The following is a 54993-nucleotide window of genomic DNA, read 5'->3' on the forward strand; positions in this document are numbered from 1 at the left end:
CGCCTTGACCACCGTCTCGAACTCCTCCGCCTTGGCCTCCAGCGCCCCGGCGAGGTGGTCCAGCGCGGGCAGCAGGTCGCGGGCCACCGCCTCGGTCGCGGCCAGGTGGATCGAGGACGGGAAGACGTCGTTACTGGACTGCGAGGCGTTCACGTCGTCGTTCGGGTGCACGTCGCGGCCCAGCTCACGGCTGGCCAGGGTGGCGATCACCTCGTTGGTGTTCATGTTGGACGAGGTGCCCGACCCGGTCTGGAAGACGTCGACCGGGAACTGGTCGTCGTAGCCGCCGTCGGCCACGTGCGCGGCCGCCGCGGCGATCGCCGACGCCACGTTCGCGTCGATCACCCCCAGCTCGCCGTTGACCTCGGCCGCCGCCCCCTTGATCTGGGCCAGCGCCCGGATCTGGGCCGGCTCGATGCCCCGGCCCGAGATCGGGAAGTTCTGCACCGCGCGCTGGGTCTGCGCCCGCCACAGCGCCTCGGCGGGCACCTCCACCTCGCCCATCGAGTCGCGTTCGATCCGGTATCCCGTCGCCTCTGGAGTCGTCACGCGTTCCATCCTGCCGCGCCCGACGGCACCGTGCAGATGATCGCGTCCAGCGGACCGGCGCAGCTCGGCGGGACAGGGCCGCCCATGTCCCGCCGGCGTCTCCGTCCGCGACGAACGCCAGCGCGCCAGCCCACTCGTGCGAGTGGGCATCTCGCGGCAGGTGAGCGTCCGGCCGTCAAGGGGTATCATTACGGTCGCCAGGAGCAGTAGCTACCTGGAAGTGAACCCGGCAGCCTTCCGGACGGTGGGTGGGCCGGGTTTCGCGCTTCCGGCCCCTCAGAGGCGCTGGACATCCCGCACCATCGGATGGACCATCGAGCGCCACTCCCCGCCTTTGGCCCACGACCAGGCCACCGCGTCCGGGATCGCAAGGAGACAGTCGTCCTTGGCCCGCAGGTGGTGGTACCGTAGCTGCCCCGCCAGGCCGGTCCGCCGCAGCTGCAGGTTGAGCAGCTCACGGTCAGCCTTGAGACGGGATTCGTCCAACTCCAGCACGAGACGCTCCGCCTTGGCGGCGTCTGCGACGAGGCTTCGCAGGCAAGCCGCCCGGGCCTGCTTGTGGCAGCGGAAGGCTGCGGCGTCGTAGATGGTGACGGCTACCGGAAGCCGCCTGATCGCGGTGAGGATGCTGCGGCGCCGCTCGTCCCGTTCCTTGCAGAAGTGGATGCGGCGCTGGCCGGGCAGAGTTAGGCGGCCGACGGTCTGCCGCGCACCGGCGACATCGTCGGATTCGACGACGGCAGCCGCCAGCTTCAGGCCGCGTTCCTTCGTCTCGTCCACGAAGATGTGCAGTCCCACGTCGCCCCCTCAGACCGCTCTGTACCGCAGGGTCTGCAGCGGGGCCCCGGTTGACACCAGGGCGAAGAAGCTCCAACCGTTGCGGTGCGGCGAGACGTCGGGGTTGTAGTGCTTCACGATCTCCCGCGCCGCCTGACTCGGCGTCCGGAACGATCGACCGGACAGCGGACCGGAAGTGATCTCGATCCGTCCAGGTCCCGGGACGAACAAGCCGTAGGTGCGGTGGCCGGCGTAGTCGGCGTAGACGCGTACGGACGCTGGCTCCTGGTCGGCGTTCTCCTCTGGAGCTGGCACGGATCCGGCCCGCGCCTGGGCCACCAGGCGCGCCACCACCTCACCCTTGGTGATACCAGCGATACTTGCCGCGAAGGTGAGGTAGTCGTCCGTGCCGTCATCGACCTCAACCTGCGGCATGGCGGAACCTCCTCGATCTGCAGACTCTACAGACCGAGGAGACTTCTAAGCAATCTGAGAATTGTAAGAAACCGAATGCCGGTCAGCGGCGGCTGCCGATGGTGAGGACGGGCTTGGTGACCTCGGCGAAGAAGTCCTCGCCCTTGTCGTCGACCACGATGAACGCCGGGAAGTCCTCCACCTCGATCTTCCAGACCGCCTCCATGCCCAGCTCGGGGTATTCGAGCACCTCGACGTGCTTGATGCAGTCCTGGGCCAGCCGGGCGGCCGGGCCGCCGATCGAGCCGAGGTAGAAGCCGCCGTGCTGCTGGCAGGAACGGGTCACCTGGGCGGACCGGTTGCCCTTGGCCAGCATCACCAGCGAGCCGCCGGCGGCCTGGAACTTCTCCACGTACGCGTCCATCCGCCCGGCGGTGGTCGGGCCGAACGAGCCGGAGGCGTAGCCCTCCGGGGTCTTGGCCGGGCCGGCGTAGTAGACCGCGTGGTCGCGCAGGTACTGCGGCATCGGCTCGCCGGCGTCCAGCCGCTCGGCAATCTTGGCGTGCGCGATGTCCCGGGCCACCACCAGCGGGCCGGTCAGCGAGAGCCGGGTCTTCACCGGGTACTTGGACAGCTCGGCGCGGATCTCGTCCATCGGCCGGTTGAGGTCGACCCGGACCACCTCGGAGCTGTCCAGCTGCGCCTCGGTGACGTCCGGCAGGTAGCGGGCCGGGTCGGTTTCCAAGCGCTCCAGCCACACCCCGGACGGGGTGATCTTGGCGACCGCCTGCCGGTCGGCCGAGCAGGAGACGGCGATCGCCACCGGGCAGGAGGCACCGTGCCGGGGCAGCCGGACCACCCGCACGTCGTGGCAGAAGTAGCGGCCGCCGAACTGCGCGCCGATGCCGAAGTTGCGGGTCAGCTCCAGCACCTCGGCCTCCAGCTCCAGGTCCCGGAAGCCGTGGCCGGTCATCGCGCCGGCGGTGGGCAGCGCGTCGAGGTACTTGGCGCTGGCGTACTTGGCCGTCTTCAGGGCGTACTCGGCGCTGGTGCCGCCGATGACGATCGCCAGGTGGTAGGGCGGGCACGCGGCGGTGCCGATCAGCCGCAGCTTCTCCTCCAGGAACTGCATCATCCGCGTGGGGTTCAACAGCGCCTTGGTCTCCTGGTAGAGGTACGACTTGTTGGCCGAACCGCCGCCCTTGGCCATGAAGAGGAACTTGTACGCGTCCGGGTGGCCGTCCGGGTCCTCGGCGTAGAGCTCCACCTGCGCCGGCAGGTTGCTGCCGGTGTTGCGCTCCTCCCACATGGTCAGCGGGGCGAGCTGCGAGTAGCGCAGGTTCAGCCGGGTGTACGCCTGCCAGACGCCGCGGGAGATGGCCTCGGCGTCGGTGCCGTCGGTGAGCACGTGCCGGCCGCGCTTGCCCATCACGATCGCGGTGCCGGTGTCCTGGCACATCGGCAGCACGCCGCCGGCCGCGATGTTGGCGTTGCGCAGCAGGTCGAGCGCGACGAACCGGTCGTTCGGCGAGGCCGCCGGGTCGTCGATGATCGAGCGCAGCTGAGCCAGGTGCGCGGGACGCAGGAAGTGCGCGATGTCGTGCATCGCCTCGGCGGTCAGCGCGGTGAGCGCGGCCGGCTCCACGGTGAGGAACCGGCGACCTCCGGGGCCGTTGACGACGTCGACGCCCTCGTCGGTGACCAGGCGGTACTCCGTCTGGTCGGGACCGGTCGGCAGCAGGGGAGCGTACGAGAAGGCGGCGGCACTGCTCATGACCGGCAAGCCTAGGGCAGAGCGGTCGAACGGTCCCACCCGCCGGGTGCGTCCTGGGACGCCGCTCTCACCCGTCCTTGCCCCGGTCGGGGTCCGGGCAGAGTTCCCGCTTCGGGCCACAGCTGTCGACCGGCTCCGGGACCACCTGGCCGGTGCTGCCCGGGTTGGGGACGCCGCCGTTCCCGGTGGGCGGGGGCGCCCCCGCCGCGCCGGAGAAGCGCACGTACGCGATCTCCCGCCCCTCCCCGATGATCATGCCGTTCGGGCCGACCGCCAGCGCGTTCGCGGCGGTCCGCAGCACGGCCAGTTCCCGCCCGCTCCGGGGGTCGAGCGCCACCAGCCGGGACGGCTTCTCGTCGGCGACCAGCGCTGCGTACGGGGTGAGCGCGGCACCGGCCTTCGCGCCGGCGGGCCGCCGCCACCGCACCTGGCCGCCGGCCAGTTCCCGGTTCACGACGGTGCTCTTGTCGGCCGTCCGGGCCAGCGCGTAGCGGTCGTCGACGGCGAGCAGCCGCTCCCCCTCGGCGCCGACCCAGAGCAGCCGCCCGTCGTACCCGTCGAGGACCGCCTCCCGGCCGTCCGGGGCCACCCCGATCAGCACGCTCCGCGCCCCCTGTGGGTCCTCGCGCTGGACGCAGCCGGCGCTGTCGGCGGTGCGCAGGTTGATCCCGGAGCGCCGCCAGGTCTCCTGGCCGGTCGCCGGGTCCCGGCCGGAGATGGCGAAGTAGCAGCTGCCGTCCTGGGACCGGGCGGTGATCCGCAGCATCCGGCCGCCGACCACGGAGAGCCGCTCGTCCCGGCCCGGTTCGACGTTCTGCAGCACCCGGCCGGTGGCGGTGTCCACCACGTGCACCCGGCCGTCCACCGGGAAGCCGAGCAGCGGCGGCACCGGCTCCGGCCCGGCCACCTCCTCGTCGATCCGCACCGCGTCGAGCCGGCGGGTGCCGAGCAGGCCCGGGTTGTCGCCGAGCAGGCCGCTGCGCACCCCGGGCATGAAGGCCGTCCAGAGCGGGGTGCTGCCGCGCGGGTCCCAGGCGCTCAGCGTGCAGTCGGTGGCGTCGACGCAGTGCGCGTCCAGCAGCAGGTTGCGGTACGTCCACACGGCCACCGCGTCGTCGTCGCGCCGGCGGGTCACCCCGGTGGTCGGGTCGAGCACCTCGTACCCCTTGACCAGCAGCTTGCCCACGACGACGACGGCGTCCCGGTCGCCGCCGGCCACCGCCGACCAGTCCGCCTTGCGCTCCCACAGCTGGCTGCCGGTGCCCAGCGCCCGGGCCTCCACCCGGGTACGCTGCTCGACCACCACCGTGGCACCGGCGATGGTGACGCTGCGCGGGGTGCCGCCGATCCGCTGCTGCCAGACCACGTCCGGCTCGGCGATCGGCTCGCTCCGGTCGACCCAGTCCCACAAGGTGGGGAACGGGTTCCACACCCCGGTCGCGGCGAGGACGACGACCACGATCAGCGCGAGCAGCAACCCGCCACGCACGCCGAGGCCGCTCCCCTTAGCCACACCGGACACGGTAGTCACGATCACCGTGCTCCCGGGTTCCCGCGCCGCGTGTCGCCGCGCTTTCTCGACCGGCCGGTCAGCGCCCGGCGGCGGAACGGACCAGCGGCAGGGTGCGGTAGGGGATCTGCTCGGCCAGCGCGATGATCGTCGAGGCGCGGGTGATGCCCTCGTAGGAGACGATCTGGTCGATCACCCGCTGCAGGTCGGTGTTCGAGCGGGCCACGATCCGGCAGAGCAGGTCGCTGGAGCCGGTGATGGTGTGCGCCTCCAGCACCTCGGGGATCGCGGCCAGGTGCGCGGCGACCGGGTCGTGCCCGTGCCGCTGGCTGATCTCCAACGTGACGAAGCTGGTCACCGCGAACCCGATGGCGGCCGGCGAGATGTCCGGCCCGAACCCGCCGATCACCCCCCGCCCGACCAGCTTGTCGAGCCGGGCCTGGACGGTGCCGCGGGCCACGCCGAGCCGCCGGGAGCACTCCAGCACCCCGATCCGGGGCTCCTCGGCGAGCAACTCGATCAACCTGGCGTCAAGCTCGTCTAGCTGTACACCCTGACCACCATTCATGGGTGAACACCCTACTGAATGCGCAACCTGACCAGCGATCCCGCAGCCAGTTGCCCAGTGACGCCGGTCACCGCGATGCTCGGCGGAGGAACATCCGCACGGCGACGGCCCATGAGGCCGGCCGGTACGCAAGGGAGGCCACCATGACCCAGGCGATCGACCGACCCACCCCGACCGAGGAGGTCGACGTCGACGCGCTCGTCGGCGCGGTCGACCACGACATCAGCCGTGACCCGTTCCCGGTCAAGGGACTCGACCACGTGCACTTCCTGGTGGGCAACGCCAAGCAGGCCGCCCACTACTACTCCACCGCGTTCGGCATGACCTGCGTGGCGTACCGGGGCCCGGAGCAGGGCTACCGGGACCACGCCCAGTACGTGCTGACCAGCGGCTCGGCCCGGTTCGTGCTGACCGGCGCGGTCCGCCCGGACGCCGAGGGCGCCGAGCACGTCGCCCGGCACAGCGACGGGGTCAGCGACATCGCGCTGGAGGTGCCGGACGTCGACGCCGCGTACGCGCACGCCACCGCGCAGGGCGCCACCGGCCTGGTCGAGCCGCACGACGTCAGCGACGAGCACGGCACCGTCCGGCTGGCCGCCATCGCCACCTACGGCGACACCCGGCACACCCTGGTCGACCGATCCCGCTACACCGGCCCGTTCCTGCCCGGCTTCGTGGCCCGCGGGCCGATCGTGGACCGGCAGCCGATGATCGACGCCGGCGTCCAGCCGAAGCGCTTCTTCCAGGCCGTCGACCACGTCGTCGGCAACGTCGAACTCGGCCGGATGGACGAGTGGGTCGAGTTCTACAAGCGCGTCATGGGCTTCTCGAACATGGCGGAGTTCATCGGCGACGACATCGCCACCGACTACTCGGCGCTGATGAGCAAGGTGGTCGCCAACGGCACCCGCAAGGTGAAGTTCCCGCTGAACGAGCCGGCGGTCGCCCGCAAGAAGTCGCAGATCGACGAGTACCTGGAGTTCTACCAGGGCCCGGGCGCCCAGCACATCGCGGTCGCCACCAACGACATCCTGGCCAGCGTGGACGCGATGCGGGCCGCCGGCGTGGAGTTCCTGGAAACCCCGGACTCCTACTACGACGACCCGCAGCTGCGCGCCCGGATCGGCCAGGTGCGGGTGCCGATCGAGGAGCTGAAGTCCCGCAAGATCCTGGTCGACCGGGACGAGGACGGCTACCTGCTGCAGATCTTCACCAAGCCGGTGCAGGACCGGCCGACCGTCTTCTTCGAGCTGATCGAGCGGCACGGCTCGCTCGGCTTCGGCAAGGGCAACTTCAAGGCGCTCTTCGAGGCCATCGAGCGGGAGCAGGAGAAGCGCGGCAACCTGTAACACTGTCGAGCGTGACGCAGCCTTCGACGTACCCGACGCCGCCGGCGGGTGGGCCCGCGCCCACCGCCGGCGGCTTCGCGCCGCCCGCCGGTCCCACCCCTCAGGGGTACGCGGTGCCGCCGCAGTTCACCCCGGCCTGTCACCCGCCGCCCGGGTGGGTCCCGCCGCCGGGTCCGGTCGGGCCGCCCCGCCCGGCGCCGACGCTCACCCCGGCCGGGCAGCCGCTGGCCAGCTTCACCGACCGGCTGCTGGCCGCGCTGGTCGACGCCGCGGTCTTCTACGGCGTCGGGCTCGTGCTCGCGGTGCCGGCGTTGATTATCTTCTTCGCGGTCGTGCTGCCCGACCTGGTCCGGATCGCCCCGGACGGCTCCGTCGCGCAACCGGACCTGTGGCGCGACTTCCTCGTGCCGTTCCTCTGGATGGAACTCGCCATCGTGGCGATCTCGTTCGTGGTCGCCTACGTCTACTACGTCGAGATGATGTTCCGCACCGGCCAGACCTACGGCAAGAAGGTCATGAAACTGCGCGTCGTACCGCTGGACCCGGACCGCTCGCTGGACCGGCGGGCCGCCGTGCGGCGGTTCCTGGTGCAGCAGGTCGGCGGGCTGGTTCCCGGCCTCGGCTACCTCGACGGACTGTGGCAGCTGTGGGACAAGCCGTGGCAGCAGTGCCTGCACGACCGCTTCGCCGGCACGGTCGTCGTTAAGGTTGCTCCGTGAGCGCGAGGAGTGAGCCGGGTCCACGAGCCCCGCAGTCGGGAACCGGGGCAGCGCAGTGAGCGCGAGGAGTGAGCCGGGCCTGCGAGCCCCGCAGTCGGGAACCGGGGCAGCGCAGTGAGCGCGAGGAGTGAGCCGGGCCTGCGAGCCCCGCAGTCGCGAACAGAGGCGGCACAGTGAGCGTGGAACCGGGCTGGTACGTCGACCCCGCCGATCCGGAGACCCGGCGGTACTGGGACGGCGAGGGGTGGATCGGCGCGCCGATCCCCGTCGACGCCGCCGTGCCCGAGGGCCCACCGCCGGCCGAACCGGCCCCGGCCCCGCCGCCCGCCCCGGTCACGCCGGCCGCGCCGGCCGCGCCGGTCACCGTGTCCGGTCCGCCGGTTTCCGCGCCGGGCGGGCCGTCCGGGGGGGCGCATCCGGGGCCGGTGTACCCGGGGCAGCCCTATCCCCAGCTCGGCATGCCGCCGTCCTGGCCACCGGGGCAGTGGCCCGGCCGGCCGCCGGAGCCGCGCCCGCATGGGCTGCCGCTGGCCAACTTCGGCTCGCGGCTGGTCGCCCGGCTGATCGACTTCGGCATCGTCTTCGCGCTGAACGCGGTGGTGAACGGCTGGTTCGTCTGGCGGCTGATCGAGGAGGTCACCCCGTACTGGCGGGAGGTGTGGCGGCGGGCGTTGGCCGGCGACACCTCGACCGAGGGGCTGCCGCAGCCGAGCGAGCAGGCCGGCGGGCTGCAGATCGTCATCCTGCTCATCGCCACCGCGCTCTGGCTCGCGTACGAGGTGCCGACGATGGCCTCCACCGGGCAGACCTTCGGCAAGCGGGTGATGGGCGTCAAGGTGGTGCCGCTCGCCGGCGACCAGCCGCTCGGCTTCGGCCGGGCGCTGCGGCGGTGGAACACCCTGGGTCTGCCCACCCTGCTCTGGTACTGCTGCGGCCTCGGCCTGCTGCTCCAACTCCTCGACGCGCTCTCGCCGCTGTTCGACCACCCGCTGCGGCAGGCGCTGCACGACAAGCGCGCGCAGACCGTGGTGGTCCAGTTGCCCCGCACCCCCGCTCGCCCCACCCCGAACGACCGCACCAACCCCCCGGGAGACACCCCATGACCGACACCGGACGCCAGCAGCCGGCGCTGCGGCTGACCCGCGCCGACCTGGACGCGCTGCCCAACTACGTACCCGGCCGCAGCCCGGCCGACCTGGCCCGCGAGCTGGGGCTGCCCGAGGCGATCAAGCTGGCCAGCAACGAGGTGCCGTACGGGCCGCTGCCCGGCGTGGTGGAGGCGGTGACCGAGGCCGCCGCCGGGGTGCACCGCTACCCGGACATGGGCGTCATCGCGCTCCGCGAGGCGCTGGCCGAGCGGTACGGCGTGGCCGCCGACCGGATCGCCACCGGCTGCGGTTCGGTGGCGCTGGCCGAGCACCTGGTCCGGGCCACCTGCCTGCCCGGCGACGAGCTGCTCTACGCGTGGCGCTCGTTCGAGGCGTACCCGATCATCGCGGCGACCAGCGGCGCGACCAGCGTGCGGGTGCCCAACGACGCCGGGCACGGGCACGACCTCGCGGCGATGGCCGCGGCGGTGACCGACCGGACCCGGATGATCCTGGTCTGCAACCCGAACAACCCGACCGGCACCGCGGTGCGCCGGGTGGAGCTGGACCGGTTCCTCGACGCGGTGCCGGACGACGTGCTGGTGGTCATCGACGAGGCGTACCGGGAGTTCGTCACCGACCCCGAGGTGCCGGACGGGCTGAGCTACCTCGACCGGCCGAACGTGGCGGTGCTGCGCACGCTCTCCAAGGCGTGGGGCCTGGCCGGCCTGCGGATCGGCTGGCTGGTGGCGCAGCCCGCGGTGGCGGCGGCGGTGCGCAAGGTGGTCACGCCCTTCTCCACCAGCATGGCCGCGCAGGCCGGCGCGCTCGCCGCGCTGGCCCAGGCCGCCGAGGTGGAACGGCGCTGCGCCCTGGTGGTGGCCGAGCGGGAGCGGGTCACCGAGGCGCTGCGCAAGCTGGTCCCGGACGTGCCGACCAGCCAGGCGAACTTCGTCTGGCTCCCGCTCGGCGACCGGGCGGTGGACTTCGGCAAGGCGTGCGAGGCGCGCGGGGTGATCGTCCGCCCGTTCCCCGGCGACGGGGTCCGGGTCACCATCGGCACCCCGGCCGAGAACGACGCCTTCCTCGCCGCCGCCGAGTCGGCGCTGGCCTGAGCCTGGGGCCGGTCCGGTCCGCCATCCCCTCGCGGACCGGACGGCTCAGGCCGCCCCCACCCGCTGCCGGAACCGGGCGAGCGTCTCCGCCTCGGCCTTCACCGAACCGGCCGACAGGCCACCGGGCCCGGCGGAGAGCCGCAGCTCGCCGGCACGGTGATCTCGACCCCGACCGTCGAAGAGAGCTGCACGATCCGTGGCGCCGGCGGCGCGGCGTCCACCGGCGCCGGGGTGAGCAGGATCAGGAACGCACCGAACAGAGCTGCCAGGAGTCGCACAGTGGGACTATAAATAACTTATGTCCGTTTTGTCGAGGTGGCTCGCCGGTGCGGCGGGTCAGGTCGCGGCGAGGATCACCGGCTCGGAGGTGATGAAGTAGCGCTGGTCGTCCCCGTCCGGGTCGACCGGCCTCCGGAGCCGCTCGACGGCCACCCACCGGCCGTCCGCGTACACCGCCCCGGGCGTCCAGCCGGTGCCGTCCGAACCGACGTTGAGCGGGAATCGGGACAGCTGCACGCCGGTCGCCGAGTCCAGCGTCACCAGGTCGTTCGCCTCGGTCAGCAGGTGCACCCGTCCCAACTGGACCACGATCAACCGGCCCGGCCCGAGGTCGGGCCGGCGCCACAGCTCCGCCCCGGTGCGCGCCGACCGGCCGGTCAGCACCCCGTCGACGAGCGCGACCGCCTGCTCGCCGACCAGCTCGGCGTTAGCCGGGTCGAGTGCGGGCGCGGCGACCGGCTCGCCGGAGCCGAGCAGCCAGCCCCGCCCGGTGCCGTCCCCCGGCCCGGCAGTGCGCAACGCGGTACATCCGACCCGACCGGTACGGCAGCCGAGCGGGGTGACCGTCAGCTCCTCACCGGCCCCGGCCGGACGCCAGCGACCGGCCACCGCGCCGGTGCCGACGTCCCGGAACTCGACAGCGGCCGGCCCGGCACAGGCGTCCACGGTGACCAACCGACCCGCGGCGGTGGCGCCGACGGTGTCCCGGCAGGTCGGGTCGACCTCGGCCCGCCACAGCTGCCGGCCGTCGGCCAGCCCGAAGCCGCGTACCGTGCCGTCGCCCGAGCTGATCACCACCTCGCGGCCGTCGGCGGCGCGGGTCGCCAGCAGTCCCCGCGGTTCCCAGACGATGGCCGCCCCGGTGCGCCGCACCGTGCGGTCGCCAGCCGGCTCGGGTCCGTCCGCGCGCCACGCCACCCGACCGGTCCGCGCGTCCAGCGCCACCAGCCGCCCGTCCGACCAGCGGCTGACCACGGTGGTTCCGCTCGCCACCACCCCGTCCAGCTCCGCCGGCCAGCGGCGGTACGACCAGAACGGGGTGGTCCGGTACCGGCCGTCGACCGGACGGTCGGCGTAGACCTGCCGGTGGCCCGCGTACACCCGGAGCCGGCCGTCCACGATCAGCGGCGCGACGGGCAGCCGGCCGACCACCCCGACAGCCGGCGCGGCAGCCGGCGGGTAGTCCGCCCGGGCGACCGTACTGACCTCGGCGGGGGCGAGCACCCGGTAGACCGTCACGGCGATCGCGGCGAGCACGAGCAGCGCCGCGACGGCGATCACGATCCGCCGCCGGCCCTTCGCCAACCCCATGCCCGCACCTCCGCCCGGCACCCTACCCAGCGGAGCTGGTGGCGGCGTGCTCAGGCTGCCCGGCCGAGCGTGGTCGGCGGCGGCGTGCCGGACAGGTGTCAGGCGGCCTCGGCAGAGCCGGCGGTGGCCGCCGCCGCGGCGGCGAGGTCGGCGAGATCCCGCCGCAGCGCCCCCTCCACGGCGCGGGCGGCCAGCCCGCCGAGGAGCAGCGCGACCACCCGGCCGTACGGCCTGGTCGGCACCGCCTCCTGCGCGACGGTCACCTCGGTGCAGCCCCGCCCGCGCCGCTCGACCTCGCGCAGCGTCCAGGTGATCTGATAGTCGACGCCGGCGCCGGGCGAGTTGAGCACCAGCCGCCGCGGCGGTTCCGCCTCGACCACCACGAACTCCTCGACCAGGGCGCTGCCGTCGGGCTGGCGCCGGGTCTCCCGCCAGGCGGTGCCCGGCCCGAAGCCGCCGTCGGTGAGCAGTTCGACCGTGCCGGCGGCGCCGGTGCGGGCGGTGCGCAGCCGCGGATCGGCCAGGAGGCGCCAGACGTCGACGGCGTGCGCCTCGATGAACTCGGTAACCGACACCGTCGACATGCCACCTCCCGTGGCCTCGACGGTACGCCGGGTGAGCGCGGAACGGGGATTCCGCGGCGAAACTTTCATCACCCGAACCCGCGCGCCCGGTGCGGATCATGTGCGGGGATCACGTCCGGCGGCCCGGTCCCGATCAGCGGTGGCCCTCGCCGGCGGCCCGGCCGGCGCCGGGCCACCCGATCCGTCAGCGGCGGGTCAGGGGCGGAACTGGCCGGCCCGGATCGCCGCCACGAACGCGGTCCACCCCGGCAAGCTCACCGCGAGCCTCGGCCCGGCCTGGTCCTTCGAGTCGCGCACCCCGACCACGCCGAGGACGCCGACCAGGTTGTCGGCCACCTCCACGCAGAGCCCCTGGTCGTTGGAGCGGCTGCTGGTGCGCCACACCGCGCCCGCGAACTCGTTCATCGTCGTCATCTCCCTCGCGTCGATGGGACGCCGTGCCGCGTTCGGACCGGAGCCGGAAGGGGGGCGCCGGCCCGGTCCGGCGCGGCACGGCGACGGAATCCGGAGCGATCAACGCGACAGTGCCGGGCCCCGGTCGCACACTCGGTGCGACCAGGGCCCAGGGAGATCGAATGGGTCGGTCAGCGCGCCGGGAGGATGGTCCCGGTCACCTCGCCCAGCGCCACCGTGGTGCCGTCCGGGCCGGGCGCGGTGGCGCTGATCGTCACCGTGTCGCCGTCCTCCAGGAAGGTCCGGGTCTCGCCACCGGCGAACTTCACCGGCTCCGCGCCGCCCCAGGTGAGTTCCAGGAACGAGCCGACCTGGTGCCGCTCCGGCCCGGAGACGGTGCCGGAGGCGTACAGGTCGCCGGTACGCAGCGATGCGCCGTTGACGGTCAGGTGAGCCAGCTGCTGGGCCGGCGTCCAGTACATCGTGGCGAACGGCGGCTCGCTGACCTGCTCGCCGTTCCACCGCACCGCCAGCCGCAGGTCCAGCCCCAGGTGCGGCACGTCCCGCAGGTAGTCCGCGACCGGCGGATCCTGGTCGGGTGCGGGCACGAACGCGTCGCCGAGCGCGTCCAGCGGAGTGACCCAGGCGGAGACCGAGGTGGCGAAGGACTTGCCCAGGAACGGGCCGAGCGGCTGGTACTCCCAGGCCTGGATGTCCCGGGCGGACCAGTCGTTGACCAGCACCACGCCGAAGACGTGGTCGGCGAAGTCGTCGACGCTCACCCGGCTGCCCAGCGGGCTCGGCACGCCCACCACGAAGCCGACCTCGGCCTCGATGTCCAGCCGCACGGACGGGCCGGCGACCGGCCCCTGCGGGGTGGCCCGCTGGCCGGTGGGGCGCACCACCGGGGTGCCGGAGACCACCACGGTGCCGGCCCGGCCGTGGTAGCCGATCGGCAGGTGCTTCCAGTTGGGCAGCAACGGCGGCTGGCCCGGCCGGAAGATCTGCCCGACGTTGGCCGCGTGGTGCTCGGAGGAGTAGAAGTCCACGTAGTCGGCCACCTCGAACGGCAGCTGCATCCGTACCTCGTCGAGCGGGATCAGCAGCGGCTCCACGTCCGGCCGGTGCGCGGTGTCGGTGAGCAGCTCGGTCACCCGCTGCCGGACCGCCGTCCACTGCGGACGGCCGAGCGCCATGAACCCGTTGAGGGTGGGCTGGCCGAGCGCCCCGGCGGCGAGCACCAGACCGGCCGCCTCCGCGCCGGCCAGGTCGAGCACGAAGTCCCCGATCCGTACGCCGATCCGCGGCTCGCGCTCGCCGTGGCGGAACACCCCGTACGGCAGGTTGTGCACCCCGTACGGCGAACCGTCGGCACCCGTCACCCAGCTCATGCCGCATTGCCCCCGTTCACCAGCCCCAGCCGGATCAGATCGGTCAGTGGTTCCAGGATGCTGCACGACCCGAAGCCGACCCACAGCCGACGCGCGGTGTCCAGTCGCGGCTCGGCCCACTGCACCAGCGGGCGCGGGTCGGCGGCGGTGAGCAGTTCGGCGACGGTGCTGGTGGCGGCGCCCTCGGCCGCGGCCACGGTGGCGGCCAGCACGTTGCCGAAGCCGTGGTGGGTGAAACCGGTCTCCGGATCGAGGTGACGGACGGCCTGGTGCAGTCCGGCGGTCAGCTTGAACGGCAGCTCCCGGTCGCGGCAGGCGCAGATCACGGCGGCCAGTTCGGCCGGGGTGGGGAAGAGCTCCGCGGCCAGCCCGCCGGTGCGGAACTTCGCGGCGATCGGCACCCCGTCGGCGCGGGCCGCGGCGAGCGCGTCCAGCGCCCCCATCAGCCCGAACGTCAACGGCAGCTCGGCGTAGACGTCGAGGCGGCCATCAACCGGCGCGCCTTCGATCGCGGCGTCGGCGGCGGCCCGGCGGGCCATCGCGACCAGCTCGGCCAGGCCGGGCAGCGGGTCCTCGCCGCGCTTGGCGACGGCCGCCTCGACCTGCCGGACCCGCAGCCGCGGGTCGGCCTCGGCACGCACCTTGTCGAGCTGGCCGATCGGCAGGTCACCGATCACCCCGACGTCGATCCGCTCGTCGGAGCCGAGCAGGCCGGCCAGCGCCGGCAGCTTCGTGGCCGGGACCAGGAGCGGGCCGACCAGGTCGGCGTACCAGGAGGCGCGGTGCCGCCGGTGTGCGGCGACCGCGTCGGGCAGCGACGCGCTGCCGGGCGGGAAGACGGCGGCGTCGTCGACCAGGCCGTCGAGGAGCGCGGGCACCTGCGTTGACACGAGACAAGAATGTACGGGACGCTACAAGGAACGGACAACAGCGTCCGATTATCGGACGCTCACCGGCGGTGAACGGGACGAATCCGGGAGGCGAGATGCCGTACTACCGCAGCGTCGGCGAGGTGCCGCGCAAGCGCCACACCCAGTTCCGGCAGCCCGACGGCAGCCTCTACGCCGAGGAGCTGATGGGCCAGGAGGGCTTCTCCTCCGACTCGTCGCTGCTCTACCACCGGCACGCGCCCACCGCGATCGTGGCCGCCGAGGAGTTCACCCCGCCGGCGTTCACCCGCACCCCCAACCTGCCGCTCAAGCCCCGGCACCTGCGCACCCACAAGCTCGACGGCGCCGGCGCCGACCCGGTGCTCGGCCGGCAGTACCTGCTGGCCAACGACGACGTCCGGATCGCGTACGTGCTGGCCGACCGGCCGTCGCCGCTGTTCCGGGACGCCACCGGCGACCACTGCCTCTACCTGGAGTCCGGCGCCCTGCGGGTGGAGTCGACGTTCGGCGTGCTCGACGCGGTGGCCGGCGACTACGTCATCATCCCCACCTCGACCGTGCACCGGCTGGTGCCGACCGGCGACGAGCCGACCCGGCTGCTCGCCATCGAGGCGGCCGGCCACATCGGCCCGCCCAAGCGCTACCTCTCGGTGCGCGGGCAGTTCCTGGAGCACTCGCCGTACTGCGAGCGGGACGTCCGGGGGCCGGACGCGCCGCTGCTGGTCGACGGCGAGGAGGTGGAGGTGCTGGTCCGGCACCGTCGCGGGTGGACCCGGCACGTCTACGCCCACCACCCGTTCGACGTGGTCGGCTGGGACGGCCACATGTACCCGTGGGCGTTCTCCATCCACGACTTCGAGCCGATCACCGGCCGGATCCACCAGCCGCCGCCGGTGCACCAGACCTTCCAGGGCCCGAACTTCGTGATCTGCTCGTTCGTGCCCCGCAAGGTCGACTACCACCCGGACGCGATCCCGGTGCCGTACAACCACCACAACGTCGACTCCGACGAGATGCTCTTCTACACCGGCGGCAACTACGAGGCCCGGCGCGGCTCCGGCATCGAGCAGGGCTCGATCTCGCTGCACCCGTCCGGCTTCACCCACGGCCCGCAGCCCGGCGCCGCGGAGCGCTCGATCGGCGTCGACTACTTCGACGAGCTGGCCGTCATGGTCGACACCTTCCGCCCGCTCGACCTCTGCGACGCCGGCCAGTCCTGCGAGGACGACGGCTACGCCTGGACCTGGGCGCGCCGCGGCTGAGCCGCACCCGTCAGCCGACCACCGGCGTGATCGTGGCCTGAGCGACACGGGCCACGATCACGCCGGCTGCGCTCACCCGCGGACCGGACGGCAGGCCGGGCCGGGTGACGGACACCGCCCGGCCGTCCCGCCGTCCGATCCGGCGCTCAGCGCCGGCCCCGGTGGACCACGGCGCCCCGCCGAGGCTGGCCGTGCTGCCGTACCGACCAGGGTCGGGGTTGGGCAGCGGACACCCGGCCGCGGTGCGGTGGACGGCGGTCCGGCCGCTCCGTGGTGCCCGGCCGGCCGGCGAGACCGGCGTCGGGTCCGGTAGCGACGACCGTCGGCCCGCCGGCCGGATCGAACTGCCGGCGGGGCGGCCGGAGACCGGCGACCGGGCGGCCGGCGCCGCCACCGCCGCCCGAGCCGGGCGACAGCCGGGTGCCCGAGCCGGGCGACAGCCGGCCGCCCGGGCCGGTCGGGTCCGGCTCGGCGTCGAGTCGGGCTACCGCGTACTCCTCGATGGTCAGCTGTGTCATGAGGGCTCCTCCGGTGCGGGTCGGGTGGGCGGGTCGGGTGGTCGTGTCCGGGTTCAAGCTGCTCCCTTCTGCTCAGGCGGCCAGGAGGTCGGCCAGGACGCGGGTCCGGGCGGGGTGGCGGAGTTTGGACATCGCCTTGGCCTCGATCTGGCGGATGCGTTCCCGGGTCAGGCCGAGCACCCGGCCGATCTCGTCCAGGGTGCGCGGTTCCGCGTCGGCGAGGCCGTACCGCTGGGCGATGACCGTCGCCTCCCGCTCGGTGAGGGCGGACAGCGCGATGTCCAGGTAGGAGCGCAGCGAGCCGGCGGCCACCTGGGCGGCCGGATCCGGTGCGTCGTCGGTGAGGAAGTCGCCGAGTTGCGCGCCGCCCTCGCCGACCGGGGTGTGCAGCGAGACCGGCTCCCGGTCGTACCGCAGCGCCTGCTCGACCTTCTCGGGAGCCAGGTCGAGCTCGACCGCGATCCGCGCGGCGGTCGGCTCCTCGCCGAGGTCCCGGTGCAGGGTGCGGCGGACCCGGTGCACCCGGTTGATCAGCTCGGCCATGTGGGCGGGCACCCGGATGGTGCGGCTCTGGTCGGCCAGCGCGCGGCCGAGCGCCTGCTTGATCCACCAGGTGGCGTAGGTGGAGAACTTCAGCCCGCGCCGGTGGTCGAACTTCTCCACCGCGCGCATCATCCCGATGACGCCCTCCTGGACCAGGTCGGGCAGCGGCAGCCCGCCCTCGCGGACGTACCGCCGGGCGATCGAGACGACCAGCCGGAGGTTGGCCTCGATCATGTGCCGCCGGGCCCGTCGGCCGTCGGCGGCCAGCCGCTCGCAGGTGGCCCGCTCGTCCGCGGTGAGCCCGTCCGGATCGGCGTCCAGACGGTGCTGGGCGAGCGCCCCGGCCTCGATCCGGGCGCCCAGCTCCACCTCCTGCTCGGCGGTGAGCAGCGGGGTCCGGCCGATCTCCCGGAGGTAGGCACCCACCGAATCGGTCACGGTCATGAGCGATCTCCCTTCGACGGCCCGGACGGGGCGCAGCAGCGCCTCGATGCGACCTAAACTTAGGTTCGACCCATAAAGATGTCAACAACAAATTTGGGACGGATACAGGTATGCTCGCGCCATGAGCGGACAGACGACCGGCCTGCGGGCCCTGAAGAAGCGCCAGACCAGGGAGAACATCTCCCACCAGGCGACCAGGCTGTTCTTGGAGCGCGGCTTCGACAACGTCACGATCGCCGAGATCGCGGCCGCCGCGCAGGTGGCCAAGATGACGGTCACCAACTACTTCCCGCGCAAGGAGGACCTCGCGCTCGACCTGCGGGACGCGTTCGTCGAGGGGCCGGTCACCACCGTGCGCGAACGCCGCCCCGGCGAGTCGGCACTGGCCGCGCTACGCCGGGAGTACCTGGCCGCGGCGGCCGGGCACGATCCGGTCATCGGCTTCACCGACCCGGAGTTCGCCCGCATGGTCACCGGCAGTGCCGCGCTGGTCGCCCGGCTGCGCGAGTTCCACGACGACCGGGAGCGGGCCCTGGCCCACGTGCTCGCCGAGGAGACCGGCGCGGACCCCGGCAACCTCCTGCCGCGCGTCGCCGCGGCTCAGCTGGGCGGCGTCCTCCGGCTGCTGCTCGATGAGACGCTACGCCTGACGCTGGCGGGTCACGGCAACGACGAGATCGCCCGGATCGTCACCGCACACGTCCGCACCGCCTTCGGCGCGCTGGAGCCCTCCCTCGGCGACTACGCCGTCCGGCCAACCCACTGACCGGCCCTGCCCGCAGGCACGCGGGATCAGAACTGGGTACGGGTGAAGACGGCGAACTCGGCCGCCGCGGCGGTGGCGATGGCGAGGACCAGCGGCCACGGGGTGCCGACCAGGGCGTAGAGCAGGATCAGCAGGGGCGCGCCGGCGGCCGCGTACACGGCGAGGGCGAGCATCCGGTCGGAGCGGAGCAGGCTGGGCAGGATCGTCCGGGTCAGGCCGGGCAGCTTGGCGGCGAATCGCCAGACCACCAGCGCGCCGCCGAGCGCCGCGAACGCCGCCGCGACCCGGGACAACCCCTCGCTCCCCGGCGCCATGCAGGCGATCACGACGGCGGCGATCATCGTCCAGCCCGCGCCGTAGAGCACGAGCTGGCGTACGCCGGTGGAGATGGTGCGGCCGGAGTCGATCCGGCCCGGGCTCATCGCCGCCGCCTCGGCCAGGTGCTCCAGCGCGTCGCTCCAGCGCCGCTGCTCCAGCCGGAGCACGCCGATGTCGTGCCGCGCCTCGGCCAGCTGCGGGTCCAGCCGCAGCGCCTCCCGGTAGGCCCGCTCGGCCAGGTCGAACAACTCCATGTTGGCGGCGACCAGGCCGAGCACCAGGTGCGCCTGCGGCTCCTCGGGGGCCAGCTCCACCCCGCGCCAGGCCGCGTTCAGCGCCAGCTGCCCGTTGCGCGAGCCGGCCAGGATCGCGGCCGCGCTCCGCTGGGCGTACGCGTCGTCGGGGCCGAGCGCCAGGATCTGGTCGGCGGTACCGGCCGACTCGGCGTACCGCTCCAGATCGGCCAGGGCCATTCCCCGGGCGACCAGCGCCGGGACCGCGTCCGGTGCGGCGGCGACCGCGGCGTCGGCGGCGGTGAGCGCCTCGGCCGGCCGATCGGCGGCCAGGTGCACCCGGGCCAGCATGGTGAGCGCCTGGGGGTTCTCCGGTTCCAGGGCGACCGCGTAGCCGACCTCCGCGGCGGCCTCGTCGTAGCGGCCGAGTTCGGCGAGGAGCTGGGCGCGCTGGAGGTAGCCGTCGGCGGCGGACCGGTCGGAGGTGGCGTCGCTGGACATCGCGGCGAGCCTAGGCGTCCGGCGCCGGGTACACCAGGGCCACCGCGATCCCGGTGAGTCCCTCGCCCCGGCCGGGGAAGCCGAGCCCGTCCGTGGTGGCCGCGGAGACGCTGACCGGCGCGCCGACCGCCGCCGAGAGCACCTGCTCGGCCTCCGCCCGGCGCGGGCCGATCTTCGGCCGGTTGCCGATCACCTGCACCGACACGTTGCCGATGGCGAATCCGGCGGCCCGGACCCGACGGGCGCTCTCGGTGAGCAGGGCGACGCCGGACGCGCCGGCCCACTCCGGCTCGGCCACCCCGAAGTTGGCGCCCAGGTCGCCGAGGCCGGCGGCGGAGAGCAGCGCGTTGCAGGCCGCGTGCGCGGCAACGTCGGCGTCCGAGTGACCGGCCAGGCCGTCCTGGTCGGGCCAGAGCAGGCCGGCCACCCAGCACGGCCGGCCGGGCGCGAAGGCGTGCACGTCGGTGCCGATGGCCACCCGGGGAACGATCATGGACAGAGGGTACGCGTCAGCCGCCGGTGGCCAGCAGGTGCTCGGCCAGCGCCAGGTCGAACGGGCGGGTGATCTTCAGCGCGTACTCGGAGCCGGGGACGCAGCGCACCGGCACGCCCTGCTTCTCGACCAGGCCGGCGTCGTCGGTGAGCGGGTCGCCGGCGGCGGCGTGCGCGGCGGTCAGCACCGCGCGACGGAAGCCCTGTGGGGTCTGCACCGCCCGCAGGGCGGAGCGGTCGACGGTGCCGAGGACGACCTCGTCGGCGCCGACCTCCTTGACCGTGTCGACCACCGGGAGCACCGGGATCACCGCGTCGTGGCCGGCCCGGACCGCCGCCGCGACGGATTCCACCAGTTCGGGCGGGGTGAGCGCGCGGGCCGCGTCGTGCACCAGGACGATCTCGGGGCCGGCGGGCACCGCGGCCAGCGCGACGGCCACCGACGCCTGCCGTTCCGCGCCGCCGGGCACCACGGTCACCGGGGCGACCGGGGCGAGCAGCGCGCGGACGGCGGCCACCTCGGCGGCGGGGGCGGCCACCACAATGGTGTGCACCGACGGTGCGGCGGCCAGCCGGCGGACCGCGTGCACCAGCAGCGGCTCCCCGGCGAGCGGGCGCAACGCCTTGGGCCGGCCGGGGCCGAGGCGTACGCCGGCACCGGCCGCAGGCACGAGGACCGCGACGTCACCGCGCGGATTGAGCTGCGCGGTCACGTCGCGGTCCTCGGTGGTTTCTTCGCTACGAATCGGGTACGACGATGCTGTGGGGACTAGGCCTCGGTGAGCACCTTGTCGAGCAGCGTCTCCGCCTCGTCCTTGGTGCTCTTCTCGGCCAGCGCGACCTCGCCGACGAGAATGTCGCGGGCCTTGGCGAGCATGCGCTTCTCACCCGCGGAAAGACCCCGCTCCCGCTCCCGGCGCCACAGGTCGCGGACGACCTCGGCGACCTTCAGCGGGTTGCCGGAGGCCAGCTTCTCCAGATTCGCCTTGTAACGCCGCGACCAGTTGGTCGGCTCCTCGGTGTGCGGAGCCCGGAGAACATCGAAGACCTTGCCCAGGCCCTCTTCGCCGACCACCTCGCGCACACCCACGATCTCGGCGTTCTCAGCGGGTACCCGGACCGTCAGGTCACCCTGCGCGACCCTCAGGACGAGGTACTGCTTAGGCTCGCCCTTGATGACCCGAGTCTCGATTGCCTCGATGAGTGCGGCCCCGTGGTGGGGGTAAACAACGGTCTCGCCGACACTGAAAACCATAGGTTCGAAACCCCTTTCGCTGTGTCTAGGGTAACACGCTCAGGCACCGATGTCTCACCGCTGTCCTGACCGTTGGCGCAGCTCAGGGGCCCTGTGAGAGGTATTTCTTCAGCTTGACAGGACGTCAAACCGATGGTTTGAACACGCTCCGTGACGTACGGATGACATCCCGGTACGAGTGACGCGAACGTCGAGATCAAGGGCTATGCGCTCGACTCATGGTATCCCGGCACGAGCCGGTGCGCCCAGTTGTAGCGGCAGGAGGCCGGGTGCGGGACGCTGGAGGACGAGCCGCTGTCCGCTCCCGAGCCGTTTCAGGGGGGTCCGATGGGCAAGCCTGACGCCGACGGCCCCGAGCTGCCCGACCTGCCCCCCGAGTGGGGCCGGGTGGTCGTCCCGGACGACGCCTCCGCGCTGGCCGACGAGGCCGCCCGGGTCCGCCGCGAGCTGCGCAGCTCCGGCCCGGCCCGTCCCGCGCTCGCCTTCCCGCTACTCGTCCTGCTGGTCGCGGTGCTCACCACGGTCGCCGGGCTGTTCGCGGTGACCTGGCCCCGGTCGTCGCGCACCGACGAGCCGACCGTCGTACCCCGTCCGACGCCCGCCGAACTGGCCGGCCGGCCGCTGCCGGCGCTGGACCTGGTCGACGCCGGTCAGTCGCCGGTGCCGCTGCGCGGCCTGCTGCCCGCGGTGATCGTCCTGGTCGACGGCTGCGCCTGCGCGGACCGCGTGGTCGAGGCGGCTGCCGCCGCGCCGACCGGGGTCACCGTGGTCACCGTCACCGGCGACCGGACGGTGGCCACCAGCCCGTCCCCCGCCCCGGGCGTCCGCCCGCTGGCCGACCCGGCCGGCGGGCTGCGCGCGTTCCTGCACCTGCCGGCCCGTCCCGGCACCGTCACCGTGCTCCTGGTGGACCGCTCCGGGGTGCTGCTGCGGGTGGTGCCGGAGGTGCACTCGGTCGAGGACTACCGGGCCGACCTGGACCGCCTCGCCCGCTGACCTGATCCGCCCGCGCCCGTGCCGGGTCCGCCCGTTGACCGGAACCCGGCGTGCCGGGTCCGCCGTTGACCGGAGCCCGCCGTGCCGGGTCCGCCCGCCGACCGGAACCGGCCCGCCGCGCCGGCCCGGCCGGTTCGCCGGTCAGGGCACCGCGACCAGTCGCGCCTCGACCCGGACCGGTTCGGCCCCGGCGGTCGACAGGGTGACCCGCAGCGGCCCGCCCCGGCTGATCGCCTGGGTGGTGACCAGCGAGCCGTCGCAGCCGCTGGTCAACGGATCGCCGGCCCGCGCGCCGAGCACCGAGACCCGCAGTTCGCCCGGCCCGGTGCAGCGGAACTGGAGCACGTGGCGAGCGCCGTACCCGGTGGCGGTCTGCCGGGTGACCGGGCGCTCCTGGGTGAGGGTGGTCCGCTCCCGCCAGATCAGCTCGCCGGGCCGGTCGAGCCAGCCGTCGTCGTCGTACCGCCGGAAGGGCTCGACGGCCCCGGCGCCCGGCTGCGGGTCCATCCGCATGGCGGCGCCGGTGACCGGGTCGACCCGGAAGGTCACGCTGCGCTCCGGGTCCCCCACCACCTCGAAACGCGGCGCGGGCGACGCGGGCGTCGCTGTCGGCGCCGTGGACGGCGGCCCGGTGACCGGCGCGTTCGCCCGCCACCACGAGCCACCGGCGATCAGCGCGGCGACCGCCAGGCCAGCCAGTACGGCGGCCCGCAACCGGTCGCCGGCCCGGCTGTGCGGCCGGCCGTCCGCCTCGGCGTCCATGGGGCGAGGGTAACCGCCGCCGGCCCGGTCCGTCGCGTTCAGTCCCGCCGTTCGAGCAGCGCGGCGTAGAGGGTCAGGCCCGGCCCGAAGGCCAGCATCAGCACCCGTTGTGGCGGCGCCGCCGCCCGGCACAGCCGGTCCAGGATCAGCAGGACCGTCGGCGACGAGCAGTTGCCGTGCTCGTCCAGGGTGGCCCGGGACGCGGCCAACCCCGCCGGCGGTAGCGCCAGCTCCCGCTCCACCACGTTCAGGATGCGGGGCCCGCCGGGGTGCACCGCCCAGCCGTCCACCCCGGACAGGGTGGCGCCGTGCCGGCCCAGCAAATCATCGACCAGGCCCCGGACGTGGGTGGAGAGCACCTGCGGCACCTTCGGCGAGAGCCCCATCCGGAAGCCGGTGTCGGTGACGTCCCAGGTCATGTGGTCGGCGGTCGAGGTGTCGGTGACCGAGGTGACCTCGCGCACCGCGTACCCCCGGCCGTCGGGCACCACCACGGCGGCGACCGCGGCGTCCGAGAAGAGCGCGTGCGAGACGATCTGCTGGGTGTCCACCCGGGCGCTGGACGGTTGGATGTGCAGGCTGGTCAGCTCGGCGCAGAGCAGCAGCGCCGGCCGGCCGCGGGCGGTGACGAAGTCGCTCGCCGCGCCCAGCCCGGGCAGCGCCGCGTAGCAGCCCATGTGGCCGACGAACATCCGCTGGGTCTCCGGCGCCATGCCCAGGTCCCGGGCGAGCAGGATGTCCAGGCCCGGGGTGGCGTAGCCGGTGCACGAACAGACGATGAAGAGTCCGATGTCGCCGGCGGCCAGCCCGGCCGCGGTGAGCGCCCGCCCCACCGCCTCCTTGCCCAGCGGCAGCGCCTCCACCTGGTAGCGGCGCATCCGCCGTTCGGTGGGCCAGTCGGAGACGTCCTCCAGCAGCGGGTTGACCGCGGCCTGGCGGCGGGTCACCCCGGAGTGGGCGAAGATCCGCTCCGCCAGCGCCCGGGTGGTGCCGGAGAAGTGCCGGGAGAAGAACCCGGCCCACAGCTCGTCCTGCGCGGCGGACGGCGGGTGTGCCGTACCGAGACCCGCGATCACTGGCACGGCCACCATGCTCCACCTCTCGTCGTGGTCCCCTGCACGTCCACCATGGCGTCCCCGGTCCAGGGTGCGCGCCGGCCCGGTGAACTCCTCGTGTTCACCAACGAGGCGCCGACCCGTCACGGTCCGGGTCGCCGCCCAGCGCCGCGATGCCGAGCCAGTCGGCGCAGACGTCGGAGGTTGCCGGGTGCAGCGACCCGCAGCGGGCGTCCCGGTAGAGCCGCTCCAGGGGATGCCCCCGCCGGGTGGCCGAGGTGCCGGCCGCCTCCAGCATGGACGCCGCCACGTCCGCCGCGGTGGTGCCGGCGAGCAGCTTGGCCCGCCACACCCAGCGGTTGGTCTCCGCGTCGCCCGGCGCCTCGTCCACCCGGCGGGCCGCCTCCTCGACCACCAGCTGGGCCGCCGCCACCGCCGCGTCGGCCCGACCGAGCCGGGCGCGGACCGCGGGCAGGCCGGCGAGGTTGCGCGCGTTCAGGTGCTCGGCGGCCGCGTCGACCGCCGCCCGGGCCACCCCGACGTAGACCGCGGCGTAGCTGGCCACCAGCCAGTGCGGCATCAGCTGGGCGACCACCAGGGCCAACCCCTCCACCCCGCCGAGCAGCCGGTCGGCCGGCACGGTGACGTCCAGGTGCAGGTCGTGCGAGGCGGTCGCCCGCATGCCGAGCGAGTCCCAGCTCGGCTCGACGGTCAGGCCGTCGCCGGCCGGGACCAGGAACTGGGAGACCACCGCCTGGTCGGCGACGCTGCGCGCGGCCACCAGGTAGCCGTCCGCGTGCCCGGCGCCGGAGCAGAAGGTCTTGCTGCCCTTGATCCGGTAGCCGCCGTCGACCGGCTCGTAGACCGTGGCCAGCTGGGAGAGGCGGGCGCCGGCGCCCCGCTCGCTCATCGCCACCGCGTACCAGGACCCCCGGGCGGCGGCGGAGAGCAGCCGGTCGCGGGCGGCCAACGCCTCGTCCGGTACACCGAGCGCCGCGGCCAGTTCCTCGGTGACCGCGCCGAGCGCGCCGGTGACCGAAGCGTGCATGTTGAAGACCAGGGCGGTGGCGCCGTTGCCCCGGGCCAGCTCGGTGGCGACGGCCGCGTACTCGGCGAAGGTGGCCCCCAGCCCGCCCAGTTCACGGGGAACCATCAGGCCGAGCAGCCCGGCCTCCCGCAGGTCGTGGAAGTCCGCCACCGGGAACGAGCCGTCCCGGTCGTGCTCCCCCGCCCGAGCCGCGAACCGCGGCGCCAACCGCCGAGCCGTGTCCAGCGCGTGCAGCGTCATACCCGCCCCCTCCTCGGCCCAGTCCTTACCCCCGCGCGGACCGGGCTATCCGCTTCGTGTGCCACGCCCCTGATAGAGCACCGCCGTCGACCAGGTCGGCACGATCCGGGGCGGCGGACCGGCGTCCGTCGCGGCCGGACGGTCACCGTGCCGCGTCCGCCGCAGCAACCAGCCCAGCAGGCCGCCGATCGCCGGCCGGACGCCGCGCAGCCGCAGCCGTACGCCGTGCCGCTCGCACTCCGCCACCAGCGCGCGGGCGTCCACGAACAACCGTGGGTCGTGGATCCCGCGCGGCACGGTGGGCAGCCGCTCGGCGATCCGGACCGCGAGCAGCCGGCTCAGCGCGGTGTCGTTGAGGGTGTCCAGCACGAGCAGGCCGCCCGGCCGGAGCAGCCGGCACGCTTCGGCCACCGCGGCCCGCCAGTCCGGCACGTGCTCCAGCAGCTCGCCGGCGGCCACCACGTCCGCGCAGCCGTCGGCCAGCGGCACCGCCGTGGCGTCCCCCTGGACCGCCGTCACCCCGTGCTCGGCGGCCTGCGCCAGGGCCGACCGGGTGAGGTCCACCCCGACGTGCCGGTAGCCCTTGCCGGCCAGGTGCGGGGCGAGCAGCCCGGCGCCGCAGCCCAGGTCGATCAGGAGCGCGCCGGGCCGGGGCGCCGGCGGTACCAGCGCCGCCCGGGCCTCGGCCAGCCAGTGCAGCATGGCGAACGCGCCGTCCGGCCGCCACCACTCGCCGGCCAGGTCGTCGTACTGGCGCGGATCGTTGCGTGGCAGGGTGCGGCCCGCGTCTCGCATGGCTCCGAGCGTGGCACGACTCACCGGTAACGACCAGACTTCCGTTATGTCGTCGACGGTGTTAGGGCTGGTCAGGGCGAGCCATCCGGAACCGGCCGCGGCGGTCACCACAGTGGCCGGTCTGCTGGCCGTCGGGGTCGGTCACCGACCGTCCGGAGTGGTCGCCGTGGTGCTCACGGTGCTGGCCAGCCAACTCGCGGTCGGCTGGGCCAACGACGCGCTCGACGCCGCCCGGGACGCCACGGTGGGGCGTACCGACAAGCCGGTCGCCGCGGGCGCGGTCGGCCGGCGCACGGTGGCCCTGGCCGCGGCGGTGGCCGCGCTCGCCACCCCGGCGCTGGCCCTGGCCACCAACCCGCCGGCGGCGCTCTGCGCCACCGCCGGCCTGATCTCCGCCCTGCTCTACGACTGGCCGCTGAAGTCCAGCCCGGTCTCGGTGCTGCCGTACGCGGTCTCCTTCGGGTCGCTGCCCGCCTTCGTGGTGCTGGCGCTGCCCGGCGCGCCCGCGCCGCCGGTCTGGCTGGTGGCCGCCGCGGCCTGTCTGGGCGCCGGCGCGCACTTCGCCAACGTCCTGCCCGACTTCGCCGACGACGCCCGGACCGGGGTGCGCGGGCTGCCGCACCGGCTCGGGCCGGCCGGCAGCCGGGTGGCCGCCGCCGGGCTGCTGCTCGCGGCGACGGCCACGCTGGTGGTCGGGCCGCCCGGCCCGCCGTCGGGGGTCGGCCTGGCCGCGGTGGCGGCCGCCGTCGTGGTGCCGCCGCTGAGCTGGTACGGCGGGCGCGCCACCGCCCGGGCCGGTGGCCGCCCGGTGGCCGCATTCCGGGCCGTCATGCTGGTGGCCCTGATCGACGTGGTGCTGCTGGTGAGCAGCGGGCGGGTGGTCTGAGGTCCCCCGGCGGGTGGCATCCCCGGGTCGGCGTGCGGGTCTCGATCAGCCCCAACTACCCTGGAGCGCGGTCTGCGCGGGCATGGCCACCGTGCGCCCGGGTAGGACCGGGTGGGATCGTGACGAGGAGGACCGACGTGACGCGCTCGATCAGGGGTTCCCGGCGGGCGGCCCTGGTGCTGTCCGGGGTGGCTGCGGCGACCGGACTGCTGCTGTCCGGGTGCGGCGCCGGCCAGGTCGCCGAGACCGCCAACAAGGAGCCGTCGGTCCAGGGCGTGAACCTCAGCACCAGCAACGGTGAGTACGCCGTCCGTGGCCTGCTGGTCGAATTCCCCGGCACCGAGGGCTACCAGGCCGGCGCGAACGCGCTGCTCAACGCCGTGATCTACAACGACTCGCGGAACCCGGTCACGGTCACCGTCAGCAGCCAGGACGCCCGCGACGTGGTGATCACCGGCGACGGCGCGGCGGCCAGCCCGGCCGCCACCCCGGCCGAGGCGGCCTCCCCGACCGCCACCCCGACCGGCACCGCCAGCCCGACCGGCACCGCCAGCCCGACCGGCACCGCCAGCCCGACCGGCACCGCCAGCCCGACCGGCACGGCCAGCCCGTTCGTGCCCCCGTCGCCGTCGGCGACCCCGTCCGTCCCGGCCGGCGGGCCGGCCCGGATCGAGATCCCGCCGCTGAGCTACGTGCAGCTCAACTCCGAGGCGAACCGGATCCTCCAGCTGATCGGGTTGAACGAGGCGGTCCGCTCGGGGCAGAACGTCTTCGTCACCTTCGACTTCGGCAACGGCGTCACCCTCACCGGCCCGGCGCCGGTCGCGGTGCCGCTCACCCCGGCGGCTCCCCCGTCGCCGATCATCGAGCGCGAGGGCGGCTACGAGGGCCAGGAAGGCGGGCACTGACCGCCCGTACCAGCACCGACGACACCGTCGGCGTGGCGACCGCCACGCCGGCGGTGTTTTCGTCGTACGCGGGGACTAACGTCCCGGTGTGACCACCTCCCGATCCACCTCACCGCGTGCCGGGGCGGCGGGGCGCGGCCGCGCCGCCGGCCGTGAGCCGCGCCCGGCCTACGAGTGCGACGCCTGCGGCCACCAGCCGCCCAAGTGGGTCGGGCGCTGCCCGGAGTGCGGCGAGTGGGGCTCGGTGGTCGAGTGCACGGTGACCGGCCCGACCGTCTCCGGGCGGGTGGTCAGCTCCCGGATGCCGGCCGAGCCGGCCCGGCCGATCGCCACCATCAGCGCCGCGCCCGCCCGAGCCCGGCCCACCGGGGTGGGCGAGCTCGACCGGGTGCTCGGCGGCGGCCTGGTCCCCGGCGCGGTGGTGCTGCTCGCCGGCGAGCCGGGCGTCGGCAAGTCCACCCTGCTGCTCGACGTGGCCCAGCAGTGGGCGGCCGGCGCGGGCAGCCCCTCGCTGGTGGTCAGCGGCGAGGAGTCGGTCAGCCAGGTGCGGCTGCGCGCCGAGCGGATGGGCACCCTGCACGACCAGCTCTACCTGGCCGCCGAGAGCGACCTCGCCGCGGTGCTCGGGCACCTCGACGCGGTCAAGCCGGGCCTGCTGGTGCTCGACTCCGTGCAGACCATCTCGACCACCGGCACCGAGGGCGTGCCCGGCGGGGTGACCCAGGTCCGGGCGGTGACCGCCGCCCTGGTCGCGGTGGCCAAGGAGCGTGGCATCGCCACCGTGCTGGTCGGCCACGTCACCAAGGACGGGCAGGTGGCCGGGCCCCGGGTGCTGGAGCACCTGGTCGACGTGGTGCTGCACTTCGAGGGCGACAAGCACTCCTCGCTGCGGATGGTGCGCGGCGTCAAGAACCGGTTCGGCGCCGCCGACGAGGTCGGCTGCTTCGAGATGCACGAGGGCGGCATCAGCAGCCTGGCCGACCCGTCCGGGCTCTTCCTCACCCGCTACTCCGAGCCGGTGCCGGGCACCTGCGTCACGGTGGCGATGGAGGGGCGGCGGGCGCTGGTCACCGAGGTGCAGGCGCTGATCGGCGCCACGGTCGCCGGCTCGCCCCGGCGGACGGTCTCCGGGCTCGACTCGGCCCGGCTGGCGATGGTGCTGGCGGTGCTCCAGCGGCGTACCGAGCGGCTGACCCTGCACGACCGGGAGGTCTTCGCCGCCACGGTGGGCGGCATCCGGGTGGTGGAGCCGGCGGCCGACCTGGCCGTCGCCCTCGCGGTCGCCTCCGGCGGGCTCAACCTGGCCATCGCCCCGCACCTGGTGGCGATCGGAGAGGTCGGCCTGACCGGCGAGGTCCGGCGGGTCGGGGCGGTGCCCCGGCGGCTGGCCGAGGCGGCCCGGCTGGGGTTCCGCTACGCGCTCGTGCCGACCGGCTGCGGCCCGGAGAGCACCGGCGTCACCGCGGAGCAGCTGCGCGTGACGGAGGTCACGGACGTCCGGGCGGCGCTCCAGGCGGCGGCGCGCGTCTCCGCGGAGTGACCGATGACGGTCGACGGCGGGCGGCCGCGGCGATACCGGGCACCCCGCCCGGGTCGTTGCGCACCACCCGCACCGGACATCGCGACACATCACAGTAACCACGACAGCACCCACCGCAGGGCAGTCCGTAGACTGTGCCCGTGCCGATCGACCGCGATACCACCAAGCCTGCCGGCGCGACGCCCCACGCCCGCACCGGCGCTGTGGGCTCGCCCGCCCGTCCGATCAGCGTCAACGTGACCGGGGGCGGCAGCTCCGCCGGCGATCCGCTGCGCGCCAACCTGGCTCTCATGGCGCCCGGCACCGCGCTGCGCGACGGTCTGGAACGGATCCTGCGCGGCCGTACGGGCGCGCTGATCGTCCTCGGCTACGACAAGGTCGTCGAGGGGCTCTGCACCGGCGGGTTCCCGCTGGACGTCGAGTTCTCCGCCACCCGGGTCCGGGAGCTGTGCAAGATGGACGGCGCCGTGGTGCTCTCCAGCGACGGCACCCGGATCGTCCGGGCCGCGGTGCACCTGATGCCCGACCCGACCATCCCCACCGAGGAGTCCGGCACCCGGCACCGCACCGCCGAACGGGTCGCCCGGCAGACCGGCTACCCGGTGATCTCGGTCAGCCAGTCCATGCGGATCATCAGCCTCTACGTCAACGGCCAGCGGCACGTGCTGGACGACTCGGCGGCCATCCTCTCCCGCGCCAACCAGGCACTCGCCACGCTGGAGCGGTACAAGCTGCGGCTGGACGAGGTCTCCGGCACCCTCTCCGCGCTGGAGATCGAGGACCTGGTCACCGTACGCGACGCGGTGGCGGTGGTGCAGCGGCTGGAGATGGTCCGCCGGATCGCCGACGAGATCGCCGGCTACGTGGTCGAGCTGGGCACCGACGGGCGGCTGCTGGCCCTCCAGCTCGATGAGCTGATGGCCGGCGTGGACGCCGACCGCACCCTGGTGATCCGGGACTACCTCCCGGCCGGCCGCAAGTCCCGCACCCTGGACGAGGCGCTGGTCGAGCTGGACCTGCTCGGCGCCACCGAACTGATCGACCTGGTCTCGGTCGCCAAGGCGATCGGCTACCCGGCCGCCTCGGATGCCCTGGACGCGGCGGTGAGCCCGCGCGGCTTCCGGCTGCTGGCCAAGGTGCCCCGGCTGCCGGTGGCCGTGGTGGACCGGCTGGTGCTGCACTTCGGCAGCCTCCAGCGGCTGCTCGGCGCGACGGTGGAGGACCTCCAGGCCGTCGAGGGGGTGGGCGACGCCCGCGCCCGCGGCGTACGGGAGGGCCTGTCCCGGCTCGCCGAGGCGTCCATCCTGGAACGCTACGTCTGACCCCGGCGCGCCCGGCCTCGGGCGGTGGCCGGTCAGCCGGTGAGGGTGAGCTTCACCGGCTCGCTGAGCTTGCTGCCGACCCGGGCGAAGACCTGGTACGTCCCCGCCGGCGGCACCTCACCCGCGGCCACCCCGTTCGCGCACCGGCTGGACGCCTTGCCGTTCCAGCCGACCTGGTAGGACCGCTCGAAGCCGGGCGTGAAGGACTGCACGTCGGAGCCCTTGCCGGTGCCGCAGGTGTCGGACGACCAGATCTTCTCGGCCCCGGACTTGATGAACAGCTCCTGCACGTCGGCGCCGACGTCTCGGCTGCAGGTCCGCTCGGACCGGTTCTTGATCTTCAGTTGCAGGTCCACCGCCGCGCCGCGGACCACCGACGCGGGCCGGGCCACCGGGGTCACGGTGATCTCGACGTCCGTGCAGGTGCCGTCGTCGACCACCGGCGCACCGGGAACCGGGCCGTTGGTGACGGTCGGCTCGCCCGACGGGTCGACGGAGCCCGCGTCGCCGGACGGCGGCGCGCCGGTCTGCGGGGTGAGCACCGACCCGGTGGGTTCCGGCGAGGCGGCGGACGACGTCGCGCCGGCGCTCGGTTGCGCGTCGCCGGTCACCTTCGGATCCGGATCCGAACCGGTGCAGGAATAGAGCAGGACAATCAGGAAAAGAAGCCCCGCTCCGAGTACGACGGCGCGACGCCGCCAGTAAACGGCGGGTGGCAGGGGGCCGACCGTCAGACGCATGATGCCCCCCACCGTAGCGGCGACCGCCGCACAGCCCGCCGCGACGCGCCGGGACGTCGACCGCTCACCGGGCCCACTCTCCACTCGCGACTGTTCCGCCCGCGCCCCCGCGATGCGGCCGACACCTCGCCGAGCCCGCTGGCGCCGCCGCCGACCCCTCGCCCGCTGCCCGGCGCCGGACCGCCGGCCCTCGGCTCAGAGGTAGACCTTGCGCTGATAGACGGCGTGCGCGCCAGCGACCCGGTCCAGGAAGAGCAGGCCTGCGCAGTGGTCGATCTCGTGCTGCAGGGCCCGGGCCTCGAACCCGTCGGTCACCAGCCGGACCGGCGCGCCGGTGCCGGGCAGCACGCCCTCCACCACCAGCCGGCTGGCCCGCTTCACGTCACCGGTCAGGTCGGGCACGGACATGCAGCCCTCCCGCCCCGGCTTCCACCGGGTCGCCTCGACCACCCGGGCGTTGCAGAGCACGAAGGTGCCGTGCACGGTGACCGCCTTCGGGTGACGGGTGACGTCCACCGCGAAGACCTGCGCACCCACCCCGACCTGCGGGGCGGCCAGGCCGACACAACCCGGCGACACCCGCATGGTGGCGATCAGGTCGGCGGCCAGCCGCACGGTCTCGGCCGAGGTCGGGTCCACCTCGCCGCCGGCCCGGCTGAGCACCGGGTGCGGGGCGGCCACCACCGTACGCACCTCGCCCGGCACGGCCAGCGCCTCCGGGGTCCAGTCGCCGAGGCCGGCGTACTCGTCGGCGTCCGGGGCGTTCGCGTCGCCGGTCACAACAGGTCCGGGTCGGCCGGCCGGAGGGTCACCCCCACGCCCAGCTCGGCCGCGGTCTCGGCGAGCCGGCCGGCGAGCGCGTCGGCGGTGCCGGGCGGGAGGTCCACCTCGGCGACCACCACGTACAACGTCCCGGCCAGGCGGGTGCTCAGGTCGGTGACGTTGCCGCCCGCGTCGGCGAGCACCCGGGTCATCGCGGCCACGATGCCCAGCCGGTCGGCGCCGTGCACCGCCATCACGTACGGCTCGCCGCCCGGCGCCAGCTCACCGTCCGGGGTGACGGCGCGTACGGTCGCCAGCAGCTGGCCGTCGGCGGCGAGCGGGGCCAGCGCGGCCTCGACCTCGGCGGCGGCCGGACCGACGCAGATCAGCGTCATCGCGAAGTGCCCCCGCAGCCGGGTCATCGTGCTGTCGGTGAGGTTCGCGCCGAGCCGGGCGAGCACCTCGGCGACGTCGGCCACGATGCCCGGCCGGTCCCGGCCGATGACGGTGATCGCGAGCTCGTTCATCCGGGCATTCTGCCCGATCCGCCCCCGGTCGCCGCGACGGCCCGCCCGGGCCGCCCAACCTGCGGGACCGGGCCGCGTGACATCATCGGCCCCGCGATGAGTGCACCCACCTTCACCACCCGGGTCAGCCGGTGGTACCAGGAGAACGCCCGTGACCTGCCGTGGCGCGGACCGGACGTGAGCCCGTGGGCGATCCTGGTCAGCGAGGTCATGCTCCAGCAGACGCCGGTGGTCCGGGTGGTCCCCGCCTGGCAGGCGTGGCTGGCGCGCTGGCCGGAGCCGGCCGCGCTGGCGGCGGACACCCCGGCCGAGGCGATCCGGATGTGGGGGCGGCTCGGCTACCCCCGCCGGGCGGTCCGGCTGCGCGAGTGCGCGGTGGCGATCGTGCAGCGGCACGGCGGCCGGGTGCCGGACCGGCTGGACCAGTTGCTGGCCCTGCCGGGCATCGGCACGTACACGGCTCGGGCGGTGGCCGCGTTCGCGTACGGGCAGCGGCACCCGGTGGTGGACACCAACGTCCGGCGGGTGGTCGCCCGGGCGGTGGCCGGCGAGCCGGACGCCGGACCGGTGACCCGACCCGCCGACCTGGTCGCCACCGAGGAACTGCTGCCCGCCGAGCCGGCCGCCGCCGCGCTGGCCAGCGCGGCGTTCATGGAACTGGGCGCGGTCGTCTGCACCGCCCGGGCGCCCCGCTGCGACCGGTGCCCGGTCGAGTCGGTCTGCGCCTGGCGCGCCTCGGGACAGCCCGCGCCGACCGGCCCGACCCGGCGCCCGCAGCGGTACGCCGGCACCGACCGGCAGGTCCGTGGGCTGCTGCTCGGGGTGCTGCGGGAGGCCACCGGCCCGGTGCCGCGGCAGCGACTCGACCAGGTGTGGGCGGACGACGTGCAGCGGTCCCGCGCACTGGCCGCGCTGGTGCAGGACGGCCTGGTGGAGCCGGTCGACGACTCCTCCTTCCGCCTGACCGGCGACACCCCCCTCCCCACCCCCTGACACCACCCCAACCAGCGCGCCGCCACGCCCCGCCCCGCCAGGCCGCGTCGGGCCACGTCCGCCGCCCATGATCGTCTGACGATGGGCAGGTGTTTCACCGGGCATACGCCCTGCCCTGCATCAGACGATCACGGCCGAGAGGCCGAGAGGCCGAGAGGCCGGGTGGCCGGGCGGGCCGGGCGGGCCGGTGTCGGGTGGGCGGGTTGGGCGGGTTCGGGTGCGCAAAAGGCGACGGCCCGGTGGCGGGTGCCACCGGGCCGTCGCCCTCGTGCTGTTGGCCTTACTCGTCCGCGCCCGCGGCGGCGGTGCCGCCGAGGTCGGCCGGGACCGCGTCCGGCACGTCGACCGGCTTGTCGGCGCCCCGGAAGACGAGCTTGGACTTGTCGATGTTGCTCGGGTCGCCCTCGCAGTCCACCACCACGATCTGACCCGGGGTCAGCTCGTTGAAGAGGATCCGCTCGGAGAGGTTGTCCTCGATGTCGCGCTGGATCGTGCGACGCAGCGGACGTGCACCGAGCACCGGGTCGAAGCCCTTCTTCGCCAGGTACTTCTTGGCGTTGTCGGTCAGCTCCAGACCCATGTCCTTGTTCCGCAGCTGGGTCTCGATCCGCGCGATCATGATGTCCACGATCGAGAGGATCTCGTTCTCCCGCAGCTGGTGGAAGACGATGGTGTCGTCGATCCGGTTCAGGAACTCAGGCCGGAAGTGCTGCTTGAGCTCGTCGTTGACCTTCTGCTTCATCCGGTCGTAGTTGGACTCGGAGTCCTCCGACGCCTGGAAGCCGAGCGACACCGCCTTGGCCACGTCACGCGTACCCAGGTTGGTGGTCAGGATGATGACCGTGTTCTTGAAGTCCACGATCCGGCCCTGACCGTCGGTGAGCCGACCGTCCTCCAGGATCTGGAGCAGCGTGTTGAACACGTCCGGGTGGGCCTTCTCGATCTCGTCGAAGAGGACCACCGAGAACGGCCGACGCCGCACCTTCTCGGTCAGCTGCCCGCCCTCGTCGTAGCCGACGTAGCCGGGAGGAGCACCCACCAGCCGGGAGACCGTGTAGCGGTCGTGGAACTCGGACATGTCCAGCTGGATGAGGGCGTCCTCGCTGCCGAACAGGAACTCGGCCAGCGCCTTGGAGAGCTCGGTCTTACCGACGCCGGACGGGCCGGCGAAGATGAACGAGCCCGAGGGACGCTTCGGGTCCTTCAGCCCGGCGCGGGTACGCCGGATCGCCTTGGACACCGCCTTGACCGCGTCCTCCTGGCCGATGACGCGCTTGTGCAGCTCGTCCTCCATGCGCAGCAGGCGCGAGGTCTCCTCCTCGGTCAGCTTGTAGACCGGGATGCCGGTCCAGTTGCCGAGCACCTCGGCGATCTGCTCGTCGTCGACCTCGCTGACGACGTCCAGGTCACCGGCCTTCCACTCCTTCTCCCGCTGCGCCTTCTGGCCAAGGAGCTGCTTCTCCTTGTCGCGCAGCTGGGCGGCGCGCTCGAAGTCCTGCGCGTCGATCGCGGACTCCTTGTCGCGACGCACCTGGGCGATGCGCTCGTCGAAGTCGCGCAGGTCTGGCGGCGCGGTCATCCGGCGGATGCGCATCCGGGCACCGGCCTCGTCGATCAGGTCGATCGCCTTGTCCGGCAGGAAGCGGTCGGAGATGTAGCGGTCGGCCAGCGTCGCCGCCGCGACCAGGGCCGCGTCGGTGATGCTCACCCGGTGGTGCGCCTCGTAGCGGTCGCGCAGCCCCTTGAGGATCTCGATGGTGTGGGCCAGCGACGGCTCACCCACCTGGATCGGCTGGAACCGGCGCTCGAGAGCGGCGTCCTTCTCCAGGTGCTTGCGGTACTCGTCCAGCGTGGTGGCGCCGATGGTCTGCAGCTCGCCACGGGCCAGCATCGGCTTGAGGATGCTCGCCGCGTCGATCGCGCCCTCGGCGGCACCCGCACCCACCAGGGTGTGGATCTCGTCGATGAACAGGATGATGTCGCCCCGGGTGCGGATCTCCTTGAGCACCTTCTTGAGGCGCTCCTCGAAGTCACCGCGGTAGCGGGAACCGGCGACCAGCGCACCGAGGTCGAGCGTGTAGAGCTGCTTGTCCTTCAGCGTCTCGGGCACCTCGCCCTTGATGATCTTCTGGGACAGCCCCTCCACCACGGCGGTCTTACCGACGCCGGGCTCACCGATCAGGACCGGGTTGTTCTTGGTACGGCGGGAGAGCACCTGCATGACCCGCTCGATTTCCTTCTCGCGCCCGATGACCGGGTCGAGCTTGCCCTCGCGGGCGGCCTGGGTCAGGTTACGGCCGAACTGGTCCAGCACCAGGCTGGTGGACGGCGCGGCCTCGCCCGGCGCGGCGCCCGCCGCGGCCGGCTCCTTGCCCTGGTAGCCGGAGAGCAGCTGGATCACCTGCTGGCGGACCCGGTTGAGGTCCGCGCCGAGCTTGACCAGCACCTGGGCGGCGACGCCCTCACCCTCGCGGATCAGACCGAGCAGGATGTGCTCCGTGCCGATGTAGTTGTGGCCGAGCTGCAGCGCCTCGCGCAGCGACAGCTCCAGCACCTTCTTGGCCCGCGGCGTGAACGGGATGTGCCCGCTCGGCGCCTGCTGGCCCTGGCCGATGATCTCCTCGACCTGCTGGCGGACGCCCTCGAGGGAGATGCCGAGGCTCTCCAGGGCCTTTGCCGCGACACCCTCACCCTCGTGGATCAGGCCCAGCAGGATGTGCTCCGTACCGATGTAGTTGTGGTTGAGCATCCGGGCCTCTTCCTGGGCCAGGACGACAACCCGTCGCGCTCGGTCGGTGAACCGCTCGAACATGCCCTCGTGCTCCTCACGTGCCGTGCGCCTTGATGGTCAAAGATCTTGGCGGGGCCGGTGCGCGAACGCCCGGGACGGGCGTCCTTGCCTCATTACTCTATCGCCGCGGACCGACTCAGCTGAGGTCGTGTGTCTCCGGCAGGAGCCGTGTACGCGTCGCTCTGCACAACCGTCCGCGCTCAGCGGGTGTTCCGGTACCCCGAGCGCTACGCGTAGAGCGAAATTCCGCCCGCCGGTCGGACAACCTCTGGAACGGCCCACGCGGGCCCCGACGGCACCCGCACGGCCGGGAACGACGCCGGCACGACCGGCGCATGGGCCGCCCGACGGTCATCCACAAGCTGTGGAAAACTCCTCCACCGGCTGTGGACAACGCGCGTCCCACCGGGATTCTTCCCGCCGTATTCCACCACCCGGCCGGACCGCCGCGGACACCCGTGGTACGCGGCCCGCCCGGTGGACGCCGAATGACCACCGGCGTGCGGTGGGCCAGAATGTCTGGTTCGGCGCACACCCGTTCCCGGCCCCTCGCAGGCCGGGAAACCGGACTCGGGGGCGGAAACGGCGACGCCGGCCCGGAGAGGTGCTCCGGCCCGGCGTCGGGTCGCCCGTCGGCGGCGCGTCAGCGCGTGGCGTGGTACTCGTCGACGATCTCCTGAGGGATCCGGCCCCGGTCGGAGATGTCCTTGCCGGCCTTCTTGGCCCAGGCCCGGATCGCCTTGTTCTGCTCCCGATCGGCGGTGGCGCCGCCCCGGCCGCGTGCGGCCCGGCCACCGACGACCACGCCGCCCCGGCCGACCTTGGTGCCCGCCCCGACGTACGGCGCGAATACCTCACGCAATTTCTCGGCGTTGGAACTCGACAGGTCGATCTCGTACTGAACGCCGTCGAGGGCGAACTTGACGGTCTCGTCAGCGTCCCCGCCGTCCAGGTCATCGACCAGCTTGTGAATGATCTGCTTGGCCACGTCCCACATTCCTTTCGAGCAGGGTGCACCTGCAAACTGCAAGAACAATAACCCGTACGACGCGCGCCGCGTCAATAGGATGCGGTATCGATCCGGTTGAGGGTTGTTGCGACTACTCCGGCCGCACCAACGGGAACAGGATCGTTTCCCGAATTCCCAGGCCGGTGAGCGCCATCAACAGCCGGTCGATTCCCATTCCCATACCCCCGGCCGGCGGCATTCCGTACTCCATCGCGCGGAGGAAGTCCTCGTCCAGCCGCATGGCCTCGTCGTCGCCCCGGGCGGCGAGCTGCGCCTGGGCCAGCAGCCGCTCCCGCTGCACCACCGGGTCGACCAGCTCCGAGTACGCGGTGCCCAGCTCGAAACCGAGCACGTAGAGGTCCCACTTCTCGGCCAGCCCCGGCTCGCTGCGGTGCGCGCGGGTCAGCGGGCTGGTCTCCACCGGGTAGTCCCGGACGAAGGTGGGCGCCTCCAGGCCGGGGACCACCAGTTCCTCGAACAGCTCCTCGGCCAGCTTGCCGGGTCCCCACTTCGGGTCGACGGCGAGGTCCACCTTGTCGGCGTACTCGACCAGCCGGGCCCGTTCGGTGTGCACGGTCACCTCTTCGCCGAGCGCCTCGGAAAGCACCCCGTAGAGAGTCACCGAACGCCACTCGCCGCCCAGGTCGAACTCCCGGCCGTCGGCGTGGGTGACCACCGTCGAGCCACTGACCGCGATCGCCGCCCGCTGGACGAGATTGCGGGTCAGCTCGGCCATCGTGTTGTAGTCGCCGTACGCCTGGTAGGTCTCCAGCATCGCGAACTCCGGCGAGTGCGAAGAGTCGACGCCCTCATTACGGAAGTTGCGGTTGATCTCGAAGACCCGCTCCACGCCGCCGACCACGGCACGCTTCAGAAACAGTTCCGGCGCGATTCGCAGATACAGATCGGTGTCGAGCGCATTGCTGTGGGTCACGAATGGGCGGGCCGCCGCGCCACCGTGCAGCAACTGCAGCATCGGCGTCTCCACCTCGATGTAGCCCTGCTCGTGCAGCGAATCACGCAGACTGCGTACGGTGGCCGCGCGGGTGCGGACCATCTGGCGCGCCTGCGGCCGGACGATCAGGTCGACGTAGCGCTGCCGGACCCGGGCCTCCTCGCTGAGCGGCTTGTGCGCCACCGGCAGCGGGCGCAGCGCCTTGGCGGTGACCACCCACTGCTCGGCCAGGACCGACAGCTCGCCCCGGCGGCTGGTGATCACCTCGCCGGTCACCCCGACGAGGTCGCCGAGGTCCACCAGGCGCTTCCAGTCCTCCAGCCGCTCCGGGCCGATCCGGTCGAGGGAGAGCATCGCCTGCAGCTCGGTGCCGTCACCGTCGCGCAGGGTGGCGAAGCAGAGCTTGCCGGTGTTGCGTACGAAGATCACCCGCCCGGTGACCGAGGCCCGGTCGCCGGTGGCGGTGTCGGTCGGCAGGTCGGCGTACTTCTGGCGGATCTCGGCCAGCGTGTGGGTGCGCGGGAATCCGACCGGGTACGGCTCCACGCCGTCGGCGAGCATCCGGTCCCGCTTCTCCCGGCGGACCTTCATCTGCTCGGGAAGGTCGTCGGCGGGATCCACTGGCACGGGCTTCTGCTCGGTCACGGCACGCTTCCTCAGAGGGAGATGTTCGGCGGGGTCAACCCCCGAGCGTACTCAAGCACCCAGTCGCCGGTTACCGGATAACCTGCCCGGCATGACCGACCCCACTCAGGCGCTGTCGTTCGGGACGGTGGCCGCCGACTACGACCGGTTCCGGCCCCGCTATCCGCGGGAGGCGGTCCGCTGGGCGCTCACCGGCCTGGCCCCGTCCGCCCGGGTGGTGGACCTGGGCGCCGGCACCGGCATCCTCACCCGCGCGGTGCTGGCCCTCGGCCACCAGGTGGTGCCGGTCGAGCCCGACCCCGGGATGCGGGCCCAGCTCGACGCGGTGACCCCGGGCACCGTCGCGCTGGCCGGCAGCGCGGAGTCCGTGCCACTGCCGGACGGTACGGCCGACGCGGTGGTCGTCGGCCAGGCGTACCACTGGTTCGACCGGGAGCGGGCGCACGCCGAGATCGCCCGGGTGGTGCGGCCGGGCGGCGTCTTCGCGCCGATCTGGAACGTCCGGGACGAGGAGGTCGCCTGGGTGGCCGAGCTGAGCCGGATCGCCCACATCGGGGACAGCGCGGGGAACGTGATCGAGAAGTACGCCGACTTCGGCGCCGACTTCGGGCCGATCGAGCTGGGCCGGTTCGCCCACACGAGCACGCTCACCCCCGGTGAGGTGATCGAGCTGCTGCACACCCGCTCGTACTGGCTCACCGCACCGGCGAAGGAGCGCGGGAAGATCGACCGACAACTGCGTGACCTCTTCGCCACCCACCCCGACCTGGCCGGGCGGGACACCGTCGAGCTGCCGTACCAGACGCTGGTGTTCCGGTCCCGCCGACGCTGAACCACCGGCGGTCGCCGGGCGCCCGATCGGCGGAGAAGGCAGGCCGGACCGCCCGGGTCAGACGTTGCGGTCGTAGACCATCCGCAGGCCGATCAGCGTGATCATCGGCTCGTGGTGGGTGATCGTCCGGCACTCGTTGATCACCAGCGAGGCCAGCCCGCCGGTGGCGATCACGGCCCGCACCTCGCCCAGCTCCTCGGTCATCCGCTCGACGATCCGGTCCACCTGGCCGGCGAAGCCGAAGTAGAGGCCGGACTGGAGGCACTCGACGGTGTTCTTGCCGATCACCGAGCGGGGCCGGGTGGCCTCGACCTTGCGCAGCTGGGCCGCGCGGGCGGCCAGCGCGTCGAAGGAGATCTCGATGCCGGGGGCGAAGGCACCGCCGAGGAACTCGCCCCGGCCGCTGATCACGTCGAAGTTGGTGGTGGTGCCGAAGTCCACCACGATCGACGGCCCGCCGTAGAGGGTGTAGGCCGCCAGGGTGTTGACCACCCGGTCGGCGCCCACCTCCTTCGGGTTGTCGATGGCGAGCTGCACCCCGGTCCGCACCCCGGGCTCCACGATCACACTCGGCAGGTCGGCGTAGTAGCGGGACAGCATGGTGCGCAGCGAGCGCAGCGCGGCCGGCACCGTCGAGCAGGCGGCCACCCCGGTGATCTCGACGGCGTCCCCGGCGAGCAGGCCCCGGAACTTCAGCCCCAACTCGTCCGCCGTCGAGCGCGCATCGGTCTTGATCCGCCAGGAGTGCACCAGCTTGTCGCCGTCGAAGGTCGCCAGCACGGTGTTGGTGTTTCCGATGTCGATGCAGAGCAGCACGCCCGAAGCCTAGACAACGCGGCTACGGGCGGGCGCGCAGCGGCCGACGAACCGTATCCTGGACGGATCGCGGCATGAACATAGGTCTATCCACGGCTGGGCCGGACGGGGAGCGGACATGTCGGGGATGTGGTGGGCCCGCGGGCGCAACACGTTGCGCCGGCGCCGTCGGCATGTGCTGGTGCTGGCCGCGCTGACCGGTGGCGCGCTCTGGATGATCGTGCAGTCCTGGCGCTCCGGGCAGACCTTCCGCGGCGACCTCTACCTCAACATCGGCGCCGCCCTGATCATGACGCTGCTGACCTACGTGGTGCTCAACCCGCTCTTCCGCGAACTCCAGACGGTGAGCATCATCGAGCACCCCCGGCTCGACCGGGACGCGCTGATCGAACGGGTGGCCAACTGCCGGGAAGCCGTGGCGATCCTGGAGACGTTCACCAGCATGCTGGAGGGGCCGTACACCAACCGGTTCCTCTCCGCGCTGCGGGTCGCGCTGGCCAACGGGGCGACGGTCCGGGTGCTGCTGCTCGACCCGGACTCGCCGGCGGTCCGGCTGCGGGCCGAGGAGCTGCGCCGCTCGGACGCGGCCATCGCGATCATGAACAACCTCTTCCACTTCGGCCGGCTCCAGCAGCAGCTGCCGCCGGCCTCCCGGTCCCGGCTCCGGGTACGCCTCTACAGCACCGCGCCGTCGGTGCAGATGTACCGCTGGGACGACAAGGCGTACATCTCGTTCTTCCCGGTCAGCGGCAAGACCTTCGACGCCCAGCAGATCGAGGCGTTCGTCAACACCCCGCTCGGCGAGTTCGTGGACGACCGGTTCACCGAGCTGTGGGAGACCGCCCCGGTACGCGACCTCGACTCCTGCCTGAGCCTGCAACTCTGCCTCCGCCAGGACGGGCGCGACCTGGAGACCTGCGAGGCCCGCTACGTGCGGGTGGACGGCACCTGGTACATCGCCGGCAGCGACCTGGTCCGGAACGTGGCCCGGCACGGGTTGGCCGGGCTGAGCGTGGTGCTCCAGCGGCCGGAGGCCGCCGGCCAGACCTTCGCCCTGGGCGAGGCCGACGAGCTGGAGCCCGGGATCTACCACCGCGCGCTCCAGCTCTTCCGGGCCAAGTACGGCCTGGACCACCGGGACGACACCGAGAACCAGGTGATCTTCAACCTGGTGGGGCCGGCCGCCCTGCCCACCCGGGCCGCGGCCTGAGCCGACCGGCGCGGCGACCCGATCCACCGCGCCGGCCAGCCCGTGGTGACCGCCCGGCGGCCGACGCCGCCGTCGGCCGGAGCGTCACTCGGTGCGCAGGTCCATCGCGATGTCGAGGATCGGCGAGGAGTGGGTCAGCCCGCCGACCGAGAGGAAGTCGACGCCGGTCGCCGCGTACCGGGCGGCCACCGCCAGGGTCAGCCCGCCGGTCGCCTCCAGCTCGGCCCGGTCGCCGACCGCGGCCACCACCTCGGTCAGCACCTCCGGCGTCATGTTGTCGCAGAGCAGGAAGTTCGCGCCGGCCTCGACCGCCTCCACCGCCTCGGCCAGCGTGGTCACCTCCACCTGCACCGGCACGTCCGGGAACGCGTCCCGGACCCGCCGGTACGCCGGGGTGATGCCGCCGGCCGCCAGCTTGTGGTTGTCCTTGATCATGGCGACGTCGTGCAGCCCCATCCGCTTGTTCGTGCCGCCGCCGGCCCGGACCGCGTACTTCTCCAGAGCGCGCAGGCCCGGGGTGGTCTTGCGGGTGTCGAGCACCATCGCCTTGGTGCCGGCCAGCGCGTCCGCCCAGGCCCGGGTGTGGGTGGCCACCCCGGACATCCGGCAGAGCAGGTTGAGCGCGGTCCGCTCGGCGGTGAGCAGCAGCCGGGTCGGCCCGGTCACCGTGGCCAGCACGTCGCCGCGGGCCACCCGCGCGCCGTCCCGCGCGACCAGCGACACCTCGACCGTACGCGCGCCGCCGGTCACCTCGCCGACCAGCTCGAACACCGTGGCCGCCACGGCCAGCCCGGCCACCACGCCGTCCGCGCGGGCCACCAGGTCGGCCGTGTCCATCTGCTCGACCGGGATGGTGGCGACGCTGGTGACGTCCAGGAAGTCCGGGCCCAGGTCCTCGACCAGGGCGTCCTCGACCACCCGGCGCACCCGGGCCGGGTCGAGCCCCGCCGCCCGCAACGCCCGCTCGGTCGACTCCGTCATCGCGTCTCCTCCCACTCCTGCGCCAACCGGCCCTGCGCCCCGATCGCACCGACCAGGTGGCCCAGCCACCGCTCGTCGGCCGTCGGGAAGTCCTCCCGCCAGTGGCAACCCCGGGTCTCCCGGCGGGCGTACGCGGCGGCGACCAGCGTCGACGCCACCGTGACCAGGTTCGTCGCCTCCCAGTCGGCGGTGCGCGGGGTGCCCCGTCCGGCGCCGACGTCGCCCAGCGTCGCCGCGGTCTCCGCCAGCGTCGCCGCCGAGCGGAGCACGCCGGCGCCCCGGGTCATCGCCCGTTGCAGCACCGGGGTCGCCGCGGCCGGCACCACCCAGCCCGCGCCGCCGACCCAGGCGCCGGTCGGCGCCGGCTGTGCCTGCTCGGGCAGGCCGGTGGCGACGTGCTCGGCGATCCGCCGGGAGAAGACCAGCCCCTCCAGCAGCGAGTTGCTGGCCAGCCGGTTCGCGCCGTGCACGCCGGTGCAGGCCACCTCACCACAGGCGTACAGGCCGGGGATGGAGGTGCGGCCGTGCAGGTCGGTGCGGACGCCGCCGGAGGCGTAGTGCGCGGCCGGGGCGACCGGGATCAGGTCCACCGCCGGGTCCACCCCGATGGCCAGGCAGGACGCCACGATGGTGGGGAACCGCTGGGCCAGCCAGTCCCCGCCGAGGTGCCGGGCGTCCAGGAAGACGTGGTCGGCGCCGGTGGCCAGCAGCACCCGGTGGATGCCCTTGGCCACCACGTCCCGGGGGGCCAACTCGGCCAGTTCGTGCTGGCCGACCATGAACCGTTTGCCGTCGGCGTCGACCAGGTGGGCGCCCTCGCCGCGCAACGCCTCGGAGACCAACGGCTGCTGGGCGTGCCCGGCGCCGGGCACCCGGACCTGCTCCGGCACGATCAGCGCGGTCGGATGGAACTGGACGAACTCCACGTCGGTCACGGCCGCGCCGGCCCGCATGGCCAGCGCCACCCCGTCGCCGGTGGACACCGCCGGATTGGTGGTGGCCGCGAAGACCTGCCCCATCCCGCCGGTGGCCAGCACCACCGCCCGGGCCAGGATCGCGCCGACCCCGTCCTCGCTGCCCTCGCCGAGCACGTGCAGGGTAATCCCGCAGGCCGGGCCGAGCCCGCCCGGGCCGTCACCGGGCGCCCGGAGCAGGTCCAGCACCAGGGCGTGCTCGACCAGCCGGATCCACGGGTCGCGGCGTACCGCCGCGTGCAGCGCCCGCTGCACCTCGGCCCCGGTCGCGTCGCCACCGGCGTGCACGATCCGGTTGGCCCGGTGCCCGCCCTCGCGGGTCAGCATCAGCGAACCGTCCGGGTTGCGGTCGAACTCGGCGCCGATCCGCATCAGCTCACGCAGCCGGGTCGGCCCCTCCTCGACCAGCACCCGCACCGCGGCCGGGTCGCAGAGGCCGACCCCGGCGACCTCGGTGTCGACGGCGTGCGCGGCCGGGGTGTCGTGCGGGTCGAGCACCGCGGCGATGCCGCCCTGCGCCCAGCGGGTCGACCCGTCGTCGATGTTGACCTTCGTGACCACGGTGACGTGCAGCCCCGCCTCCCGCAGGTGCAGCGCGGCGGTGAGCCCGGCCACCCCGGAGCCGACCACGATCACGTCGGTGGTCTCCACCCAGCCGGGGGCGGGCGCGACCAGCAGCGACGGCAGGGCCGGCAGGGCCGGCAGGTCGAGCGTCGGAAGGTCCATGCCCCCAGTCAACCCGAACGCCCCTCGCCCGGGGCGGCGGGGGCGGGACGAGTGGTTTGGGATACGCCGTCCGGCTACCGGGTGCGCACCGGCAGGCCGGCCGGACCGGCGCCCTTGAGCGAGCCGGTCACCGTACGGTCGCTGAGCCAGAGGTGGCAGCGGACCCCCCGGTCACCCACCCGCCACCGCCCGGCTCCCGGCGGGCGGACCACCACCCCGCTGCGGAAGCGCAGGTCCGCGTCGTTGGGCACGCCGACGTACCGGGCGAGGACCGAACGGCAGCCGGCGTAGAGCGGCAACCAGTCGGCGTCCCGGCTCGGGTACGGCAGGTCCGGCGCCCGCCACACCCCGACGAACTCGGCGTCGTGGCGGGTGGCGCACTCCACCGGAAGCAGCGACCCGACGGCCCCGCCCCGGCCGCCGCGGGTCCGCTGGCAGCCCAGCCGCAGCGGGGACGCGCCCCGCAGCGCGTCCCGCAGGCTGCCGGTGCGGGTCACCACGGTGGCCGCCGCCTCGACCGTGGTGAGTTCGGTGAGGTCGCAGCGGAACCAGCGGGAGCCGGCCGCCCAGCCGGGCCCGGAGGGCACCGCGACCGCCAGCCGCAGCCGCCCGACCCGCCACTCGTCGCCGACGTACTCGCTGGCCCTGCCGTCGCACTCGGCGAACGCGCCGCGCAGCTCGGTCGAGCCGCTGGCCGGCGGGGTCGCCCGGGCGGCCGGGAACGCGCCGACGTGCACCGTCTCCACCCGGTGCGGGGCGGCGCAGTCCACCGGCTGGTACGCCGACAGCGGCACCACGTCGGTGAAGTCCGCCTCGTGGCAGACCCCGGCGGCCGGGGTGAACGGCCCCGGCGCGGGCAGGGCGGCCCAGTCGTCGACCAGGTCGCCGTCCAGCCCTCCGGCGCCGCCGCAGCCGGCCAGCAGGGCGCCCGTGACGACAGCTGCGAGCAGGGTGGTCATCGCACGGCGCATCCGCGGCCTCCCCCAACCACCGACCGTCTTCCGACGGTGTGCTCAGGGTAACCAGGAATGACCTTCCGGTGACAGACCGGAGGCGGGGTCGGAAACCTGCCACCGGTGACGGGACGGTCGGGCGGCCGGCCGCCGACCGGAACGGCTCAGACGGCGGCGAACGGGCTGGGCACCGGGTCGCCGGCCATGCCCGGGGCCACCCCGGCCGGGTCGGCGCCCAACTCGATCACCCGGTTGTCCGCGTCCACGTGCACCACCCGCGGCTGGTACGCGCGGGCCTCGGCGTCGTCCATCTGCCCGTACGAGATCAGGATGACCAGGTCGCCCGGGTGCACCAGGTGCGCGGCGGCACCGTTGATGCCGATCACGCCGCTGCCCCGCTCGCCGGGGATGACGTACGTCTCCAGCCGGGCGCCGTTGGTGATGTCCACGATCGCCACCTGCTCGCCGGGGAGCAGGTCCGCGGCGTCCAGCAGATCCTGGTCCACGGTCACCGAGCCGACGTAGTGCAGGTCGGCCTGGGTCACCGTGGCCCGGTGGATCTTCGACTTGAGCATGGTCCGCAGCATCGGGGTGCCTTTCACGCGTGCGTGGTGGGGTTCGGGATCGCCGGGGCGAGCCGGATCGCCGTGTTGTCGATCAGCCGGGTGTTGCCGACCCAGGCCGCGATGAGCAGCCGGGCCGGGCCGGCGACCGGTCCCGGCTCCAGGTCCGGGTCGGTGAGCACCAGGTAGTCCAGCCGTGCGCCGGGCGTACCGGCACCGAAACCGGCATGGGCGGCGGCCAGCACGGCGCCCGCGTCCAGCCCGCGGTCGGCGGCCTCCGCGCCGGCCCGCAGCGCCGCCGAGAGGCTGAGCGCGGCCTGCCGCTCGGTCGGCGAGAGGTAGCGGTTGCGGCTGGACAGGGCCAGCCCGTCCGGCTCCCGTACGGTCGGCACGCCGACCACTTCGACCGGCACGTCGAGGTCGCGGGCCATCCGCCGCACCAGGGTCAGCTGCTGGTAGTCCTTCTCGCCGAAGAACGCCAGGTCGGGGCGGGTCAGCTGGAGCAGCTTCAGCACCACGGTGAGCACCCCGTGGAAGAAGCCGGGCCGGCTGTGCCCCTCCAGGTCCTCGCCGAGCTGGCCCGGATTGACCCGGACCCGGGGCTGGCCGTCCGGGTACATCTCCGCCACCGAGGGGGCGAAGACCAGGTCGGCGCCGGCTCGCCGGCAGACCTCCAGGTCGGCGTCGAGGGTACGCGGATAGCGGTCGAAGTCCTCGTTCGGGCCGAACTGCAACGGGTTCACAAAGATGGTGACCAGCACGTGGTCGGCCCGCTCCCGGGCGGCCCGCAGCAGCGCCTCGTGGCCCGAGTGCAGGGCGCCCATGGTCATCACGACGCCCACGGTGCCCTTCAGCCCGCCGCGCGCCGCGGCCAGCTCGGCCCGGGTGTGCACCAGTTCCGTCACGCGGCACCTCCGCCGGTCGTCACCTGCTCGCTCACGCGGCGACCTCCCGCGCCGTGTCGGCCAGCACGCCGAGCAGCGACTCCGCGTCGACCGGGCGCAGCCGGCCGGCCGCGATGGCCCGGTCCGCGGTACGCCGGGCCAGCGCCAGGTACGGCGCGACCGACTCCGGCGCGGTGGCGGCCAACCGGGCCAGGTGCCGCTCCACCGTGCCGGCGTCGCCCCGGGACACCGGGCCGGTCAGCGCGTCGTCGCCGAGCCGCAGCGCGTTCTCCAGGGCGGCCCGCAGCAGCGGGGCGAGCACCTTCTCCGGCTGGGCCACCCCGGCGTCGCGCAGCCGGTCGGCCGCCTCGTTGACCAGGGTCACCAGGTGGTTGGCGCCGTGCGCCAGCGCCGCGTGGTAGAGCGGCCGGTCCGCCTCGCCCACCCACTCGGGCACGCCGCCGAGATCGGCGACCAGCCGGGCGGCCAGCGGGCGCAGCTCGGCCGGCGCGGTCACCCCGTACGAGATGCCGGCGAGCCGGCCGAGGTCGTCCGGCGTACCCGTGAAGGTCATCGCGGGGTGCAGGGCCAGCGGGCGAGCGCCCACGGCGGCGGCCGGCGCCAGCACGGCCAGCCCGTGCGCGCCGGAGGTGTGCGCGACCACCTGGCCGGGCCGGAGCGCGCCGCTGTCGGCCAGGCCGGCGACCACCCCGGCCAGCGCGTCGTCCGGGACGGCGAGCAACAGCAGGTCGGTGGCCGCTCGGGCCACCGAGGTGGCGGAGCGGCGGGGAACGCCGGGGAGCAGCAGGGCCAGCCGGGCACGGCTGGCGCCGGAGACGCCGGCGGCGGCGACCACCCGGTGACCGGCGGCGGTCAGCGCCGCGCCCAGCACGGCACCGACCCGGCCGGCGCCGATGACGCCGACGGTGAGGAAGCGGGGGGTGGTGGCCGGGGCGCCGGCAAGGGCGCCGCCCGACTGTGCGGCGGCCCCGCGCGGGGCGGCCGGACGCGGGCGCAGCGGTGCGCTCATGGCAACGATCCAGTCCTCGAGAAGGGGTACCGGTCGCCGCAAGTATGCGCCGGGGCAACGATGCCGAAACAGGATGTGTGAAAACCTTCACCAACCGGGCGACCGGCCCCCTCCGGTGGCGCGGCGCGGCCCGCTGTGCGGGGTACCTACCGGTGATCGTCTGACGTTCAGAAGGTGTCCGGACGCGGCTGCGACCTTCTCCCGATCAGAGGATCACGGTCGAACTGCCGGGGCAGGCGGCGGCGGGGGTGGGGTGAGCCCGGGTCGGCGTAGGGTCGGGCGGTGACGCACGCCGAGAGCTGCGCCGAGCAGAGGTCGACCCGATGGCGGGCCGCGATGGGCCAGGCGCTGTACGGGCCGGGCGGGTTCTTCGTCTCCGGCTCCGGCCCGGCCGACCACTTCCGCACCAGTGTCCACGCCTCACCGGCGTTCGCCGCCGCGCTGCTGCGCCTGCTCGAACAGGTCGACGCCGCCCTCGGCCACCCCGAACGGCTCGACGTCGTCGACGTCGGCGCTGGTCGCGGTGAGCTGCTACGGACCCTCGCCACGTTGGCCGCCGCTTCCAACGATGCTGTGGGGTTCGCCGTCTCCGGCGACGTCGGGGGCGCGGTGGCGTCCGCCGGTTCCGGTGGCGTCGGGGGTGCGGGGTTCGTCGCTTCCGGCGGCGTCGGGGGTGCGGGGTTCGTCGCTTCCGGCGGCGTCGGGGGTGCGGGGTTCGTCGCTTCCGGCGGCGTCGGGGGTGCGGGGTTCGTCGCTTCCGGCGGCGTCGGGGGTGCGGTGGGGGTTTCCGGGGAGCCCACCCGCTCCGGGCGGTCAGGCTTGATCCCTCCGCGGGCGGGCTCCCCGGAAACCCTGACTCCTCCGGCCGCCGTCCGCCCGGCACCCTCCCCCGGATTCTCACCCGCCGTCGGTCCGGCGAGCGCTGCGCTGCCTGCCCCCGCCGGTTCGGCACGGTTCCCTGCGTCGGGGCCTGCCGTCGATGCGGCGACTTCCGCTGCCTCCGCCGCCGCATCGCTCGGTGCACCGTCCGGCGGGGTCGCTGACCGGCAGCCGCTCGTTCGGCGGTTGCGGCTCACCGCGGTCGAGCTTGCTCCCCGACCCGATGACCTGCCCGCCGAGATCGCCTGGTCCGACGAGATTCCCTCCGGGGTCGTCGGGCTGCTCGTGGCCACCGAGTGGCTCGACAACGTGCCGCTCGACGTGGCGGTGCACACCGGCGACACCTGGCGCTATCTGCTGGTCGATCCGCTGACCGGCGAGGAGAGCGTGGGTGGGCAGGTCAGCCCGGAAGACGCCGAGTGGCTGGCGACCTGGTGGCCGGTTCCCGGCGGCGACCTCGCCGAGCACGACGTCAGCCTGCCGGGACAGACCGGGACCGGCTCTCCTGGGTCGACCGGGTCGGGTTTCCGGGCAGCCCGGCCGGCGGAGGGATCAAGCCTGACCGCCCGGAGCCGGTCGGGCTGCCCGGAAACCCCTACGGCAAGGCGCGCCGAGATCGGGCGGACCCGCGACCAAGCCTGGGCGGAGGCGGTGCGGAAGGTCGACCGGGGGCTGGCGGTGGCGGTGGACTACGGGCACCTGCGGGAGAACCGGCCGGTGGACGGGACGTTGACCGGGTACCGGGGTGGCCGGCAGGTGCCGCCGGTGCTGGACGGGTCGTGTGACGTGACCGCGCACGTCGCCATGGACTCCGTCGCGTCCGCCGGTGAGCGGGTCGCCCAGTGTGCGTACGCCCTGGGGTCGCAGCGGGAGGGGCTGCGGGCGCTCGGGGCCGACGGCGGCCGACCGCCGCTGAGCCTGGCCGCCAGCGACCCGGCCGGGTACGTGCGGGCGCTGGCCGCCGCGTCGGCGGTGGCCGAGCTGACCGACCCGGCCGGGCTCGGCGGGCACTGGTGGCTGCGCCAACCGGTCGGCATCGATCCGGCGCCGTTCATGGCACGATGACGGGCATGACGACGGACGCCGGCGACCTCCGCGAGCTGACCGTCGGCACCGGAGCGGGCCTGGTGGCGGGCACCGGCGGAGAGCAGCTCGGCACCGACATGGTGCTCAACATCGGGCCGCAGCACCCCTCGACGCACGGCGTGCTCCGGCTGCGGCTGGTGCTCGACGGCGAGCGGGTGGTCTCCGCCGAGCCGATCGTCGGCTACATGCACCGGGGTGCCGAGAAGCTCTTCGAGGTACGCGACTACCGGCAGATCATCGTGCTGGCCAACCGGCACGACTGGCTCTCCGCCTTCGCCAACGAGCTGGGCGTGGTGCTCGCGGTCGAGCGGCTGATGGGCATGGAGGTGCCGGAGCGGGCGACCTGGCTGCGAATGGCCCTCGCGGAGCTGAACCGGGTGCTCAACCACCTGATGTTCCTCGGCTCGTACCCGCTCGAGATCGGCGCGATCACCCCGATGTTCTACGCCTTTCGGGAACGGGAGACCCTCCAGGCGGTAATGGAGGAGGTCTCCGGCGGCCGGATCCACTACATGTTCAACCGGGTCGGCGGGCTGAAGGAGGAGGTGCCCTCCGGCTGGACCGGCCGGGCCCGCGCCGCGATCGGCGAGGTACGCCGGCGGCTGCCCGACCTGGACAACCTGATCCGGCGCAACGACATCTTCCTGGCCCGCACCGTCGGCGTCGGGGTGCTCTCGGCCGCGGACGCCGCCGCGTTCGGCGCGTCCGGTCCGGTCGCCCGCGCCTCCGGGCTCGACCTGGACCTGCGCCGCGACGAGCCCTACCTGGCCTACGACCAGCTCGACGTGCCGGTGGTGACCAAGACCGCCGGGGACTGCCACGCCCGCTTCGAGGTGCTGCTCGACCAGGTGTACGCCTCGCTCGACCTCGCCGAGCAGTGCCTGGACCGGGTGGACCGGCTGACCGGGCCGGTGAACACCCGGCTGCCCAAGGTGCTCAAGGCGCCCGAGGGGCACACCTACGCCTGGACCGAGAACCCGCTCGGAATCAACGGCTACTACCTGGTGTCCCGGGGCGAGAAGACGCCCTGGCGGCTCAAGCTGCGCACCGCCTCGTACGCGAACGTGCAGGCGCTGGCCACCCTGCTCCCCGGCTGCCTGGTGCCGGATCTGATCGCCATCCTCGGCTCGATGTTCTTCGTGGTCGGCGACATCGACAAGTGACCGCAGGACGGCCGGGCGGGTCAGCGCCACCGGCCTACGCCAGCGGTCAGCGCCGGCGGTCAGCGCCGGCGGTCAGCGCCAGCGGGTTGCGGGCTCCGCCGCCGGTCAGCGCCACCGGCCTACGCCAGCAGTCGGCGCCGGCGGTCAGCGCCAGCGGTCGGCGGAGCGGGCGCCGCCGGCGCGGGGCGAGTCGTCCTGCGGCGGGTAGCCGTAACGCTGCTCCTCGGCGCGCGGCCGCCACCGCTCCGGCGCGGGCTCGGGCTCGTAGCCGCGCGACGGCTCCGGCTGGTGGCCGCGTGACTCGGGCTGGTGGCCGCGCTGCCGCGGCGGGCGCCACTCGTCCGGCACCGGCACCCCGCCGACCGGCAACGCCGGCCGGTCCTCCGGCTCGGCCCAGCCCTCGCGCCACCCCTCGGCGTCGTCCCGGTCGTGGCCCCGCCGGGCGCTCGCCCAGCGGTCCGCCACCCGGTACTCGGTGCCGCCCGCGTCGGCGAGCACCTCCGCACGCCGTTCCCCGACCCGCACCTCACGGCCGTGCTCGTCGTCGCGCACCGCTGCCCAGCGGTCACCGGCGCGCAGCCGCGACCAGTACTCACCACCCTCGGCGTCCTCGTCCGCCTGGTACGACCGGTCGCGTCCGGCCGGCTCGCGCCAGCCCGGTTCAGCACCGCCGGCCCAACCGCGGTCGTCCCGCTGATCGGACCAGCCGGGCTCGTCACGCCGGTCGGACCAGCCCCGGTCCTCGCGCTGCCCGGACCGGTCCCGCTCGTCCCGTTGGGCCGACCAGCCACGGTCGTCGTTCCGGTCGCCGTACCCGGACCAGGAGCGGCCGTCCGGTTCGGCACCGCCCCACGACCGCTCCTCGCCACCCGGGGCCCACCCGCCGCCGTAGCGGCTGCCGGAATCGCCGGGCACCCCGGCGGCGCCGTCCACGATGGTGTGCCGGGTGGTGACGTGCACGGTCTCGGTGTGCCGGACCACCCCGAGCGGGCGGGCCGCGGCCTCGGCGCGGCCGTCGGGTTCCGCCGGCCGGGCCGCGCCGTACACCCCGGTGCTCGGCCGCTCGCCGCCGCCGTACACCCCGCCCGAGGAGCCGTACCGGGCGGCCGGCTGCGGCCGGCGGGCTTCCTCGTCGTCGCGTGCCGGCTGCCCCCAGCGCGGCGCCGCCTCGTCCGGTACGCGGCCCCGGGCGGCGGCCGGCTCCTCCGCCGGCTCGGCGGCGGGCACCCGGGCGCGGCCGGCGTCGGCCTGGTCGTCACCGGCCAGCGCGGCGCTGCTGGCGTCGAGTCGCCGGCGCAGCGCGGCGACCGCCTCCTGGGCCCGCTGCGCGTGGTCGAGCGCCTGGTTGCCGCGCTGCGCCGCGGCCACGATCTCGCCGCGCAGCTCGCGCCGCAGCTGCTCGATCTCCTCCAGCAGCTCCTCGGTGTCGCCGTGGCCGCCGCCGTCGGGGCGCAACGCGATCGACAGGCCGATCAGCACCACGGCCAGGATGGCCAGCACGGCGGCGAACCGCAGCGGCCCGTTGCCGTCGGCGACCAGCAGGATCAACGCCGCCACCGGCGCCAGCGCCACACCGATCCAGAACAGGGCGGTGAGCAGGGACGGATTGCGCTTGTCGGCGGGGGCGACCGGGGCTGGCATGGGTGTGCAGCCTACCGAGAGTTGCCGTGCCTGGGAACGGCCCGAGGCATCCCCGGCCGGGCTTTACCGGGCGTTGACCCGTGGTTAACAAGAGCGGCGATCCGCCCCGGGCCGCAGGTCGACTCGACCGCAGTTCGCCTCGGGGCAGTTCGCCTAGCCGCAGTTCGCCCTTGCGCAGTGCGCCTCGTGCCGCGGTGGCGTCGCGAGGGAGTGGCCGTGCGCCCGGAGCGCGGCGGCGAGAGGCCGCCGCCGCACTCCGGATCGAGCATCAGCCGGTGGCCAGCGCCCCGTCGGAGGAGAAGACCAGCCCGACGCTGGCGGCGCCCGTCTTCAGCGCGTTCTTGGTCTGCGGACCGCCCGCGTCGAGCGAGCTGAACGAGCCGGCCTTGAAGTCGTAGACCTCGACCAGCCCGGCCTGGCACTTCGGCCGCTGCGGGCACTCCGGCGGGCCGGCCAGCACGGTGGCCTGGCCGGAGCACTTCGCGGCCAGGTCGGACAGGGTGCTGACGCCGTACTTGTCGGCGAACGCCTTGGTGACCGCGAAGGCGTTCTGGTCCTGCGCGGCCGACGGGGCGCCGAAGGCGATGCCCACCTTGTCACCGGCCGCCTTCAGCGCGGTGACCGTCTTGTCCAGCTCCGGCGAGGAGACCGGCTGGGCGTTCGGCCCGTTGGCCTTGGTGTTGAGGAACTCGGCCATGGTCGCCGCGTACTCCGGGACGACCTGGATCTCGCCCTTCTCCAGCGCCGGCTCGTAGAGCTCGCGGCTGCCGATCTGCTGCACCCGGACCTGGTAGCCGGCGGCGGTCAGCGTGACCTTGTAGAGCTCGGCCAGGGTCTGGCTCTCGCTGAAGTTGCCGGCGCCGACCACGATCTGCCCGCCCGGGCCCTTGGCGATGCCGGCGGTGAGGTCGTTCGCGGTGGCGAACTCCTTGGCCGCCACCTCGGGCGTCTTGCGGTCGACGTCGACGGCCTTGTTGAGCTGGATCAGCTTCGGCGTGTCGAGCGCGGTGGAGACCTTGTCGAGCGCCGCCACCAGCTGCGGGGTGGCCACGTCGACGTTGACCGCCGGGATGACGTTGTCGGTGTTCTGGAGCTTCTTGTCGTCGTCGAGGACGACGAGCTGGTCGCCGGCGACGGGGGCGCAGCCGGCCCCGGTGGCGCCCTGCTGGGGCGCGTCGGTGCCGGAGGAGCCCGCGTCGCCGCATCCGGTCAGCAGCCCGGCCGCCGCGAGGGCGCCGGCCGCCTCCACCGCCAAGCGTGTACGTGCGCGCATGATGCCCGCCTTCCGTGTCCCGGCGCGACCCGTGTCGGGCCGGCCGCGTGTCCGACGGGCGACTGCTTCGTCGATCGCCCGCGTTTCCACCCAACATCTTCCGCGCGGGTCCGACAACTTCGAGCGATGTTCGTCACCGGATCGTCACCCCCGGGGCCGGCACGCCGACCATGCCCCGGCGGCCGGTTCGGAAGGCCCGCCGCTGGTCGGCGATGGGACCGGCGGATCAGCCACCGGCGACCGCGTCGGCCGCCCGCCGGCTCGCCCGGCGGCGGGCCGGGCGCAGCGGTCGCGGGGTCACCAGCCGCTCGACCACGGCCAGCACCAGCTCCACCAGCACCGCGAGGCCGGCCACCAGGACGCCTCCGGCCAGGATCTGCCCGCCGCCGGCGGCGATGTCGAGCCCGAACCCGGCGCGGATGATCTGGCCCAGCCCGCCGCCGTTGACGAACGAGGCCAGCGCCGCGGTGGCCACCACCTGCACCGCGGCCGTCCGGAACCCGGCCGCGAGGTAGGGCACGGCCAGTGGCAGCTCGACCCGGCGCAGCAACTGCCAGCCGGAGAAGCCCATGCCGCGCGCCGCGTCCCGGGCCTCCGGGTCGGCCTGCCGCACCCCGGTGTACGCGTTCGCCAGCAGCGGCGGCACCGCGAAGACGGCCAGCGCCACCACCACCGCGGGGCGGCCGAAGCCGAGGAAGGTCAGCGGCAGGATGGTCAGCAGGGCGAGCGTCGGCACGGCGAGTGTGAGGTTGGCCACCAGCACGACGAGGCCACCACCCCGGCCGGTGTGCCCCAGCCAGAGCCCGATCGGCCAGGCCACCAGGCAGCCCAGCGCCACGGCGGCGGCCGACATCGACAGGTGCTCGCCGAGCCGGTCCAGGATGCCGCCGGGGTTCGTCCAGTTCAGCGGGTCGTTGAGCCAGACCAGGGCCGCCTCGACCGGGTTCACCGTCGCCCCCTTCCAC

At 74.0% G+C, this 54993-nt stretch carries 54 protein-coding genes and 1 pseudogene (1 of these 55 only partly in view); 17 read left to right on the forward strand and 38 right to left on the reverse strand.

Annotated elements, in window-relative coordinates; all coding sequences use genetic code 11:
* From GA0070609_RS26820 to GA0070609_RS26845, 6 genes are all read right to left on the reverse strand, one after another.
* Nucleotides 1-549 carry the 5' end (the start) of a class II fumarate hydratase gene (locus GA0070609_RS26820; RefSeq protein WP_088996359.1) on the reverse strand. The gene continues 852 nt to the left of window position 1, outside the view, so the window shows 549 of its 1401 coding nt (coding positions 1-549); its start codon is at nucleotides 547-549; its stop codon lies beyond the left edge, outside the window.
* 276 nt (nucleotides 550-825) lie between these two features.
* The gene (locus tag GA0070609_RS26825) at nucleotides 826-1347 is read right to left on the reverse strand and encodes a hypothetical protein (RefSeq protein ID WP_088996360.1); all 522 of its coding nucleotides are present in this window, start codon (nucleotides 1345-1347) and stop codon (nucleotides 826-828) included.
* A 9-nt stretch (nucleotides 1348-1356) separates the two neighbouring features.
* Nucleotides 1357-1761, reverse strand: a complete 405-nt coding sequence (locus tag GA0070609_RS26830; protein ID WP_088996361.1) for a hypothetical protein — start codon at nucleotides 1759-1761, stop codon at nucleotides 1357-1359.
* Between the two features lie 82 nt (nucleotides 1762-1843).
* Complete coding sequence (locus tag GA0070609_RS26835; protein ID WP_088996362.1) at nucleotides 1844-3514, reverse strand: fumarate hydratase; 1671 nt, start codon at nucleotides 3512-3514, stop codon at nucleotides 1844-1846.
* A gap of 67 nt (nucleotides 3515-3581) precedes the next feature.
* Nucleotides 3582-5027, reverse strand: coding sequence for an outer membrane protein assembly factor BamB family protein (locus GA0070609_RS26840; protein WP_088997991.1), 1446 nt, complete (start codon nucleotides 5025-5027; stop codon nucleotides 3582-3584).
* Between the two features lie 76 nt (nucleotides 5028-5103).
* Complete coding sequence (locus GA0070609_RS26845; protein WP_088996363.1) at nucleotides 5104-5592, reverse strand: Lrp/AsnC family transcriptional regulator; 489 nt, start codon at nucleotides 5590-5592, stop codon at nucleotides 5104-5106.
* 143 nt (nucleotides 5593-5735) lie between these two features.
* Between GA0070609_RS26845 and hppD the strand changes: the two genes are divergently transcribed.
* The 4 genes from hppD to hisC all read left to right on the forward strand — a co-directional run bounded on the left by hppD (nucleotide 5736) and on the right by hisC (nucleotide 9863).
* Entirely contained in the window at nucleotides 5736-6941 is a 1206-nt protein-coding gene (hppD, locus tag GA0070609_RS26850; protein ID WP_088996364.1) for a 4-hydroxyphenylpyruvate dioxygenase, read from the forward strand.
* Nucleotides 6942-6952: 11 nt separating this feature from the next.
* Nucleotides 6953-7660 (forward strand): RDD family protein, encoded by a 708-nt coding sequence (locus tag GA0070609_RS26855; RefSeq protein WP_088996365.1) that lies wholly within the window; start codon nucleotides 6953-6955, stop codon nucleotides 7658-7660.
* Between the two features lie 173 nt (nucleotides 7661-7833).
* Nucleotides 7834-8763, forward strand: coding sequence for an RDD family protein (locus GA0070609_RS26860; protein WP_088996366.1), 930 nt, complete (start codon nucleotides 7834-7836; stop codon nucleotides 8761-8763).
* Nucleotides 8760-9863 carry a histidinol-phosphate transaminase gene (gene hisC, locus GA0070609_RS26865; protein WP_088996367.1) on the forward strand — a complete coding sequence of 368 codons (1104 nt, stop codon included), beginning with the start codon at nucleotides 8760-8762 and terminating at the stop codon, nucleotides 9861-9863. The genes GA0070609_RS26860 and hisC overlap by 4 nt, the downstream gene beginning before the upstream one ends.
* Before the next feature lie 98 nt (nucleotides 9864-9961).
* Here the strand turns inward: hisC and GA0070609_RS26870 are convergent, their stop codons facing one another.
* The 6 genes from GA0070609_RS26870 to GA0070609_RS26895 form a co-directional block, all read right to left on the reverse strand.
* Nucleotides 9962-10141 carry a hypothetical protein gene (locus tag GA0070609_RS26870; protein WP_088996368.1) on the reverse strand — a complete coding sequence of 60 codons (180 nt, stop codon included), beginning with the start codon at nucleotides 10139-10141 and terminating at the stop codon, nucleotides 9962-9964.
* Nucleotides 10142-10199: 58 nt separating this feature from the next.
* Nucleotides 10200-11453, reverse strand: a complete 1254-nt coding sequence (locus tag GA0070609_RS26875) for an outer membrane protein assembly factor BamB family protein (RefSeq protein WP_088996369.1) — start codon at nucleotides 11451-11453, stop codon at nucleotides 10200-10202.
* A gap of 98 nt (nucleotides 11454-11551) precedes the next feature.
* A complete protein-coding gene (locus tag GA0070609_RS26880) occupies nucleotides 11552-12037 on the reverse strand; it encodes an SRPBCC family protein (protein ID WP_088996370.1) in 486 nt (161 codons plus the stop codon).
* 195 nt (nucleotides 12038-12232) lie between these two features.
* On the reverse strand, nucleotides 12233-12442 hold the full coding sequence (locus GA0070609_RS26885) for a DUF397 domain-containing protein (RefSeq protein ID WP_088996371.1): 210 nt from the start codon (nucleotides 12440-12442) through the stop codon (nucleotides 12233-12235).
* Between the two features lie 179 nt (nucleotides 12443-12621).
* Nucleotides 12622-13821: a fumarylacetoacetase gene (fahA, locus tag GA0070609_RS26890; protein WP_088996372.1), complete on the reverse strand. Its 1200-nt coding sequence runs from the start codon at nucleotides 13819-13821 to the stop codon at nucleotides 12622-12624.
* Nucleotides 13818-14711, reverse strand: coding sequence for a hypothetical protein (locus GA0070609_RS26895; protein WP_088996373.1), 894 nt, complete (start codon nucleotides 14709-14711; stop codon nucleotides 13818-13820). Before GA0070609_RS26895 ends, fahA begins: the two co-directional genes overlap by 4 nt.
* A gap of 95 nt (nucleotides 14712-14806) precedes the next feature.
* Here GA0070609_RS26895 and GA0070609_RS26900 point away from each other — a divergent pair, with 95 nt between their 5' ends.
* The gene (locus GA0070609_RS26900) at nucleotides 14807-15973 is read left to right on the forward strand and encodes a homogentisate 1,2-dioxygenase (protein ID WP_088996374.1); all 1167 of its coding nucleotides are present in this window, start codon (nucleotides 14807-14809) and stop codon (nucleotides 15971-15973) included.
* Between the two features lie 146 nt (nucleotides 15974-16119).
* On the opposite strand, the gene GA0070609_RS26905 is transcribed toward GA0070609_RS26900, so the two are convergent.
* Together GA0070609_RS26905 and GA0070609_RS26910 are read right to left on the reverse strand one after the other, a co-directional pair.
* Complete coding sequence (locus GA0070609_RS26905; RefSeq protein WP_088996375.1) at nucleotides 16120-16491, reverse strand: hypothetical protein; 372 nt, start codon at nucleotides 16489-16491, stop codon at nucleotides 16120-16122.
* A 72-nt stretch (nucleotides 16492-16563) separates the two neighbouring features.
* Nucleotides 16564-17478: a sigma-70 family RNA polymerase sigma factor gene (locus tag GA0070609_RS26910; RefSeq protein WP_088996376.1), complete on the reverse strand. Its 915-nt coding sequence runs from the start codon at nucleotides 17476-17478 to the stop codon at nucleotides 16564-16566.
* 121 nt (nucleotides 17479-17599) lie between these two features.
* Here GA0070609_RS26910 and GA0070609_RS26915 point away from each other — a divergent pair, with 121 nt between their 5' ends.
* Complete coding sequence (locus tag GA0070609_RS26915; protein WP_088996377.1) at nucleotides 17600-18244, forward strand: TetR/AcrR family transcriptional regulator; 645 nt, start codon at nucleotides 17600-17602, stop codon at nucleotides 18242-18244.
* A 26-nt stretch (nucleotides 18245-18270) separates the two neighbouring features.
* On the opposite strand, the gene GA0070609_RS26920 is transcribed toward GA0070609_RS26915, so the two are convergent.
* The 4 genes from GA0070609_RS26920 to GA0070609_RS26935 are packed head-to-tail and all read right to left on the reverse strand — an operon-like array spanning nucleotide 18271 to nucleotide 21043.
* Nucleotides 18271-19296 carry a tetratricopeptide repeat protein gene (locus GA0070609_RS26920; protein ID WP_088996378.1) on the reverse strand — a complete coding sequence of 342 codons (1026 nt, stop codon included), beginning with the start codon at nucleotides 19294-19296 and terminating at the stop codon, nucleotides 18271-18273.
* A gap of 10 nt (nucleotides 19297-19306) precedes the next feature.
* Entirely contained in the window at nucleotides 19307-19789 is a 483-nt protein-coding gene (gene ispF, locus GA0070609_RS26925) for a 2-C-methyl-D-erythritol 2,4-cyclodiphosphate synthase (RefSeq protein ID WP_088996379.1), read from the reverse strand.
* Between the two features lie 16 nt (nucleotides 19790-19805).
* Complete coding sequence (gene ispD / locus GA0070609_RS26930; protein WP_088996380.1) at nucleotides 19806-20501, reverse strand: 2-C-methyl-D-erythritol 4-phosphate cytidylyltransferase; 696 nt, start codon at nucleotides 20499-20501, stop codon at nucleotides 19806-19808.
* A 56-nt stretch (nucleotides 20502-20557) separates the two neighbouring features.
* Nucleotides 20558-21043, reverse strand: coding sequence for a CarD family transcriptional regulator (locus GA0070609_RS26935; RefSeq protein ID WP_007073334.1), 486 nt, complete (start codon nucleotides 21041-21043; stop codon nucleotides 20558-20560).
* A gap of 327 nt (nucleotides 21044-21370) precedes the next feature.
* Here GA0070609_RS26935 and GA0070609_RS26940 point away from each other — a divergent pair, with 327 nt between their 5' ends.
* A complete protein-coding gene (locus tag GA0070609_RS26940; protein ID WP_088996381.1) occupies nucleotides 21371-22039 on the forward strand; it encodes a hypothetical protein in 669 nt (222 codons plus the stop codon).
* A 141-nt stretch (nucleotides 22040-22180) separates the two neighbouring features.
* Here the strand turns inward: GA0070609_RS26940 and GA0070609_RS26945 are convergent, their stop codons facing one another.
* The 4 genes from GA0070609_RS26945 to GA0070609_RS26960 form a co-directional block, all read right to left on the reverse strand.
* Entirely contained in the window at nucleotides 22181-22801 is a 621-nt protein-coding gene (locus GA0070609_RS26945) for a hypothetical protein (RefSeq protein ID WP_088996382.1), read from the reverse strand.
* A 38-nt stretch (nucleotides 22802-22839) separates the two neighbouring features.
* Entirely contained in the window at nucleotides 22840-23892 is a 1053-nt protein-coding gene (locus tag GA0070609_RS26950; protein ID WP_172899416.1) for a type III polyketide synthase, read from the reverse strand.
* 85 nt (nucleotides 23893-23977) lie between these two features.
* Nucleotides 23978-25144, reverse strand: coding sequence for an acyl-CoA dehydrogenase family protein (locus tag GA0070609_RS26955; protein ID WP_088996383.1), 1167 nt, complete (start codon nucleotides 25142-25144; stop codon nucleotides 23978-23980).
* Nucleotides 25145-25189: 45 nt separating this feature from the next.
* Complete coding sequence (locus GA0070609_RS26960) at nucleotides 25190-25939, reverse strand: methyltransferase domain-containing protein (RefSeq protein ID WP_088996384.1); 750 nt, start codon at nucleotides 25937-25939, stop codon at nucleotides 25190-25192.
* Nucleotides 25940-25985: 46 nt separating this feature from the next.
* On the opposite strand from GA0070609_RS26960, the gene GA0070609_RS26965 reads away from it, so the two are divergent.
* From GA0070609_RS26965 to disA, 4 genes are all read left to right on the forward strand, one after another.
* On the forward strand, nucleotides 25986-26825 hold the full coding sequence (locus GA0070609_RS26965; protein ID WP_088996385.1) for a UbiA family prenyltransferase: 840 nt from the start codon (nucleotides 25986-25988) through the stop codon (nucleotides 26823-26825).
* A gap of 137 nt (nucleotides 26826-26962) precedes the next feature.
* Nucleotides 26963-27733, forward strand: a complete 771-nt coding sequence (locus GA0070609_RS26970; RefSeq protein WP_088996386.1) for a hypothetical protein — start codon at nucleotides 26963-26965, stop codon at nucleotides 27731-27733.
* A gap of 88 nt (nucleotides 27734-27821) precedes the next feature.
* Entirely contained in the window at nucleotides 27822-29273 is a 1452-nt protein-coding gene (radA, locus tag GA0070609_RS26975; RefSeq protein WP_088996387.1) for a DNA repair protein RadA, read from the forward strand.
* 140 nt (nucleotides 29274-29413) lie between these two features.
* Nucleotides 29414-30595, forward strand: a complete 1182-nt coding sequence (gene disA, locus GA0070609_RS26980) for a DNA integrity scanning diadenylate cyclase DisA (protein ID WP_088997993.1) — start codon at nucleotides 29414-29416, stop codon at nucleotides 30593-30595.
* Between the two features lie 32 nt (nucleotides 30596-30627).
* On the opposite strand, the gene GA0070609_RS26985 is transcribed toward disA, so the two are convergent.
* From GA0070609_RS26985 to GA0070609_RS26995, 3 genes are all read right to left on the reverse strand, one after another.
* A complete protein-coding gene (locus tag GA0070609_RS26985; RefSeq protein ID WP_088996388.1) occupies nucleotides 30628-31335 on the reverse strand; it encodes a hypothetical protein in 708 nt (235 codons plus the stop codon).
* A 195-nt stretch (nucleotides 31336-31530) separates the two neighbouring features.
* On the reverse strand, nucleotides 31531-32115 hold the full coding sequence (locus tag GA0070609_RS26990) for a peptide deformylase (protein ID WP_088996389.1): 585 nt from the start codon (nucleotides 32113-32115) through the stop codon (nucleotides 31531-31533).
* Entirely contained in the window at nucleotides 32112-32624 is a 513-nt protein-coding gene (locus GA0070609_RS26995) for a glycine cleavage system protein R (RefSeq protein WP_088996390.1), read from the reverse strand. Before GA0070609_RS26995 ends, GA0070609_RS26990 begins: the two co-directional genes overlap by 4 nt.
* 96 nt (nucleotides 32625-32720) lie before the next feature.
* Here GA0070609_RS26995 and GA0070609_RS27000 point away from each other — a divergent pair, with 96 nt between their 5' ends.
* Entirely contained in the window at nucleotides 32721-33617 is an 897-nt protein-coding gene (locus GA0070609_RS27000; protein ID WP_088996391.1) for an HhH-GPD family protein, read from the forward strand.
* Nucleotides 33618-33897: 280 nt separating this feature from the next.
* On the opposite strand, the gene GA0070609_RS27005 is transcribed toward GA0070609_RS27000, so the two are convergent.
* The 3 genes from GA0070609_RS27005 to lysS all read right to left on the reverse strand — a co-directional run bounded on the left by GA0070609_RS27005 (nucleotide 33898) and on the right by lysS (nucleotide 39017).
* The gene (locus tag GA0070609_RS27005; protein WP_088996392.1) at nucleotides 33898-36429 is read right to left on the reverse strand and encodes an ATP-dependent Clp protease ATP-binding subunit; all 2532 of its coding nucleotides are present in this window, start codon (nucleotides 36427-36429) and stop codon (nucleotides 33898-33900) included.
* A gap of 622 nt (nucleotides 36430-37051) precedes the next feature.
* Complete coding sequence (locus GA0070609_RS27010; protein WP_197700191.1) at nucleotides 37052-37396, reverse strand: histone-like nucleoid-structuring protein Lsr2; 345 nt, start codon at nucleotides 37394-37396, stop codon at nucleotides 37052-37054.
* A gap of 112 nt (nucleotides 37397-37508) precedes the next feature.
* Entirely contained in the window at nucleotides 37509-39017 is a 1509-nt protein-coding gene (lysS, locus tag GA0070609_RS27015) for a lysine--tRNA ligase (RefSeq protein ID WP_088996394.1), read from the reverse strand.
* A 91-nt stretch (nucleotides 39018-39108) separates the two neighbouring features.
* Here lysS and GA0070609_RS27020 point away from each other — a divergent pair, with 91 nt between their 5' ends.
* Nucleotides 39109-39849, forward strand: a complete 741-nt coding sequence (locus GA0070609_RS27020) for a class I SAM-dependent methyltransferase (protein WP_088996395.1) — start codon at nucleotides 39109-39111, stop codon at nucleotides 39847-39849.
* Nucleotides 39850-39906: 57 nt separating this feature from the next.
* Here the strand turns inward: GA0070609_RS27020 and GA0070609_RS27025 are convergent, their stop codons facing one another.
* On the reverse strand, nucleotides 39907-40665 hold the full coding sequence (locus tag GA0070609_RS27025) for a type III pantothenate kinase (protein ID WP_088996396.1): 759 nt from the start codon (nucleotides 40663-40665) through the stop codon (nucleotides 39907-39909).
* A gap of 118 nt (nucleotides 40666-40783) precedes the next feature.
* Between GA0070609_RS27025 and GA0070609_RS27030 the strand changes: the two genes are divergently transcribed.
* Nucleotides 40784-41875 (forward strand): acyl-CoA synthetase family protein, encoded by a 1092-nt coding sequence (locus GA0070609_RS27030; RefSeq protein ID WP_157748306.1) that lies wholly within the window; start codon nucleotides 40784-40786, stop codon nucleotides 41873-41875.
* Between the two features lie 84 nt (nucleotides 41876-41959).
* On the opposite strand, the gene nadC is transcribed toward GA0070609_RS27030, so the two are convergent.
* The 6 genes from nadC to GA0070609_RS27060 all read right to left on the reverse strand — a co-directional run bounded on the left by nadC (nucleotide 41960) and on the right by GA0070609_RS27060 (nucleotide 47986).
* Nucleotides 41960-42856, reverse strand: coding sequence for a carboxylating nicotinate-nucleotide diphosphorylase (gene nadC / locus GA0070609_RS27035; protein WP_088996398.1), 897 nt, complete (start codon nucleotides 42854-42856; stop codon nucleotides 41960-41962).
* Nucleotides 42853-44556, reverse strand: coding sequence for an L-aspartate oxidase (locus GA0070609_RS27040; protein WP_088996399.1), 1704 nt, complete (start codon nucleotides 44554-44556; stop codon nucleotides 42853-42855). Before GA0070609_RS27040 ends, nadC begins: the two co-directional genes overlap by 4 nt.
* 74 nt (nucleotides 44557-44630) lie before the next feature.
* Entirely contained in the window at nucleotides 44631-45527 is an 897-nt protein-coding gene (locus GA0070609_RS27045) for a septum formation family protein (protein ID WP_088996400.1), read from the reverse strand.
* A gap of 146 nt (nucleotides 45528-45673) precedes the next feature.
* Nucleotides 45674-46096: an aspartate 1-decarboxylase gene (gene panD / locus GA0070609_RS27050; protein ID WP_088996401.1), complete on the reverse strand. Its 423-nt coding sequence runs from the start codon at nucleotides 46094-46096 to the stop codon at nucleotides 45674-45676.
* Between the two features lie 11 nt (nucleotides 46097-46107).
* Nucleotides 46108-46977: a pantoate--beta-alanine ligase gene (gene panC, locus GA0070609_RS27055; RefSeq protein ID WP_088996402.1), complete on the reverse strand. Its 870-nt coding sequence runs from the start codon at nucleotides 46975-46977 to the stop codon at nucleotides 46108-46110.
* A gap of 31 nt (nucleotides 46978-47008) precedes the next feature.
* Nucleotides 47009-47986 carry a Rossmann-like and DUF2520 domain-containing protein gene (locus GA0070609_RS27060; RefSeq protein WP_088996403.1) on the reverse strand — a complete coding sequence of 326 codons (978 nt, stop codon included), beginning with the start codon at nucleotides 47984-47986 and terminating at the stop codon, nucleotides 47009-47011.
* A gap of 336 nt (nucleotides 47987-48322) precedes the next feature.
* Here GA0070609_RS27060 and GA0070609_RS27065 point away from each other — a divergent pair.
* The 3 genes and pseudogenes from GA0070609_RS27065 to GA0070609_RS27075 all read left to right on the forward strand — a co-directional run.
* Nucleotides 48323-48556, forward strand: a pseudogene (locus GA0070609_RS27065) (SAM-dependent methyltransferase); the annotation flags it as partial.
* Between the two features lie 282 nt (nucleotides 48557-48838).
* Nucleotides 48839-49930 carry an SAM-dependent methyltransferase gene (locus GA0070609_RS27070; RefSeq protein ID WP_408630682.1) on the forward strand — a complete coding sequence of 364 codons (1092 nt, stop codon included), beginning with the start codon at nucleotides 48839-48841 and terminating at the stop codon, nucleotides 49928-49930.
* Nucleotides 49927-51114 carry an NADH-quinone oxidoreductase subunit D gene (locus GA0070609_RS27075; protein ID WP_172899418.1) on the forward strand — a complete coding sequence of 396 codons (1188 nt, stop codon included), beginning with the start codon at nucleotides 49927-49929 and terminating at the stop codon, nucleotides 51112-51114. Before GA0070609_RS27070 ends, GA0070609_RS27075 begins: the two co-directional genes overlap by 4 nt.
* Before the next feature lie 144 nt (nucleotides 51115-51258).
* Here GA0070609_RS27075 and GA0070609_RS27080 read toward each other — a convergent pair whose 3' ends face one another.
* The 3 genes from GA0070609_RS27080 to GA0070609_RS27090 all read right to left on the reverse strand — a co-directional run bounded on the left by GA0070609_RS27080 (nucleotide 51259) and on the right by GA0070609_RS27090 (nucleotide 54977).
* Nucleotides 51259-52755: a hypothetical protein gene (locus GA0070609_RS27080; RefSeq protein WP_231928427.1), complete on the reverse strand. Its 1497-nt coding sequence runs from the start codon at nucleotides 52753-52755 to the stop codon at nucleotides 51259-51261.
* A 268-nt stretch (nucleotides 52756-53023) separates the two neighbouring features.
* On the reverse strand, nucleotides 53024-54028 hold the full coding sequence (locus tag GA0070609_RS27085; RefSeq protein WP_088996405.1) for a glycine betaine ABC transporter substrate-binding protein: 1005 nt from the start codon (nucleotides 54026-54028) through the stop codon (nucleotides 53024-53026).
* A gap of 226 nt (nucleotides 54029-54254) precedes the next feature.
* Entirely contained in the window at nucleotides 54255-54977 is a 723-nt protein-coding gene (locus GA0070609_RS27090) for an ABC transporter permease (protein ID WP_088996406.1), read from the reverse strand.
* Between the last annotated feature and the right edge of the window lie 16 nt (nucleotides 54978-54993).

It is taken from the genome of Micromonospora echinaurantiaca (genome assembly GCF_900090235.1).
Taxonomy (GTDB): Bacteria; Actinomycetota; Actinomycetes; order Mycobacteriales; family Micromonosporaceae; genus Micromonospora; species Micromonospora echinaurantiaca.

What these genes read in the sequence shown, in the direction of transcription:
- GA0070609_RS26900 (WP_088996374.1), top strand. Translation starts at nt 14,807, where the DNA reads ATGCCGTACTACCGCAGCGTCGGCGAGGTGCCGCGCAAGCGCCACACC.
- GA0070609_RS27020 (WP_088996395.1), top strand. Translation starts at nt 39,109, where the DNA reads ATGACCGACCCCACTCAGGCGCTGTCGTTCGGGACGGTGGCCGCCGAC.
- GA0070609_RS26875 (WP_088996369.1), bottom strand. Translation starts at nt 11,453, where the DNA reads ATGGGGTTGGCGAAGGGCCGGCGGCGGATCGTGATCGCCGTCGCGGCG.
- fahA (WP_088996372.1), bottom strand. Translation starts at nt 13,821, where the DNA reads ATGAGCTGGGTGACGGGTGCCGACGGTTCGCCGTACGGGGTGCACAAC.
- GA0070609_RS26885 (WP_088996371.1), bottom strand. Translation starts at nt 12,442, where the DNA reads ATGAACGAGTTCGCGGGCGCGGTGTGGCGCACCAGCAGCCGCTCCAAC.
- GA0070609_RS27080 (WP_231928427.1), bottom strand. Translation starts at nt 52,755, where the DNA reads ATGCCAGCCCCGGTCGCCCCCGCCGACAAGCGCAATCCGTCCCTGCTC.
- GA0070609_RS27060 (WP_088996403.1), bottom strand. Translation starts at nt 47,986, where the DNA reads ATGAGCGCACCGCTGCGCCCGCGTCCGGCCGCCCCGCGCGGGGCCGCC.
- GA0070609_RS26835 (WP_088996362.1), bottom strand. Translation starts at nt 3,514, where the DNA reads ATGAGCAGTGCCGCCGCCTTCTCGTACGCTCCCCTGCTGCCGACCGGT.
- GA0070609_RS27085 (WP_088996405.1), bottom strand. Translation starts at nt 54,028, where the DNA reads ATGCGCGCACGTACACGCTTGGCGGTGGAGGCGGCCGGCGCCCTCGCG.
- GA0070609_RS26955 (WP_088996383.1), bottom strand. Translation starts at nt 25,144, where the DNA reads ATGACGCTGCACGCGCTGGACACGGCTCGGCGGTTGGCGCCGCGGTTC.
- GA0070609_RS26960 (WP_088996384.1), bottom strand. Translation starts at nt 25,939, where the DNA reads ATGCGAGACGCGGGCCGCACCCTGCCACGCAACGATCCGCGCCAGTAC.
- GA0070609_RS26965 (WP_088996385.1), top strand. Translation starts at nt 25,986, where the DNA reads ATGTCGTCGACGGTGTTAGGGCTGGTCAGGGCGAGCCATCCGGAACCG.
- GA0070609_RS26985 (WP_088996388.1), bottom strand. Translation starts at nt 31,335, where the DNA reads ATGCGTCTGACGGTCGGCCCCCTGCCACCCGCCGTTTACTGGCGGCGT.
- GA0070609_RS26940 (WP_088996381.1), top strand. Translation starts at nt 21,371, where the DNA reads ATGGGCAAGCCTGACGCCGACGGCCCCGAGCTGCCCGACCTGCCCCCC.
- GA0070609_RS26945 (WP_088996382.1), bottom strand. Translation starts at nt 22,801, where the DNA reads ATGGACGCCGAGGCGGACGGCCGGCCGCACAGCCGGGCCGGCGACCGG.
- hisC (WP_088996367.1), top strand. Translation starts at nt 8,760, where the DNA reads ATGACCGACACCGGACGCCAGCAGCCGGCGCTGCGGCTGACCCGCGCC.
- GA0070609_RS27030 (WP_157748306.1), top strand. Translation starts at nt 40,784, where the DNA reads ATGTCGGGGATGTGGTGGGCCCGCGGGCGCAACACGTTGCGCCGGCGC.
- GA0070609_RS26845 (WP_088996363.1), bottom strand. Translation starts at nt 5,592, where the DNA reads ATGAATGGTGGTCAGGGTGTACAGCTAGACGAGCTTGACGCCAGGTTG.
- GA0070609_RS26935 (WP_007073334.1), bottom strand. Translation starts at nt 21,043, where the DNA reads ATGGTTTTCAGTGTCGGCGAGACCGTTGTTTACCCCCACCACGGGGCC.
- hppD (WP_088996364.1), top strand. Translation starts at nt 5,736, where the DNA reads ATGACCCAGGCGATCGACCGACCCACCCCGACCGAGGAGGTCGACGTC.
- GA0070609_RS26920 (WP_088996378.1), bottom strand. Translation starts at nt 19,296, where the DNA reads ATGTCCAGCGACGCCACCTCCGACCGGTCCGCCGCCGACGGCTACCTC.
- GA0070609_RS26910 (WP_088996376.1), bottom strand. Translation starts at nt 17,478, where the DNA reads ATGACCGTGACCGATTCGGTGGGTGCCTACCTCCGGGAGATCGGCCGG.
- GA0070609_RS26950 (WP_172899416.1), bottom strand. Translation starts at nt 23,892, where the DNA reads ATGGTGGCCGTGCCAGTGATCGCGGGTCTCGGTACGGCACACCCGCCG.
- nadC (WP_088996398.1), bottom strand. Translation starts at nt 42,856, where the DNA reads ATGACGGAGTCGACCGAGCGGGCGTTGCGGGCGGCGGGGCTCGACCCG.
- GA0070609_RS26995 (WP_088996390.1), bottom strand. Translation starts at nt 32,624, where the DNA reads ATGAACGAGCTCGCGATCACCGTCATCGGCCGGGACCGGCCGGGCATC.
- GA0070609_RS27005 (WP_088996392.1), bottom strand. Translation starts at nt 36,429, where the DNA reads ATGTTCGAGCGGTTCACCGACCGAGCGCGACGGGTTGTCGTCCTGGCC.
- GA0070609_RS26905 (WP_088996375.1), bottom strand. Translation starts at nt 16,491, where the DNA reads ATGACACAGCTGACCATCGAGGAGTACGCGGTAGCCCGACTCGACGCC.
- ispF (WP_088996379.1), bottom strand. Translation starts at nt 19,789, where the DNA reads ATGATCGTTCCCCGGGTGGCCATCGGCACCGACGTGCACGCCTTCGCG.
- GA0070609_RS27000 (WP_088996391.1), top strand. Translation starts at nt 32,721, where the DNA reads ATGAGTGCACCCACCTTCACCACCCGGGTCAGCCGGTGGTACCAGGAG.
- GA0070609_RS27045 (WP_088996400.1), bottom strand. Translation starts at nt 45,527, where the DNA reads ATGCGCCGTGCGATGACCACCCTGCTCGCAGCTGTCGTCACGGGCGCC.
- GA0070609_RS27075 (WP_172899418.1), top strand. Translation starts at nt 49,927, where the DNA reads ATGACGGGCATGACGACGGACGCCGGCGACCTCCGCGAGCTGACCGTC.
- GA0070609_RS26830 (WP_088996361.1), bottom strand. Translation starts at nt 1,761, where the DNA reads ATGCCGCAGGTTGAGGTCGATGACGGCACGGACGACTACCTCACCTTC.
- panD (WP_088996401.1), bottom strand. Translation starts at nt 46,096, where the DNA reads ATGCTGCGGACCATGCTCAAGTCGAAGATCCACCGGGCCACGGTGACC.
- GA0070609_RS26915 (WP_088996377.1), top strand. Translation starts at nt 17,600, where the DNA reads ATGAGCGGACAGACGACCGGCCTGCGGGCCCTGAAGAAGCGCCAGACC.
- GA0070609_RS26880 (WP_088996370.1), bottom strand. Translation starts at nt 12,037, where the DNA reads ATGTCGACGGTGTCGGTTACCGAGTTCATCGAGGCGCACGCCGTCGAC.
- GA0070609_RS27040 (WP_088996399.1), bottom strand. Translation starts at nt 44,556, where the DNA reads ATGGACCTTCCGACGCTCGACCTGCCGGCCCTGCCGGCCCTGCCGTCG.